54 protein-coding genes (1 of these 54 only partly in view) are annotated in these 57671 nt (G+C 47.3%); 22 read left to right on the forward strand and 32 right to left on the reverse strand.

Going from position 1 to position 57671, the window contains the following annotated elements:
* Window positions 1-6: 6 nt before the first annotated feature.
* The 3 genes from porG to EZE20_RS16600 form a co-directional block, all read right to left on the reverse strand.
* The gene (porG, locus tag EZE20_RS16590; RefSeq protein ID WP_228713819.1) at window positions 7-687 is read right to left on the reverse strand and encodes a type IX secretion system protein PorG; all 681 of its coding nucleotides are present in this window, start codon (window positions 685-687) and stop codon (window positions 7-9) included.
* A gap of 14 nt (window positions 688-701) precedes the next feature.
* Entirely contained in the window at window positions 702-1721 is a 1020-nt protein-coding gene (locus EZE20_RS16595) for a hypothetical protein (RefSeq protein ID WP_228713821.1), read from the reverse strand.
* A 170-nt stretch (window positions 1722-1891) separates the two neighbouring features.
* Window positions 1892-3049: a C40 family peptidase gene (locus EZE20_RS16600; protein ID WP_132119707.1), complete on the reverse strand. Its 1158-nt coding sequence runs from the start codon at window positions 3047-3049 to the stop codon at window positions 1892-1894.
* Window positions 3050-3143: 94 nt separating this feature from the next.
* Between EZE20_RS16600 and EZE20_RS16605 the strand changes: the two genes are divergently transcribed.
* From EZE20_RS16605 to EZE20_RS16615, 3 genes are all read left to right on the forward strand, one after another.
* Window positions 3144-3773: an ABC transporter ATP-binding protein gene (locus EZE20_RS16605; protein WP_132119936.1), complete on the forward strand. Its 630-nt coding sequence runs from the start codon at window positions 3144-3146 to the stop codon at window positions 3771-3773.
* A 50-nt stretch (window positions 3774-3823) separates the two neighbouring features.
* On the forward strand, window positions 3824-5068 hold the full coding sequence (locus EZE20_RS16610; RefSeq protein ID WP_132119709.1) for an FtsX-like permease family protein: 1245 nt from the start codon (window positions 3824-3826) through the stop codon (window positions 5066-5068).
* A 367-nt stretch (window positions 5069-5435) separates the two neighbouring features.
* The gene (locus EZE20_RS16615) at window positions 5436-5885 is read left to right on the forward strand and encodes a DUF3299 domain-containing protein (protein WP_132119711.1); all 450 of its coding nucleotides are present in this window, start codon (window positions 5436-5438) and stop codon (window positions 5883-5885) included.
* 3 nt (window positions 5886-5888) lie between these two features.
* Here EZE20_RS16615 and EZE20_RS16620 read toward each other — a convergent pair whose 3' ends face one another.
* From EZE20_RS16620 to argG, 5 genes are all read right to left on the reverse strand, one after another.
* On the reverse strand, window positions 5889-6065 hold the full coding sequence (locus tag EZE20_RS16620; protein ID WP_132119713.1) for an LPXTG cell wall anchor domain-containing protein: 177 nt from the start codon (window positions 6063-6065) through the stop codon (window positions 5889-5891).
* Window positions 6066-6114: 49 nt separating this feature from the next.
* Window positions 6115-7083: a Rossmann-fold NAD(P)-binding domain-containing protein gene (locus EZE20_RS16625; protein WP_132119715.1), complete on the reverse strand. Its 969-nt coding sequence runs from the start codon at window positions 7081-7083 to the stop codon at window positions 6115-6117.
* Between the two features lie 137 nt (window positions 7084-7220).
* Window positions 7221-8357, reverse strand: coding sequence for an aspartate aminotransferase family protein (locus tag EZE20_RS16630; protein WP_132119717.1), 1137 nt, complete (start codon window positions 8355-8357; stop codon window positions 7221-7223).
* A 193-nt stretch (window positions 8358-8550) separates the two neighbouring features.
* Window positions 8551-9537 (reverse strand): N-acetyl-gamma-glutamyl-phosphate reductase, encoded by a 987-nt coding sequence (gene argC / locus EZE20_RS16635; protein WP_132119719.1) that lies wholly within the window; start codon window positions 9535-9537, stop codon window positions 8551-8553.
* Window positions 9534-10739, reverse strand: a complete 1206-nt coding sequence (gene argG / locus EZE20_RS16640) for an argininosuccinate synthase (RefSeq protein WP_132119721.1) — start codon at window positions 10737-10739, stop codon at window positions 9534-9536. The genes argC and argG overlap by 4 nt, the downstream gene beginning before the upstream one ends.
* Before the next feature lie 113 nt (window positions 10740-10852).
* Here argG and EZE20_RS16645 point away from each other — a divergent pair, with 113 nt between their 5' ends.
* Window positions 10853-12019, forward strand: coding sequence for a hypothetical protein (locus tag EZE20_RS16645; RefSeq protein WP_132119723.1), 1167 nt, complete (start codon window positions 10853-10855; stop codon window positions 12017-12019).
* A gap of 109 nt (window positions 12020-12128) precedes the next feature.
* Here EZE20_RS16645 and EZE20_RS16650 read toward each other — a convergent pair whose 3' ends face one another.
* On the reverse strand, window positions 12129-12830 hold the full coding sequence (locus EZE20_RS16650) for a GNAT family N-acetyltransferase (RefSeq protein ID WP_132119725.1): 702 nt from the start codon (window positions 12828-12830) through the stop codon (window positions 12129-12131).
* Between the two features lie 581 nt (window positions 12831-13411).
* Here EZE20_RS16650 and aat point away from each other — a divergent pair.
* The 4 genes from aat to EZE20_RS16670 all read left to right on the forward strand — a co-directional run bounded on the left by aat (window position 13412) and on the right by EZE20_RS16670 (window position 17608).
* The gene (gene aat, locus EZE20_RS16655; protein ID WP_132119727.1) at window positions 13412-14053 is read left to right on the forward strand and encodes a leucyl/phenylalanyl-tRNA--protein transferase; all 642 of its coding nucleotides are present in this window, start codon (window positions 13412-13414) and stop codon (window positions 14051-14053) included.
* A 62-nt stretch (window positions 14054-14115) separates the two neighbouring features.
* Window positions 14116-15153, forward strand: a complete 1038-nt coding sequence (proB, locus tag EZE20_RS16660) for a glutamate 5-kinase (RefSeq protein WP_132119729.1) — start codon at window positions 14116-14118, stop codon at window positions 15151-15153.
* Between the two features lie 22 nt (window positions 15154-15175).
* Entirely contained in the window at window positions 15176-16456 is a 1281-nt protein-coding gene (locus EZE20_RS16665) for a glutamate-5-semialdehyde dehydrogenase (protein WP_132119731.1), read from the forward strand.
* Between the two features lie 63 nt (window positions 16457-16519).
* On the forward strand, window positions 16520-17608 hold the full coding sequence (locus EZE20_RS16670) for a M20 family metallo-hydrolase (protein WP_132119733.1): 1089 nt from the start codon (window positions 16520-16522) through the stop codon (window positions 17606-17608).
* Here the strand turns inward: EZE20_RS16670 and EZE20_RS16675 are convergent, their stop codons facing one another.
* Window positions 17609-18442, reverse strand: coding sequence for a PorV/PorQ family protein (locus EZE20_RS16675; RefSeq protein WP_132119735.1), 834 nt, complete (start codon window positions 18440-18442; stop codon window positions 17609-17611).
* 7 nt (window positions 18443-18449) lie between these two features.
* The gene (locus EZE20_RS16680) at window positions 18450-19580 is read right to left on the reverse strand and encodes a hypothetical protein (RefSeq protein ID WP_132119737.1); all 1131 of its coding nucleotides are present in this window, start codon (window positions 19578-19580) and stop codon (window positions 18450-18452) included.
* 103 nt (window positions 19581-19683) lie between these two features.
* Here EZE20_RS16680 and EZE20_RS16685 point away from each other — a divergent pair, with 103 nt between their 5' ends.
* A complete protein-coding gene (locus EZE20_RS16685) occupies window positions 19684-20280 on the forward strand; it encodes a thymidine kinase (protein WP_132119739.1) in 597 nt (198 codons plus the stop codon).
* A gap of 31 nt (window positions 20281-20311) precedes the next feature.
* Here EZE20_RS16685 and EZE20_RS16690 read toward each other — a convergent pair whose 3' ends face one another.
* Together EZE20_RS16690 and EZE20_RS16695 are read right to left on the reverse strand one after the other, a co-directional pair.
* Complete coding sequence (locus tag EZE20_RS16690; RefSeq protein WP_132119741.1) at window positions 20312-20761, reverse strand: hypothetical protein; 450 nt, start codon at window positions 20759-20761, stop codon at window positions 20312-20314.
* 239 nt (window positions 20762-21000) lie between these two features.
* Window positions 21001-22095, reverse strand: a complete 1095-nt coding sequence (locus EZE20_RS16695) for a chorismate mutase (protein ID WP_132119743.1) — start codon at window positions 22093-22095, stop codon at window positions 21001-21003.
* A gap of 251 nt (window positions 22096-22346) precedes the next feature.
* Between EZE20_RS16695 and EZE20_RS16700 the strand changes: the two genes are divergently transcribed.
* Both EZE20_RS16700 and EZE20_RS16705 read left to right on the forward strand, forming a co-directional pair.
* A complete protein-coding gene (locus EZE20_RS16700) occupies window positions 22347-23549 on the forward strand; it encodes a proline dehydrogenase family protein (protein ID WP_228713823.1) in 1203 nt (400 codons plus the stop codon).
* 102 nt (window positions 23550-23651) lie between these two features.
* A complete protein-coding gene (locus EZE20_RS16705; protein ID WP_132119745.1) occupies window positions 23652-24470 on the forward strand; it encodes a lipoprotein signal peptidase in 819 nt (272 codons plus the stop codon).
* Between the two features lie 89 nt (window positions 24471-24559).
* On the opposite strand, the gene EZE20_RS16710 is transcribed toward EZE20_RS16705, so the two are convergent.
* Entirely contained in the window at window positions 24560-26152 is a 1593-nt protein-coding gene (locus EZE20_RS16710; protein WP_228713825.1) for a hypothetical protein, read from the reverse strand.
* A 173-nt stretch (window positions 26153-26325) separates the two neighbouring features.
* Here EZE20_RS16710 and EZE20_RS16715 point away from each other — a divergent pair, with 173 nt between their 5' ends.
* The gene (locus EZE20_RS16715) at window positions 26326-26916 is read left to right on the forward strand and encodes a methyltransferase family protein (protein WP_132119749.1); all 591 of its coding nucleotides are present in this window, start codon (window positions 26326-26328) and stop codon (window positions 26914-26916) included.
* A 55-nt stretch (window positions 26917-26971) separates the two neighbouring features.
* Here EZE20_RS16715 and EZE20_RS16720 read toward each other — a convergent pair whose 3' ends face one another.
* From EZE20_RS16720 to EZE20_RS16755, 8 genes are all read right to left on the reverse strand, one after another.
* A complete protein-coding gene (locus EZE20_RS16720) occupies window positions 26972-27574 on the reverse strand; it encodes an OmpH family outer membrane protein (protein WP_132119751.1) in 603 nt (200 codons plus the stop codon).
* An 18-nt stretch (window positions 27575-27592) separates the two neighbouring features.
* Entirely contained in the window at window positions 27593-28168 is a 576-nt protein-coding gene (locus EZE20_RS16725) for an OmpH family outer membrane protein (RefSeq protein WP_132119753.1), read from the reverse strand.
* A gap of 49 nt (window positions 28169-28217) precedes the next feature.
* Window positions 28218-30806 (reverse strand): outer membrane protein assembly factor BamA, encoded by a 2589-nt coding sequence (bamA, locus tag EZE20_RS16730; RefSeq protein WP_228713827.1) that lies wholly within the window; start codon window positions 30804-30806, stop codon window positions 28218-28220.
* Between the two features lie 12 nt (window positions 30807-30818).
* Window positions 30819-31565 carry an isoprenyl transferase gene (locus EZE20_RS16735; protein WP_132119755.1) on the reverse strand — a complete coding sequence of 249 codons (747 nt, stop codon included), beginning with the start codon at window positions 31563-31565 and terminating at the stop codon, window positions 30819-30821.
* A 193-nt stretch (window positions 31566-31758) separates the two neighbouring features.
* Entirely contained in the window at window positions 31759-32535 is a 777-nt protein-coding gene (locus EZE20_RS16740) for a LytR/AlgR family response regulator transcription factor (protein ID WP_132119757.1), read from the reverse strand.
* 82 nt (window positions 32536-32617) lie between these two features.
* A complete protein-coding gene (locus EZE20_RS16745; protein ID WP_132119759.1) occupies window positions 32618-34093 on the reverse strand; it encodes a histidine kinase in 1476 nt (491 codons plus the stop codon).
* Between the two features lie 89 nt (window positions 34094-34182).
* Window positions 34183-34836: a hypothetical protein gene (locus tag EZE20_RS16750; protein ID WP_132119761.1), complete on the reverse strand. Its 654-nt coding sequence runs from the start codon at window positions 34834-34836 to the stop codon at window positions 34183-34185.
* A 93-nt stretch (window positions 34837-34929) separates the two neighbouring features.
* Window positions 34930-37092 carry a TonB-dependent receptor gene (locus tag EZE20_RS16755; protein ID WP_132119763.1) on the reverse strand — a complete coding sequence of 721 codons (2163 nt, stop codon included), beginning with the start codon at window positions 37090-37092 and terminating at the stop codon, window positions 34930-34932.
* Between the two features lie 232 nt (window positions 37093-37324).
* Here EZE20_RS16755 and EZE20_RS16760 point away from each other — a divergent pair, with 232 nt between their 5' ends.
* Window positions 37325-38164 carry a 1,4-dihydroxy-2-naphthoyl-CoA synthase gene (locus tag EZE20_RS16760; RefSeq protein WP_132119765.1) on the forward strand — a complete coding sequence of 280 codons (840 nt, stop codon included), beginning with the start codon at window positions 37325-37327 and terminating at the stop codon, window positions 38162-38164.
* A gap of 113 nt (window positions 38165-38277) precedes the next feature.
* Here the strand turns inward: EZE20_RS16760 and deoC are convergent, their stop codons facing one another.
* The 4 genes from deoC to EZE20_RS16780 all read right to left on the reverse strand — a co-directional run bounded on the left by deoC (window position 38278) and on the right by EZE20_RS16780 (window position 43713).
* A complete protein-coding gene (gene deoC, locus EZE20_RS16765; RefSeq protein ID WP_132119767.1) occupies window positions 38278-39036 on the reverse strand; it encodes a deoxyribose-phosphate aldolase in 759 nt (252 codons plus the stop codon).
* A 23-nt stretch (window positions 39037-39059) separates the two neighbouring features.
* Window positions 39060-39767, reverse strand: a complete 708-nt coding sequence (locus tag EZE20_RS16770) for a GntR family transcriptional regulator (protein WP_132119769.1) — start codon at window positions 39765-39767, stop codon at window positions 39060-39062.
* A 256-nt stretch (window positions 39768-40023) separates the two neighbouring features.
* Window positions 40024-43053 (reverse strand): ligand-binding sensor domain-containing protein, encoded by a 3030-nt coding sequence (locus EZE20_RS16775; protein WP_132119771.1) that lies wholly within the window; start codon window positions 43051-43053, stop codon window positions 40024-40026.
* Window positions 43054-43089: 36 nt separating this feature from the next.
* Window positions 43090-43713: a 3-keto-disaccharide hydrolase gene (locus EZE20_RS16780; protein WP_132119773.1), complete on the reverse strand. Its 624-nt coding sequence runs from the start codon at window positions 43711-43713 to the stop codon at window positions 43090-43092.
* 112 nt (window positions 43714-43825) lie between these two features.
* Here EZE20_RS16780 and EZE20_RS16785 point away from each other — a divergent pair, with 112 nt between their 5' ends.
* Window positions 43826-44776 (forward strand): fasciclin domain-containing protein, encoded by a 951-nt coding sequence (locus EZE20_RS16785; protein WP_228713829.1) that lies wholly within the window; start codon window positions 43826-43828, stop codon window positions 44774-44776.
* 596 nt (window positions 44777-45372) lie between these two features.
* Here EZE20_RS16785 and EZE20_RS16790 read toward each other — a convergent pair.
* Window positions 45373-46161: a ferritin-like domain-containing protein gene (locus EZE20_RS16790; RefSeq protein ID WP_132119775.1), complete on the reverse strand. Its 789-nt coding sequence runs from the start codon at window positions 46159-46161 to the stop codon at window positions 45373-45375.
* Between the two features lie 33 nt (window positions 46162-46194).
* Entirely contained in the window at window positions 46195-46905 is a 711-nt protein-coding gene (locus EZE20_RS16795; protein ID WP_132119777.1) for a ferritin-like domain-containing protein, read from the reverse strand.
* A gap of 396 nt (window positions 46906-47301) precedes the next feature.
* Here EZE20_RS16795 and tyrS point away from each other — a divergent pair, with 396 nt between their 5' ends.
* On the forward strand, window positions 47302-48609 hold the full coding sequence (tyrS, locus tag EZE20_RS16800) for a tyrosine--tRNA ligase (RefSeq protein WP_132119779.1): 1308 nt from the start codon (window positions 47302-47304) through the stop codon (window positions 48607-48609).
* A 22-nt stretch (window positions 48610-48631) separates the two neighbouring features.
* Here the strand turns inward: tyrS and EZE20_RS16805 are convergent, their stop codons facing one another.
* On the reverse strand, window positions 48632-49438 hold the full coding sequence (locus tag EZE20_RS16805) for a metallophosphoesterase family protein (RefSeq protein ID WP_132119781.1): 807 nt from the start codon (window positions 49436-49438) through the stop codon (window positions 48632-48634).
* A 150-nt stretch (window positions 49439-49588) separates the two neighbouring features.
* Between EZE20_RS16805 and EZE20_RS16810 the strand changes: the two genes are divergently transcribed.
* Entirely contained in the window at window positions 49589-50194 is a 606-nt protein-coding gene (locus EZE20_RS16810; protein WP_132119783.1) for an outer membrane beta-barrel protein, read from the forward strand.
* Window positions 50195-50451: 257 nt separating this feature from the next.
* A complete protein-coding gene (locus EZE20_RS16815) occupies window positions 50452-50907 on the forward strand; it encodes a regulatory protein RecX (protein WP_132119785.1) in 456 nt (151 codons plus the stop codon).
* 55 nt (window positions 50908-50962) lie between these two features.
* Here the strand turns inward: EZE20_RS16815 and EZE20_RS16820 are convergent, their stop codons facing one another.
* Entirely contained in the window at window positions 50963-51961 is a 999-nt protein-coding gene (locus tag EZE20_RS16820; protein WP_132119787.1) for a ribonucleoside-diphosphate reductase small subunit, read from the reverse strand.
* A 418-nt stretch (window positions 51962-52379) separates the two neighbouring features.
* Between EZE20_RS16820 and EZE20_RS16825 the strand changes: the two genes are divergently transcribed.
* Window positions 52380-53249, forward strand: coding sequence for a glycosyltransferase family 2 protein (locus EZE20_RS16825; RefSeq protein ID WP_132119789.1), 870 nt, complete (start codon window positions 52380-52382; stop codon window positions 53247-53249).
* Window positions 53250-53372: 123 nt separating this feature from the next.
* Window positions 53373-54200 (forward strand): FkbM family methyltransferase, encoded by an 828-nt coding sequence (locus EZE20_RS16830; RefSeq protein WP_132119791.1) that lies wholly within the window; start codon window positions 53373-53375, stop codon window positions 54198-54200.
* Window positions 54201-54221: 21 nt separating this feature from the next.
* Here EZE20_RS16830 and EZE20_RS16835 read toward each other — a convergent pair whose 3' ends face one another.
* The gene (locus EZE20_RS16835) at window positions 54222-54773 is read right to left on the reverse strand and encodes a GNAT family N-acetyltransferase (RefSeq protein ID WP_132119793.1); all 552 of its coding nucleotides are present in this window, start codon (window positions 54771-54773) and stop codon (window positions 54222-54224) included.
* A 181-nt stretch (window positions 54774-54954) separates the two neighbouring features.
* Here EZE20_RS16835 and EZE20_RS16840 point away from each other — a divergent pair, with 181 nt between their 5' ends.
* Together EZE20_RS16840 and EZE20_RS16845 are read left to right on the forward strand one after the other, a co-directional pair.
* Entirely contained in the window at window positions 54955-55299 is a 345-nt protein-coding gene (locus tag EZE20_RS16840; protein ID WP_132119795.1) for a winged helix-turn-helix domain-containing protein, read from the forward strand.
* A 207-nt stretch (window positions 55300-55506) separates the two neighbouring features.
* Window positions 55507-56007, forward strand: coding sequence for a molybdopterin-dependent oxidoreductase (locus EZE20_RS16845; RefSeq protein ID WP_228713831.1), 501 nt, complete (start codon window positions 55507-55509; stop codon window positions 56005-56007).
* A 2-nt stretch (window positions 56008-56009) separates the two neighbouring features.
* Here the strand turns inward: EZE20_RS16845 and corA are convergent, their stop codons facing one another.
* Window positions 56010-56996 carry a magnesium/cobalt transporter CorA gene (corA, locus tag EZE20_RS16850; protein WP_228713833.1) on the reverse strand — a complete coding sequence of 329 codons (987 nt, stop codon included), beginning with the start codon at window positions 56994-56996 and terminating at the stop codon, window positions 56010-56012.
* A gap of 72 nt (window positions 56997-57068) precedes the next feature.
* Between corA and EZE20_RS16855 the strand changes: the two genes are divergently transcribed.
* A protein-coding gene (locus EZE20_RS16855; RefSeq protein WP_132119797.1) for an MFS transporter crosses the window boundary here: on the forward strand, window positions 57069-57671 show its 5' portion. Its footprint extends 585 nt past the window's final position; only the first 603 of its 1188 coding nucleotides appear in the window; the start codon lies at window positions 57069-57071; the stop codon falls past the right edge of the window.

Genomic DNA, 57671 nt, shown 5'->3' on the forward strand with positions numbered 1-57671 from the left:
GTTCACTTACCGCAGAGGCTCCGGACAGACGATTCTGTAAAAAGTATAGCTGATCGAAAATCCCAGGAAATAGTAGGTGTCGCGGGTGGTTGGGTCGCCCTGTTCGAGTTTTAGGACAGACAGCGTTTCGCCCAAATCGTCCAAATTGTCGGAAAAGGTCCGGCGGGTACCAAATTCAAGGCCAATGCTCCACGGCCGGTTGACCTGATACTTGACGCCAACCCCGTACGGAATGACCCACCCGGCGGTGGCGTAGTCGGCGGTTTTGGGCGTGGGCGTAAAGCGTGCATAACCGATTCCGGCAAATACGTAGGGCGTCCAATTCAGCGCAAACCGACGATTCTGGTAATTTAGAAAATTAAATTCAGTGGTCAGATTGGCCTCCGACAGGGACGTCTGAAACGAGCGGTTTCGTACCTGTTGAAACGGGTCTTTGGAATAGGAATCGTTGCCTGAGAAACTCCCCCGCATCACTTCGGCCCGAAAGGTAACGGCGGGACTGAGGTTATACCGAAAAAACAGACTCCCGCCCAGCCGCATCGTGTTTGGATGAAAGGCCGGGACAATATCTCCTTTGTAGGCAAGTGCTCCGGCCGCCGCCCCAATTTCGATTTTCTGCGCCTGCGCAAGACCACTCAGCAGCAGAAAGCCCGTAAAAAATCCGGAAAACAGAAGTCGGTTTAGCAAAATGAGGAGATTTATTATTTGAGCGGAGGACATTTGATCGGGCTTCCCAAAATATACGTGACCTTAACAGTGCCTGTCATATAGGTATCGTTGTAGGTCGGGCTATTTCCTCTCAATGTCCCCGGCGAGGCAAAATCAGTTTGCTGAATGACCACAAACGGATCGATGTTTGGATCAGAAATCTGGTAGCGTTCGGCAATAAAAGAGCGTAGTCCGTCGGTGCGGTCGCCCCCTTTGCGGGCGGCGGTAGGCTCCGCTGAGCGGTTGGACATGGAGCGGGACAAATCGTCTTTCAGCACGTTTGGATCAGGGAAATTGCCCCCAACGTCGTCGAGATGGTCCGTGGACGTAAAGCGGAAACCCACTTCGGCGGCCACATCAAAGCGGGCGTTGATTTTATACCGGACACCAATACCCATCGGGATGGCAAGCTGTAATAGGGCGTAGGGTTTGTCGTAGCCGGGGCTGCCCTGCCCTTCGGTTCCGAGGGGTTGCAGTCTTACCCACTGATCGCCTTCAATGTCAGGCACGCGGGCCACCGGATTGTGAGCGACGGCGGCAATTCCGGCAAAAAGATAGGCCCCCAATTGCGGGCGGCGGTCGTAGCTGCGGCTGTCGGGGGTAAGTTTAAAGATACCGGTCAGGGCAAATTCTTTGAGATCGTTTCGGAAATGCAGGTTTCGGGCAAATAGAAAACTATCGCCTTTTCCTCCCCCGTTCATTTTAAAATCGTCACCCGAAATCCGGGCCCAGGTAAACGACGCCCGAGCGCCTAATCGGGGTGTAAAGTGACGTTCGTAATTGGCCGTTGCGCTCCACCGCATCATGCCAAACGTGGAGGCAATCGGCCGCCCGTAGGGTGCCATATCGCCATAATAACTCGATGTCCCGATTCCCAGGGATACACTGGAATAGGGCACAAAATTACTTTTACGGAATTGCGCCATGGACTCCTGCCCCAGCAACAGCAAAATCGCCGCACATCCTATCCCCGCTACGCGCATTCTCCGGTACTTTTCACAAATCATATTCATACAGTAAACGCCTCTTTTCGGCAAAATTAGAATAGTTGTCGGTTATATCAGGGGTATTTCTTCAATTCAACGATTTTCTCAAAACTTTATTTGCACCTTAAACTAAAATGTCGGCCCTCCTGCCTGCATTCTATCCAAAAAAGATGCCATAATTGGATTTCACCAAAACCTCAGGGCGTTTCCGGTTTCAGCGATTGAATCCCCTGCGGATGACTCAGCAGACGTTTGGCCCGAATGAAGCGATTTTTTTCAAACTCATCGAAATTGGGAGCCTTGCTGTTCATGCTGCTGATGCGCACCTTGCCCGAAGCATGAATAAATTCTTCGTTGCCAATCCACATGCCCACGTGCGTTACTTTCTCGGCGGTTTGTTCGGTGGCTTTGGTGCCAAAAAACAACAGATCGCCCGGACGCAGGCCTGAAAAACCGTCGGACGTATCGAGCAATTGTCCCGTATGCACCTGTTGCGAGGCGTCGCGGGGGAGTTCCCATCCGTTCATATAATAGATGGTTTTGGTAAAGCCGCTGCAATCCACACCTTTAAACGAAGTACCACCCCACAGGTACGGCAGGCCCATCATGCGTTTGGCCGTTTGTACGAGTGACTCTTCCGTAGTCGAAAGCGACGAAAGCCATTCGTTATACAGCCGCGCGTCGTCTTTGGCCACAAACGCTTCCCGGCCATCGGGATAGGCGACTTTAAAAAAAGCGGGCAGCTCCTGCACCAACCGAAGGCGATTGCCCGCCACCAGGTCCGACACGGTTTGGGAAGTTTTGTCGGCTTCTTCGTACGAAAAAGCAAAAGGCGTTACCAGTATGATCTTGGGAGCCGCTTCCCAGGCGTCGAATTCGGCCTGATTCATGCGTTGGAATCCGCCCCAATCAATCCAGGAAATGTAGTGGTCGGGCGTTTGAACCAGGTACCAGCCCCGGTCTTTGTCCAACACCCGCAGCGGCATCCCCAACAGCGCCTGCGTGGCCAGTTCGGCCGCATCACGGGCCTGCGAACGGATGTTGGCCACCGATACATTCACTACACCGTAGATATTGTCGGCGAGTACTTTGGAAGGTAAAATTTCTATGCTATCGACATAGGCTATTTTTTGCTGATCAAGCAAATCCAGCAGGGCGCGGTGGGCAGCGGGCAGGTTGGTTTTGCCCGTCAGGGCACCTTCGGAATTACTTTCAATAGTAAAAACCGCCACCCGGCGGTCCGGTGCGAACGATTGGCCGATGGATTGGATCAGTTGCTGCATACGAGACGGAGTTTGGGCCTGTCCGGTGCCAAGGCACGTCAGCCACACGCAAAGGAGATAAACAGGCTTCATGGTATTTTTAGTAGTAAAAAGTGTAACCCTACGGTTTAGGGCGCAATTAACCCAAAAGTTCTTTATTTTTAGGGGAATGTTTTTACCTCGTGTCATGATCGTCTGCAAAAACCTTACATTTTCATATTCTCCCACGAAAAAATTCTCCTTTCCCGATATTCAGTGTAACGACCGCGAAGCGCTGCTTATTCTGGGACAGTCGGGTACAGGCAAAACGACGCTGCTGCACTTGCTGGGCCTGCTGCTTACGCCTGAATCCGGTGAACTACTATTGAACGGGCAATCGCTGCGTTCTCTGTCGGCCACGGAGGCGGCCGGCGTTCGTCGGGCTCGTCAAATCGGCATTATTTATCAACGGGCGCATTTTGTCCGGTCGCTGTCGGTATTGGATAATATTCTGCTGGCCAATTTTCTGGCCGACCAAAAGCAGGACAAAGCCAGGGCGATTTTGCTGGCCGAACAACTCGGCATTGGCGAGCATCTGGCAAAAAAACCTCATCAGCTGAGTCAGGGCGAACAGCAGCGGGTGAGCATTGCCCGGGCTTTAATGAACAACCCGGCCCTGATTCTGGCCGACGAACCCACCGCAAGCCTGGACGATGTGAATTGCCAAAAGGTGGTGGAGCTTCTTAAACAGCAGTCGCTGTCTATCGGTGCCAGTTTGGTGGTGGTTACGCACGACCGGCGGCTTACGGATGCTTTTCCAAAGCAGGTACGCCTGTAACGCGTTACAACTTTCTGGTTTTTATTCAATCGCTATTTTCCTGAATATTCATGAATTTACTACACATCAGCTGGGCAAATATTAAAGAAAAAAAGCTGAACAGTTTTTTGAGCGGCCTGCTGCTGACCTTCGGCATTGGCATGATTTCGCTGCTGCTGCTGCTGGACAGGCAGCTGGATGCTCAGTTTAAACGAAACATCAAAGGCATTGACATGGTCGTGGGTGCCAAAGGAAGCCCGCTGCAACTTATTTTATCAAGCATTTACCAGATTGATGCCCCTACGGGAAATATTCCGCTGGCGGAGGTCAATAAGCTAAAAATGAACCCGATGGTCAAAACCATCATTCCGCTGTCGATGGGCGACAACCACAAAGGTTTCCGGATTGTGGGGACTACGGCGCAGTATGTCACGCATTTTGAAGCTAAACTAGCCCAAGGTGCCCTGTTTTCAACAACCCTGGAAACTACGCTCGGCAGCAAAGTAGCCGAAGCTACGGGACTGAAAATTGGTGATACGTTTGCCAGTGCCCACGGGCTCGACGAAGCCGGTGAAGCGCATGCGGATGTGCTCTATAAAGTAACCGGAATTTTTGAAGCCAATGGCTCGGTCATCGATCAGCTCATCCTGACCGACCTTAGCAGTGTGTGGGCTATGCACGAGCACGAAGAAAGCCATGAAGCCTCCGAAGCTGAGAGTCATGAACCCCATACCGAAGGGGAAGAACCCCACGCACATGAAGCCGAAGATGAAAAAGAAGTGACGAGCGCGCTGATAAAATTCCGCAGCCCCATGGGCCTGGTAGCGCTGCCCCGGCAGATCAATGCCAACACGTCCATGCAGGCGGCTCTGCCGAGCATTGAAATCAACCGCCTGTTTTCTTTATTGGGCGTGGGCATTGACACGCTGCGGGCGCTGGCGCTCGTTATAATACTGATTGCGGGCGTGAGCGTGTTTGTGTCGCTCTATAATTCGCTGAAAGAACGTAAGTACGAAATGGCGCTGATGCTCTCCATGGGTGCTACCCGCACGCGCCTGTTTGGCATGTTGCTCCTGGAAGGGCTGATGCTGGCGTTATTGGGTTATGCCGCCGGACTGATGCTAAGTCGGGTGGGTCTTTGGCTGTTTAGCCGGGCAGCGGAGCAGGATTTTCACTATTCGCTGGCAGATTTTGGCCTGCTTTCAGGCGAGCTTTACTTACTGGCGGCGGCCTTGCTGGTGGGGGTTATGGCAGCGGCCCTGCCTTCGCTGGGAGTGTATCGCCTCAACCTGAGCCGCACGCTTGCCGAAGACTGAGCGGTAGCGGTAGGCTATCTGGTTGATTTTTTGAAACGGTTTTGCGTTACTTTTGTTATACCAACTGATTCAAGGAGCTGTCAGTACTTAACCTGTTGTTAGATTTGTTCCTTTTAGAAGGATCACTAACTTCGCCAGGAAGGTCACATGGGCAACACAAACAGGCCGCTCCTAACGGAGCTAAAAGTCAACCAATAATTGAAATGTACTACAAACTGATAGCTCTTACGGGGCATTCTTTACATTTTATAAGTAAAGATGGTTATGACACAGCCTGATAATTTCAAATTTACGTTTAGTTAGAAAGCTTATATACAGACCCAATTTAACGATTTCTCTTATCCTGATTCTCTTTCAATTATAACCCATGAATAAAATAAGAACCATATCCCTGTTTTTCCTGGCCACGCTCTTTCTGGCGTTTACGCCGGCGTTTGCACCTGTTAAGATTTCCTGGGAAACCCTGCGTGATGTTACATTCAAGAAAAAATGGTATCCCGAAGAATCGGTTTATATGCTGTACCCTACGTTTGGGCCAGCAGTTCAGAAATTAAAAGGAAAGGAAGTGACCATCACAGGATACGTGTTGCCGATTGATTTGGATGCAAATCTGTACGTACTTTCAGCGTTTCCGTACAGTGCCTGTTTTTTCTGCGGAGGTGCCGGGCCGGAGTCGGTGATGGCCCTGAAATTCAAGAAAGATCCCCGGAAATTTAAGACCGACGAGCGCCTGACGTTCAAAGGTATCCTGACGCTAAATGCCGACGATATTTACCAGATGAACTACGTGTTGGAAAATGCTGAAATTTCAAATTAGAACTCAGCTAACCTTTTTTTTACGGTAATAGTACAGCGCCAAAGCCACTGCCGTCAGCCCGCCAAATAGCGTCATGGGCCAGTTATCGGATAGTTTCTGTAACCCGTTATTTTTGATAAACAGGAACAGAAAAAAGAAGTTGAGCGCCAGGACGAGAATCAGGGGCGTATATTTTTTCATCAGGATTTTTTCAAATATTTTTTCAGGAATAACCACAAAAAGCCTGTGGTTATTCCTGCATTCCCAGCAATATTTCTTTCAGAGCTGCCTGCGCGGCCCATTCCCGGTTGGCAGCCTGCTCAATCACGAGCGAACGAGGACCGTCGAGGACTTCATCGGCTACTTTGACATTGCGACGCACGGGCAGACAGTGCATAAATTTGCCGTTATCGGTGCGGGCCATTTTTTCTTCTGTAATCATCCACGAAGGATCGTGCACGAGCACTTGTCCGTAGTTGGTAAATGACGACCAGTTTTTGCCGTACACAAAATCGGCTCCTTCCAGCGCTTTATCCTGATCGTACACAACCTCCGCATTTCCGACAAACTCCGGGGCGAGCTCGTAGCCCTGCGGGTGCGTCACGACGAGTTCGACATCCATGCGGTTCATCCACTCGCAAAACGAATTGGCTACGGCCTGCGGCAGCGCTTTGAAATGCGGCAGCCATGTTAGTACCACTTTGGGACGGGCTTTTACCTTAAATTCTTCAATCGTAATGCAATCTGCGAGCGATTGCAGCGGGTGCCGGGTTTCTGATTCCAGGTTAAGAATAGGCACTCCGGCGTATTTTTTGAATTGTTCAAAAACCAACTCCCGGTAATCCTTTTCCTGATCCGCGAGTTTGGCAAACGAGCGAATGCCGATGATGTCGCAGTATTGACCGATTACTGCCGCCGCTTCTTTTACGTGCTCGGCATTGGCGCCATCCATAACGACAGGCATTCCGGGCAGGCTTTCTTCCATTTCCAGGCCCCATCCATCCTGCCCCACGTTCATAATCAGCACATTAAGCCCCAGATTCTGAGCTGCTTTTTGGGTACTCAACCGGGTACGCAGGCTCGAATTAAAAAACAGCAGTCCGATGGTTTTGTCCTGCCCGAGTTTCCGGTCACCAAAAGGATTTCGTTTGGAAATAATCCCGCTCGTGATTAACTGATTAAGATCCTGTACATCGTGGATGGATAGAAAATGGTTCATTCGTTTAGGCGTATATCAGATGGGTACAAATTTGAATTTCAAAGCTACTTATTTTTGACACAGCAACCGTAAAAGCCTGCTGGCAAAGAATTGAGAAAAAGCCCGCAACGGCGGGTACACGGGCATTAATTGGATTTTTATTTGGTCAGCACGTGAATTTCGGTTTCCAGCGCCTGCAAAAACGCATCGGCTTCTTCCGTACCCACCGCCAGCGAAGGCAACAGCCGAATGGTATGAGCACCCGCCACTCCGGTAAAGAGTTTGTGCTCAAAAAGCAACTTATTGCGAAGCTCCTTCACCGGAAAATCATACTCAATGCCGATCATCAGACCTCTGCCCCGAAGTTCTTTGTAGCCGCCAATCTGCCGGATACCTTCCATGAGATAGTCGCCCATGCGGGTGGCATTTTCCAGCAGATTCTCTTCTTTCATGATGTCGAGAACAGCCACGCCTGCGGCACAGGCGAGGTGGTTTCCGCCGAAGGTTGTCCCCAACAGGCCGTAACTTGCCTTGAATTGAGGAGAAATGAGCACGCCGCCAATCGGGAAGCCATTGCCCATGCCTTTGGCCATTGTCATGAGGTCGGGATGAATGCCGCTGAACTGATGCGAAAAGAACTTTCCGGTACGGCCATAGCCACACTGCACGCTATCGAGAATCAGGACTGCGCCCGTTTCGTCACAGCGGGTGCGGAGAGCCTGCAAAAATGCATCTGAACTCACCTGAATGCCGCCCACACCCTGAATGCCTTCTACGATTACGGCGCAGTGCTCGTCGGTAATGCCCGCCAAAGCTGCCTCTACGTCGTTAAACGGCAGGAACGTCACGTGGCTTGTGTCATTTACGGGTGCTACAATCGATGGGTTGTCGGTAACGGCAACGGCCCCGGCCGTGCGGCCGTGAAAGGCTCTTGTAAAGGCCACCACTTTTTTGCGCCCGGTATGAAAAGACGCCAGTTTGAGCGCATTCTCATTGGCCTCAGCGCCCGAATTACACAAAAACAGGCGGTAGTCCGGGTAGCCGGACAACGCTCCCAATTTTTCGGCCAGCTCTTCCTGCTTGCTGATCTGCACCGAATTGGAATAAAAACTGATGGCATGGAGCTGTTTGGTGAGGGCATCCACATAGGCCGGATGGCAGTGCCCCACAGAAATAACCGCATGCCCGCCGTACAGGTCGGTGTACTTCGTGCCGTGCTGATCCCAAAGGTAGCTGCCCCGCGCTTTGACGGGTTCTATATCGTACAGGGGGTAAACATCAAATAAATGTGACATACAGCAATGGTTTAGAAACGCCTCTTCGGGTAGTCAAAGAGTTGTTTATCTGACTTATAAATTATAGATAAATTTTAAGCATTCACCCCGAAGTATTTTTCATTAAATGAATGCTAAACACGATTTCAACTAATTGATTATCAGTTATATAAAAAATAACAACTAATAACCTAAATGCTAATAGCAACTTTAATTAAAACGCCGGAGCTTTCAGCCGCAGGCCACTGTCTTCGGGCAAACCAAACATCAGGTTCATATTCTGCACCGCCTGCCCGGAAGCGCCTTTGGTGAGGTTATCAATACAGCTGGAAATCAATAATTTACCCTCATGTTTTTCTACATGAACGAGGCATTTATTGGTATTTACCACTTGCTTCAGATCAATAGCCGCCGTACTCAGGTGCGTGAACGGGTGTGCCTGATAGTACTGCTGATACAACTCCTCTGCTTCCTGCTGTGTGCCGTCAAAATCGGTGTAAACATTGGCCATAATTCCGCGGGTATAGTCTCCCCGATACGGAATAAAATGGATAGCTTTTGCAAAATCGGTTTGCAGTTTTCCCATGCTCATCTTTATTTCCGTCAAATGCTGATGAGTGAAGGCTTTGTAAACCGACACGTTGTTGTTTCGCCAGGTAAAATGCGTCGTGGGGCTCAGGGCCTGTCCGGCGCCGGTACTTCCCGTAACGGCGCTTACGTGGATTTCTTCGCGCAGCAATCCAGCCGCTGCCAAAGGCAAGAGGGCCAGTTCGATACTCGTGGCAAAACAACCGGGATTTGCTACCTTGTTGGCTTCCCTGATGGCGTCACGCTGCAACTCAGGCAGGCCATAAAGAAAGCCCTCGGATTCATCCCGAAAATCGGTACTGAGGTCAATGATTCGGGTCGTTTCGGCAAGTACGTGCGCATCGAGGAACTTCCGGGATTCGCCGTGGCCGGAGCACAGAAACAGCACATCCGGTGGGGTTTGGGAGAGCAGTTGCTGCATGTCTTCTCCCGAAAAAATCAGATCCGTATCGCCCAGCAAATCCGTATGCGTGCTGTATACGGGCTTTCCTGCCTGACTTTTGCTGTGGGCAAAGGTGATTTTTGCCAGCGGATGATGAATCAGAATTCGGAGCAATTCGCCACCCGTATAACCTGCCGCACCTACGATGCCTATATGAATGGGTTGTGTCATGAGTTGTCTGCTAATTGGCTGATTTTTTGATAAATCATGGATTGATTGGACGCCACTTTGGAAAATCCGCGCACGTCGTCGCCCGTCCAGGCATTGTTCATTTCTCCGTAGCTGCCAAACACCGGCGACATCAGATCGTAAGGCGACTCAATACCCTCCACATGAAAGCGATACGGCGCCAAATGTACATGTACCGTGCCGGTTACGTGCGTTTGGGTATCGGCCAGGAAGGTCTCAATGTTGCGCATCACGGGCTCCACAAATTGTCCTTTGTGCAGCAAGCTGCCGTACCAGTTAGCCAATTGCTCTTTCCAGTACAGTTGCTGTTCGGTCAGCACGTGTTTTTCCAGCGTATGGTGCGCTTTGATAATAATCAGGGGCGATGCGGCTTCAAAACCTACCCGTCCTTTGATACCAATGATGGTATCGCCTACGTGAATGTCCCGGCCAATGCCGAAGGGTTGCGCCAATTCGGCAAGTTGCTGAATCACCTCTACGGGTGTTTCGTAGCGTTGGCCGTTCATGCCAACCAACTCTCCTTTGTCAAATTCAAGCGTAATGGTTTCAGGTTCAGTTTTGGAAACAGGCGTAGGCCAGGCACTTTCGGGCAGGTATTTGTCCGAGGTCAGCGTTTCTTTACCACCCACGGACGTTCCCCACAGGCCTTTGTTTATGCTGTACTCCGCTTTTTTCCAATCGCGCTCTACGCCTTTTTTGGTGAGGTACTCGATTTCGGCTTCTCGTGAAAGTTTAAGATCACGGATGGGGGTAATGATTTGTGCCTCAGGGGCAATGATCCGAAAAGCCATGTCAAACCGCACCTGATCGTTGCCAGCGCCGGTGCTGCCGTGCGCAATAGCCGTTGCACCAATTTCGCGGGCGTATTCGGCCACCGCCACCGCCTGAAAAATACGTTCGGCGCTTACAGAAAGTGGGTAGGTATTGTTTTTAAGGATATTTCCAAAAATAAGGTACTTGATGCAATCCGCGTAGTATTCACGGGTTTTGACAATGGTTGTATGCTCTTTTACGCCCAGCGCGTAGGCGTTTGCTTCAATCGATTGAAGCTCCTCGGGTGAAAAGCCACCCGTATCCACGAGCACAGAATAAACATCAAAGCCCTGATCTTCGGCCAGATATTTCACACAGAATGAGGTATCCAGCCCGCCGCTGAATGCTAGTACTACTTTTGGTTGTGACATTAGTAAACGTATAATAATTAAATAATCAACTACTCTATTCTCAGAAACTTATTTATACTTTTTGAGTCTCAACGCTACATGTTAAATCCTCCTGAATACTTTTCATAATCGGTATGTTTCCTACAAAATTACTAGGTTTAGCGGTAGTATCCTTCCTTTGTTCATTTTCCCTCGTCGGTCAGGACCTTGATTTCCAGACCTCCCTGCCCAACTACACGGCCGGTGATGCTGACGGCCATAGCTATGTGAACCTGGGAAATCCGGCAACTGACGTGGAAATTGCGGTAACGGGAGACAAAAATTTTATCTCCACATTCGGTACTCCCACCCCGCGCCCCGTTTCGAGCGGGCTGAGCCTGCAAATGAACTGGTCGGCCAATAGCCAATGCGTCACGTTTACTTTTACCTTCGCTGCCGGGGTTTCCAATCTTTCCTTCAATATGGTTGAGATCGACCGCGGTGGTGCTACAAGCAGCGAGCCGGGAAAATTTCAATACCAGGATCAGGTCACAATTTCGGGTATGTTAGGTACAACACCCGTAGATCCACTATTGGGAACCGCCACGGGAACTTCCATCAGCGGGAACACCATAACAGGAACTGCCGCCACGAGTGGGGTGATCAATACCGTCTCGTTCCAAAACCCGGTTACGCAGGTAACGATTCAATACTGCAATGGCCCCGATAGTCGAGCCGATCCAACGTCTCAGGGCATCAGCATTGGCGATATGTCGTGGGACGGCCCCTTGCCCGTAGTTTTGACTCGATTTGAAGGCCGACCGTCCGAAAACCTGATAACCCTCAACTGGCAAACGTCCGAAGAGAAAAACAGTCAGCACTTCGACGTACAGCGTAGTCAGGATGCCCAACAATTCAGCACCATCGGCACGGTTGCCGCTCGCGGTATGAGTCCTGCGCTTCTCGACTATACCTTTACCGATTCAAATCCATCATCGGGTACCAACTACTACCGCTTACGCATGATGGATGTGGACGAAACGGAGGCTTTTTCCCGAATAATTGCCGTTTCAACTGCATCTGACAATGAAGCGATCTATACTATCCAAAGTAATTTCAATGAACTTATCGTAGAAACTCAGGCAGAAAACCCGGCCTTTGAACTCTACACCTTGTCGGGCCGCAGGATACATTTTACTCTTTCCCGGAGTGATTCCCGTACCTACCGTCTTTCGCTTCCTCCCGGAACCACCGAGCCCCTGATTTTTCGTTTACTCACTCCTCAAAAAGCTTTTAGTAACAAGCTGATTCTTACTGATTAAATTAAAAATCACTCTTAGTCAGGAGCCACCTACATGCCAAAGCCCCGCTGCGGTTCTTTTCAGAAATCCGGGCGGGGCTTTGGCGTACTTTGCGTAATCAACTAGTTATTTAAGATACCAGCATCGCTTCGGGCCCCTTCTTTTTGGCACGCTCTTCCCTTCGCAACAGGACCCGCTGTTTGATCTGCATCCACCGCTCATAGAGCTTCGACTCTTTCAAAAAATTCCAGGTTTCGTTTTTTTCGTTCTTTTTGGCTTCTTCCGGATTGTACATCATGCCCGTACACAGGCAATGCTTCCGGTTGGTACGGGTCAGTACGTCATAATTCACGCAGCTTGCGCAGCCTTTCCAAAAGGCATCATCGGCAGGAAGCTCGCTAAACGTCACGGGTTCGTAACCCAAATCAGAATTGATCTTCATCACGGCGAGACTCGTCGTGATTCCGATGATTTTGGCCTGCGGATATTTCTTCCGCGAAAGCTCAAACGCTTTGGCTTTGATGGCTTTGGCGATGCCGCTGTTGCGGAAATCAGGGTGAACAATAAGGCCGGAATTAGCTACAAATTTGCCGTGCTCCCAGGTTTCTATATAACAAAAACCAACCCACTCGCCCGTTTGGGTGGTGGCAATGATGGCTTTACCTTCCACCATTTTTTCCATTATATAAATCGCTGAACGCTTGGCAATGCCGGTTCCCCGCTTTTTGGCACTTTCTTCCATTTCCGAACAAATCGTCTCTGCATAGTGCAGATGATCTTCGGTGGCTAGCTGAACAACAAAACGAATATCGATTCCTTCTTTATTTTTCATGGTAAAATACTGATATTGACTCCTTCTGCTCACCGCTTGGGAACAATCACATCAAAATTAGATGAACTCCTGAAATTGAAAATGAACTAAGAAAATGGGCAGAAATAGATTTGCCACGTAGGCAAACGAAGATTAGACGGTCCTGACGGACCTAAATCGAAAGGGGGTAGTATGAAAGAAAGTAGAAGACACTTTGCTGTTCACTGCGTTTGATTTGTTTAAAAGCGATGCAAATTTTGTAAAAAAAATGAATCTACCCCAACTTAACCGAAAATATATTTTTTATGTTCCGTCTTGTTCACTCTTGCTCGAACAGAAATAAGCCATTTTCTTGCTTTTTTCGCCTTTTTGTTTGACCTTTTAAAAATAAAAATAAACACAACCTATTGATAATCATATTTTTATGTAAAATACTATTGTAATTTCAAATAAAAGTATACTTTTGTTTATCTGCCCTGGGAAGGTTAATTTACTTGATAGTGATTTGATTTTTTTCTTCCTGATTCAGGCTGTCAGCCCCCGGGCCCGCACCTGACTGCACCGAAACCCAACGCAGAGAACACTTGCAGACCTGTTACCCCATGAATGTACTGACCGCTGACGATCTTATATACGGATACATAAACGGAATTTTCCCTATGGCCGATGCCGACAATACCCTCTATTGGTATTCGCCGGACCCACGGGCTATTATACCTATTGATACCTATCGTACGCCCAAATCTCTCCGCCCGGTTTTGAACAAGCGACTGTTTGACGTGCGGGTCAATCATAATTTTGAAGAGGTAATGCGGCAATGCGCAGCTCCGCGGGTTTATGAAGAAGGTACCTGGATTTCCGAAGACATCATCAAAGCCTATTGTGAACTTCATACTGTTGGACTGGCGCACAGCGTGGAAGTATACCTCGACAGCAAACTTGTAGGCGGGCTGTACGGCGTTGCGATTGGCTCAGCGTTTTTTGGGGAATCTATGTTTTATAAAGTCAGCAATGCGTCCAAGGTCGCTTTTCACTCGCTGATGGAAATCCTGAAAAGGCAAAAATATATTCTTCTGGATACGCAGTTTATTAACGATAATGTGCGGCGTTTCGGCGCTATTGAAATTCCGAAAATAGAATATATGGCTCGCCTGCGGAAAGCAATTGCGGCTAAGTCTCGCTTCACCGATCCTGACCTGGATCACATGTTTCAGCGGGAGGTTGACTCTAAAATTACAATTTAGTGGCGGTGTAAAGACGAAATGCTCTATTTTTGGAGAAATTTTTTGTCTTAACTCCCTGTCTGATGGCTGGCGTCAAGCCCATTTTGGTCATAAAATTTGGAACGGCTTCCATAACCCGATCTACCGGCGAACCCGATGAAGATATTATTGGCGAAATAGCCCGGCAGGTGGCAATTCTTCATCTGGACTACCGGGTTATTCTGGTGTCATCGGGAGCAGTAGGTGCTGGTAAAGCCCACATTGTGGACTACCGGGGCACGCTCACACAACGCAAAGCGGCCGCCGCAGTGGGCAACCCCTTGCTGATTGGTCTGTACGCGCGCTATTTTTTGCCCTATCAGATTCCGATTGCTCAAAGCCTTTGTGAGCGGCAGCATTTTGCCAACCGGCATCAATTTCTTCAACTCAAAAACACCTACGAAGAACTGTGGCAAAGCGGCATCATTCCGATTGTCAACGAAAATGACGTTGTCAGCGACCGCGAATTAAAATTTTCGGACAATGACGAATTGGCCACGCTCATCGCCACCGGTTTTGGGGCAGAGGCGCTCATGCTGTGCACCTCGGTAGGCGGTCTGATGGATGATGAAGGCAGGATCGTGCGGGAAGTGCAGACCGTGAATGATGTTTTTAAATGGGTACGTACCGGAAAATCGGACCTGGGCCTGGGCGGTATGGCATCTAAGCTAACCTTTACCAAACTTGCCACCCGCATGGGAATCAGCGTGGTAATTTTTGGCATGTCCGAGCCGGACGGTCTGATTCGGGCGCTCAAAAAAGAAGTTGGAACGGCCTTTCCAGCCCAGAAAAGCACGCTTTCGGCCCGTAGCCGATGGCTCGGCAGTGGCGGTTTGGTGGTAGGGCAGCTACGCATCGATGAAGGTGCTGTACGGGCACTCAAAAACCGAAAAAGCTTGCTGGCTGTGGGTATTCTGGACGTTCAGGGGGAATTTGAATCCGGCGAACTGGTCGAAATTTTTGACCCGAATCACGAAATGGTGGCCGTTGCCCGCGCCCGCGAAACCTCTCAGGCTATTCTGAATAATCTTAGAACTCTGAATTTTGAAGTAGCCAATGCCAGTGATATTGTTCTGCTTTAATTATTCTTACTGATAAAACTTTATGTCAACTTCTATTTCTGAAACCACTGCCGCAGTCGGTAGCATTCTTCCACAGCTCAAAGCCACGCAGCGGGCTTCGGAGGTTGTGCGCGGCCTGAGTAGCAGCCGCAAGTCGGACTTCCTGAATGACCTTGCCACCCGGATTTTGGCAAATACAGAGTTTATTCTGGCAGAGAATCAGAAAGATCTGATACGAATGGACGACAGCGACCCAAAAAAAGACCGGCTGTTGCTCAACAAAGTCCGGATTGAAGGTCTTGCCCAAAGCCTTCGGGAAGTATCGCTCCTACCCGATCCGGCAGGTGTGGTGTTGCTGGAAAAAACGCTGGAACAAGGGCTGAAACTTCAAAAAATAGCCGTTCCGCTGGGTGTAGTGGGTGTTATTTATGAATCGCGGCCCAACGTCACACTGGATGTAGCGGCTCTGTGCCTGCGCTCCGGCAATGCCTGTGTGCTGAAAGGCGGCAAGGAAGCATCATATTCCAATGAATGTCTGGTCAGCCTCATTCACGAATCACTACGTACATTCGACATACCTACGACCGCCGTCACGCTGCTTCCACCCGACCGCAGCTACGTTCAGGAGCTATTGAATGCGACCCGCTACGTTGACATCATTATTCCGCGCGGGTCAGAATCGCTGATTCAGTTTGTGCGGAAGAACTCGCTCGTACCAACCATCGAAACCGGCGCCGGCGTGTGCCATACGTATGTAGAAAAATCGGCTGATCTGGAAAAAGCACGCGCTATTGTGGTAAATGCCAAGGTGTCACGACCTTCGGTTTGCAACTCCCTCGATACCATTATAGTAGATCGAGCCGTTGCTGAATCATTTTTGCCCCTATTGAAGGAAGGACTTGCGGCCTATTCCGTAGAGATTTTTGCTGACGCTACGGCCAGCGAAATTCTGGAAAAAGCGAATTATCCATTTCTCAAACTTGCTCAGGCCGAAGATTTCGGACGAGAGTTCCTGGATTATAAATGTTCGATAAAGGTAGTAGAAAACCTGCCTGAGGCTTTGGATCATATTAGGGAATATTCATCACGGCACTCGGAAGCCATCGTATCCGAAGACCTCAACGCCATAGAAACTTTTCTGAATGCCGTAGATGCCGCCGCTGTGTACGCCAATGCGTCCACTCGTTTTACGGATGGGAGCGTTTTTGCACTTGGTGCCGAAATCGGCATTTCGACCCAAAAACTTCACGCCCGTGGCCCGTTTGCCCTTGAAAAACTGGTTACAGAAAAATGGGTGATTCGGGGAAATGGACAGGTCAGGTAGATTTTCTATGGAGGCTTTTTTGTACATTTGGCTCCACGACATCGACTCGTTAACCCTAATTTTATGACTTCATCAACGGACAAAAATACCATTCAGCAACTCAGTCAGGAAGCCATTTTACTTCTAAAAACCCTCATCGCTACGCCTTCATTCAGTCGGCAGGAAGATACCACAGCTCTTCATATTGAGGAATTTTTGAAAAAGAAAGAAATCCTTTATCATCGCAAAAAAAACAACATCTGGGCGCTGAATGCCTCTTTTGATCCCGCCAAGCCTACACTTCTGCTCAATTCGCACCACGATACCGTGAAGCCAAACCCTTCCTGGACACTAAACCCCTTTGAGCCGCTGGTACAGGATGACAAACTTTATGGGTTGGGAAGTAATGACGCGGGTGGATGTCTCGTGTCGCTTATAGTTACGTTTTGTTATTTCTACCACCGAAATGATTTATCGTATAACATCGCCCTTGCGGCTACGGCTGAGGAAGAGGTTTCGGGGAAAGAGGGATTGGAAATCGTAGTTCCGGAGCTGCCACCCCTGGCATTTGCCATTGTGGGCGAACCTACCCAAATGCATCTGGCCGTTGCGGAAAAGGGTTTGCTGGTGCTGGATTGCACCGCTACCGGTAAGTCGGGACATGCGGCTCGTGAAGAGGGTGAAAATGCGCTTTATAAGGCTATTCAGGATATTGAATGGATACGCAACTACCGCTTTCCAAAGGTTTCTCCCACGTTGGGACCTATCAAGATGTCAGTAACGATTATTCAATCAGGTACGCAGCACAATGTCGTACCGGATACCTGCACGTTTACGGTGGATGTACGCGTGACCGAGCAATATACGCTGGAAGAAATTATTGAAACGGTTCAGGCACATATTGGCTCGCAGGTAGAAGCCCGCTCGATCCGGCTACGCCCGTCGAGCATTGCCCTCGACCATCCGATTGTACAGGCAGGCGTCCGGTTGGGGCGTGAAACCTACGGCTCACCTACTACTTCCGATCAGGCACTACTCGACTGCCCTTCGCTTAAAATGGGACCGGGCCATTCGGAGCGGTCACATACGGCCGATGAGTTTATTTATTTGCATGAAATTGAGGCCGGAATTGCGCAGTACATTCGTATGCTGGAAGATGTTTTAGCCCGGTAATCAACTTTTCTTTTCTTTCAAAGGGCGATAAGCCAGCGTAAAATGGTGGGAAATTCCCAGCTGCGTGTGGCTGGACAGCGCATAATCAATCGAGAAATTTCTGGCGTTAAATCCTATCCCCGCATGCGCAATACGCGGTTTTGTGGAAAAACCGGTACGTAAAAAAAGGTGAGGTACTACTTCATATTCCAACCCATAACGCAGGGACATCGGATCGTCCGTGTTTTTAACAAGTTCTGTGCTTAGCCGTATGACGCTCGAAGGGCTGTACATAAAACCAACCCGGAGAATTGTGGGGATTTGTTGCAGATCGGTTTCTGATTTTCCACTTTGGGTTAGATTGTAAATATGAGCTCCCATATACAGAGAAGAACTGAGCTGTACCAGCCCGCCCATTTCGATCACGACGGCGTGCCTGCTTATAGAAAGTGAGGGAGTGAGTGCGGCTATTTGTCGGTAATTAACTTTAATTCCAAGACTTACGCGGTTAATCCGGTGCGCTACCCCTATGCCCATAGACAATTCATTGTAGGCTTTGTCGCCAAAGCGCTGCACAGAAAAGCCAGAAGTTAACTCTTTTTTTATCGGTAAAACGGCCCCAAAGGCCACAGTACTGAGACCATCAAAGCCATGGTACGAATGGTAGGCTGCAAAAAAGGCCGGATCCTGAAGAGCGGCGATCCCGGCAACGTTATTTACAATTGATTCCCGGGCCGATTGAGCAATTATTGCGTGAGCCATTCCCCAGGAACGCGCGCCAATCGGGAAAACATCGTCCCCGGCAAACCCGGCACAGGGGATCAGGCAACACAGCAGCAGGCGTAAAATGCGCACGCCTGTATCAATTAAACTTCCGCTTCACAATCGCCATCAGGTCATTGACGGCATCGCTGCTCATGTCCCAAAAATACCTCGAGGCAAATTTGTAGGACATCAGCTCGCGGGCTGCTTCAAATGTAGTGACATTATCCAACTCATGCATTGCCTCATCAAAGGCGTCGCTGTTTTTATTAAAAAGTTGGTTAATAAACATAAATCGCTGCCCAAGCGCAATGCTATTGACAATACTATCGACTTTCAGCTGTACCCGTCCGTACGCACTTTCCTGCGATTCGGCAGGAAGCTCAACCTTAAAACGGCTATTGAGCGAATTGTCGAGAGCAGTAGCTACCTCCGGTGTGGGTTTGGGCGGAGCTATCGGTATGGGTGCAATAGGCGGTGCCGAAGGAACTGCGGGAGCCGGAACGTCCGGCGAAGCTTCCACAACGGCGGTATCAAAGAATGATCGGGTTTCCATCACCGAAGCCGGAGCCGCTTGCAGAGGAGCCTGCACCGGGGAATAATCCGGCAGCAAAGCGTCTAGCGGCAGGGGCAAAACCCGGGAGAATTCGGACAGGTATCCTGCCCGGTCGTCGAGAGTGGCGCCTTCTTCCAAAATATTTTGCAACCAGCTTAGCGCCTGATTGACATAAACAAAATCCCTGGCGCTATCGGTAAGTCGCAGCGAAATTGCCTTGGCTACTCCGGCATGAATATGCGTATATTTCACCAGTTTTCGGGCATTTTCATGATCCAGGGTAAAATTTGGCAGAGCACGGAGCTTTTGATCAAAGTACTGCGCCGGAGTCAGCAAAAGCACGAGGGCTTCTTCGGTAGATGCATAAAGCAAAGGCTGCAAATCTGATTGGCTGACCGAAATATACTGCGAAACAGTATTCATAAAATCCTGCATGGCAGAGCGAACTTCCTCCCGTTCAAAATCAAAATAGGGACTTCGGAACGCTTCGGCGTCTTTTTTCCATTGCTCAAACAACCGGCTGATGATTTCCAGATTTACCTGACGGGAAGGCGTCAGCGAAAGGATTTCCTGGCCCGTAATGACTGACTTGCCCGCGAAAAAATCAGCAAGTACCTTTAATGAAAAATCAGTTGAATACTGTTTAAGCGCGGCTTGATTCAATTTGCTGGACATGACTAATTCAGGAAAGTTTTATGGGAGCTGGAAAAAAATGTGCTTGCTTTGTAAAAGTAACATACTCCGAAGGCCAAAAAAGCCGACGCCAATATACTAAACAATGTTTATTGAACCTTCACGTAAAAAAGAAATTATGACTCCCCGCACGGGCTGGATCGAAGTTATCTGCGGTTCGATGTTTTCTGGTAAAACCGAAGAACTGATCCGCCGCCTGAATCGCGCTAAAATTGCCCGGCAGCAAGTCGAGATCTTTAAACCTGCGTTTGATAAACGCTATCATGCCGAGGACATTGTTTCTCACAACGATAATTCGATCCGTTCTACTCCGGTTCAAACGCCTTCCGAAATCCTTTTGCTGGCCGGAAGCTGCGATGTGGTTGGACTGGACGAGGCGCAGTTTTTTGACCAGTCCATACTGGATGTTTGTAATACCCTGGCCAACAGCGGCAAGCGGGTCATTGTGGCCGGACTCGACATGGACTACGAAGCCAAACCCTTTGGATGCATGCCTCAGCTCATGAGTATTGCTGAATATGTCACAAAAGTGCACGCCATTTGTGTCGTGTGTGGCGAGGTGGCTTCCCACTCCTTCCGCACCTCACCCTCGCGGGAGCGGGTACTGCTGGGCGAAACCGACGCCTACGAAGCGCGCTGCCGCCGTTGTTTCAATCTGGGCGACCGCGTTCAACGCCCCTGATGATTGGTATTGGCTGTTGTATTGATTTTGTTTAATACACCTCCCGAACTTGATAGGTGCGTCCGTTGACGGAGAAGGATTCACCCTGTTTTTTGTTCTTCATTTGGGCATAAATCGGTGCAGAGGTTGAAATACCGTGGATTTTTTTTCCATCACTTAAAAACTCACCACTCATACCTACCAAAAAAACATGGGTATCTGTCACGACAAGTGCGCCTGGCAATACTTCATCAAAATCTGAGCCGTAGTCAATGCGGTTAAACAACGCGGCAGATTCTTCCAGAAACTCAAAATGGGTCTGCAAATCTGACATTTCGTTGAGCATTTCCTGCTTATTTGACTCATAGTTTTCACTCATGTTGTCGTCAGCATTTATGCCAGCAGCTTCCCGCAGCCGGCGCATATCTTCCTGAATATTTATAAGTCGTTCATTCAGATGCGTCTTATAGTCTGTAACGATTCGTTGTTTATTTATTTCCATGGTTTTTTCCGTGTTAATCAGATTAGAATTGAAAATGCATTCCCTCCTAAAAAAAGCGCGCCAGCCCATACAAAAATAGAAAAAAAGACAGACGTAAAAATATAGGAACAAGGGGCTGTAAATCCGGAATCTGAAAAAATATCCATGCATCCACTTTATATTCATTCCTCCCCGCTTCTTCAAAACAAAAGAGGCCACCCGAAGGCAGCCTCTTACTATTTTTGTGAGCGTGAACGTTCTCAGGCATTCACCTGATTCATCACTTCGGTTTGTTTACGAATCGACTCCATGTGCACCAACTTGAAGAGCTCATCGACAAGATTTGGAAACAGGTTCAGGCTTTTGCCCCACTCAGCGCGCGTATTCAGAATTTCCCGGAAACGATCTACCTGATAGGCCGACACATTGTTGTCGCGCTTGTACTCGGCCAATTTTTCTACCAGCGACATGCGGGCAGCCAAAGTATCAAGCAGTTCGCGGTCGAGGTTGTCCAGCTTGCCCCGGATAATTTCCAGTTGAGTTTGGTACTCATCGCCATATTCCTGCTTGCGAACGTGTAATTCGTGGAGCATCTCGCCCAATGCTGCGGGCGTCAGCTGTTGTGCAGCATCCGACCATGCCTTATCAGGATCGCGGTGCGACTCAATAATTAGTCCGTCGTAGTTTAGATCCAACGCACGCTGCGCAAGTTCAAACAGATAGGCACGCTTACCGGCCATGTGGCTGGGATCGCCGATTACGGGCAACTGTGGAAAGAGCGTTTTGAGCTCAATGGCAATTGACCACATGGGTGTATTGCGGAATTTAGCTTCCTGAGCATTGGAGAAACCCCGGTGAATCGCACCTAATTTTTTGACGCCAGCCTGATTGAGACGCTCGAGTGCACCCACCCATAGCTGCAAATCAGGGTTTACCGGATTTTTTACCAATACCGGTACGTCCACACCTTTCAGGGCGTCGGCAAGTTCCTGTACATTAAATGGATTTACGGTTGTACGGGCACCAATCCAGAGAATATCGACACCATATTTCAGGGCCAGTTCAATGTGTTGAGGCGTCGCCACTTCAACAGCTACGGGCAGACCGGTTTGCTGTTTCACTGTTTGCAGCCAATGCAGGGCAACTTCTCCCATACCTTCAAAGCTACCGGGACGTGTGCGTGGCTTCCAAACTCCCGCCCGGATTACATGCGCAAATCCTTCCGTTTTGATTTGGGAGGCAGTTTCTACCATTTGTTCCTCAGTTTCGGCACTACATGGCCCGGCAATCACCAAGGGTTTACCGTCGGTATTAATCCAGCTACTAAGAGGCAGGATGTCTAGCGAAGCGTTCATATTCAACTACTTAAACCTAAAATAATAATTAACAATACAGATTTCTAAAAACTTTATTTATGGAATTCCTGCGTTTAGTTACCTTTGTTGTCTCAACAAATAGTAGGCAAATAATAATTAGCAAGAATCTAAAAAAAATCATACAATCCGGCAACTTCATTCCCTCGTGGCCCGGTTGAAATATACCTCCCAAACTTTTCGTTTTAAAGGCGGGAAAGGGATATATTTGCCTTACTAACCTATCACTAAAAATGGCTTCGGTAGCACAAAAAGACGTTTCATCCATCAATTTTGAAGATACTTCGGTAGCCTTCTCGTCCAAGTCTGATTTTCAACTCCAAAAGACTTATTGGCTTTTTGCGATGATGAATCGAACATGGCTTGTAAATTTAGGTACTTTTTTTATTAAGTTAGCTTTAAGATTGCATTTACCTATAAAAAAACTTATACGAAGCACCATTTTCGCCCAATTCTGTGGGGGAGAAACTATCGACGAATGTGCAAAAACAATCGATCATTTGAATCAATTTGGGGTTGGCACGATCCTGGATTATTCGATTGAAGGGGAAGACCACGAGGCCGTTTTTGAGGCCACAACCCTCGAATTGCTCCGTACCATTGAGCGCGCTGCTCAGTCAGAAAGTATCCCCTTCACGGTCTTTAAAGTCTCTGGGATTGCCTCTACGGATCTTCTTGAAAAAGTACAATCAAAAACCCTGCTATCTCCGCAGGAACAGCATAATTACGAACGGGTGCAGCAACGGGTTGATGAATTGTGCAAGCTTGCGCATGCCAAAAAGGTTCGGATTTTTATAGATGCGGAAGAAAGCTGGATTCAGGATGTGATTGACGAACTCGCCTACACGATGATGGAGCGCTACAATTCCGAACGAGCCATTGTTTTCAATACTTATCAGTTGTATCGCCACGAAACCCTGGCGGCATTTAAGAACGCCTACCTGAAAGCCCGTGAGCATGGCTATTTTCTGGGTGGCAAACTCGTGCGCGGCGCCTACATGGAAAAGGAGCGGGTGCGGGCAAGAGAAAATAATTACCGCAGTCCAATTCACGTCTCCAAGGAAGCAACCGATCAGGATTTTAATCTGGCCATTGACTTTGCCCTGGATCATATTGAACTCATCGAGATTTGCCTTGGCACCCACAATGAGTACAGTTCTCAGTATTGTGCGAGCCGCATGGAAAAAAATGGCATAAAGCCTTCCGATACCCGCATATGGTTTGCACAGCTGCTTGGCATGAGTGACAATATTTCGTTTACGATGGCTAATTTAGGCTATAATGTAGCGAAATATGTACCCTACGGCCCTATTGATTCGGTCATGCCGTACTTATTCAGAAGAGCCGAGGAAAACAAATCTATTGCCGGCCAAAGCAGCCGTGAGTATTTGCTCGTGAAGCGTGAAATGAAACGCAGACAGTTAAGAACTATTTAAAAGCAGGAAAAACGTTTACATTTACGGCGCTTTCAATCGTTTATTTTTCAGTAAAAAAGATCAGACGCCTTTTGGCAGTCGGGTTTTTCAACTACCGCAGGAATGAATCAACCCAAAAACCCAGTTAAATATCTTCTTTTAAGTTTTCTTTTAATCGGCATCGATCAAGCCTCCAAATTGCTGGTGCATCAATACATGGAACCGGGCTTTTCGGGCCAAATTGCCCTGATTGGGGACTGGTTCAAGTTGCATTATGTGCTCAATCCGGGCATGGCTTTTGGTATGCAGCTGGGACATGAATACGGAAAGCTTTTTCTGACTCTGTTCCGGTTAGTTGCCATGGGCGCTATTGCCTGGTACCTCATTAGCCTGGCCCGTCGCGGTGCCGCGCCGGGTTTGCTTTGGGCATTGTCTATGATTTTGGCAGGTGCCGTCGGAAACGTTATTGACAGTACGTTTTATGGCGTTTGGCTGGGAAATGCGCCCTATGGCTCGCCTACACCCTGGTTTCATGGTCAGGTGATTGACATGGTTTTTGTCGATTTCTGGGAAGGATTTGTACCCGATTGGGTACCTGTTTGGGGCGGACAATACTACTCTACTCCTATTTTTAACATTGCCGACGCCTGTATTTTTGTCGGAGTTTGTACCATCCTGATTTTTCAGAGCCACTTCTTTACTCCTGCACATGAAGAGGACGAGCATCCGGAGGAAATTTCTGTGGAAGCTCAGGAGACAAATTCCCCGGAAGAAAACGACTATCAAACCGACGAAGATCTGGAAGCAGAACGGGCGCTGCCCCGTGAGGATGTTCCTTTAACGGTCATTCCCGCTGCAACTGCCGAAGAACCCGAATCGGAGACGCCACTTCCATCGGCGCACTCTGAAAAGGAAGACGAGCCAACTGACCGGAAGAACTAGGAAAACCCTATTTATTAGTCATCAAAAAACCTGAGTCCTGCCAAAATAATTTTGGCAGGACTCAGGTTTTTTAAGTTGTCTACTGCAAATTATTGCTGAACATCTAACGGCGAAAAATCCTTGAAAGCCCTTTTGAGCGCTTTGTCGGTCGCTTCCTTTTTATTTTCCCAGTTTGCATCCAATTCCAGCGCTACCAATCCTTTCAGATTCATCAGCGCACGAAATTCGTCCAGCTTGCGGATAAAGTCATTGGTACGACGGGTTGATTTAAGCGAATATTCGCGCGCAAAAATATCTCCTTTGTTTTGAAGCTCACTCTTTTTCTCCATCACATAATTAAAACGATCGAGTAAATCTTTGGTAGAACGGCCAATTACTTCGGTTGCTTCGAGCGTCCCGATCGTCATTACGGTAGTTCCGCCCACGGTGGTTATGCTATTTTTCAAACTCGGCCGATTCGTTCCGGCAATGACCGGTGCGAGGCCGGTGGTAGCGCCCAACGATGCATTCAGCACCGAGCGGTTTTGCTTGCCTTTTTTGGCTTTGCGATATCCCCGTTTAAGTTCTTCTTCTTTTTCCTTCATTTGTTCCAGGAGCCCCCACGCATTCACGAGCGCGCTTCGGTACAATGTATACAAATATTGATCGCGCTCAGACTCGTTTATGGTGTTTTCAATCACAAATCGAATGGTTCGCTCCTCTCGATTTTGCGCTTTATCCAGCACGTAAAAGGTAATATCAAATGCCAGCGTATCGAAGGGATCCCGCACGAAGTCATAACCGGGCGTCCAGATAAACTCATATTGAGTAGGCGTGTTTTTTACGATTGTATTTCGGGGGACATTCCGATTTTCCGAAATAAAGTCAAAAGTCGTAATGTCGTCATCACCGTTAGGGTCTGATAAAAAGAACTTGATATTGATGGCATTATTCTCCTTGCTGCGAACACGCGTTGTTTTAGGCACCACCGTTATTTCGGGAGGCAAATCCATTTGCGTAGCTTCCAGCTTGATCCGCCCTTTGGTTCGGGCTTTGGTGGGTTGATCTTCGGCATAAAACTCCACGTACCGGGCTCCTTTGCGGAGAATATTAAACTGAGTCAGCGAAGGCTCCCAGGTAACTTCTCCATTGGCCGAGAGCCGCATACCTTCCGGCATTTGCTCGGCTACCGGAATAAACACCAACGGGTCGCTGTCGGCGTCACGTACCGCGTTCATGTCAATTTGGTACGTATTCTGCGTTTTATACTGTACATAAAAGGGTCGAAGCTCGTCTACCTCCGGCGGGCGATTGACGTGAATTACTTTAAAAGATACTTGCTGACTGATACTCTCCCCAGCGGTATTGGTTGCCTCGAACACAATGGGAAAGGAGCGTAAGGTATTGATCCGGTCGGCGAGATCATAGGAAGGCGTCCAAATGAACGTGCCCAATGAGTCAAAAATAATGTCTTTATGCCGCCCTTCTTTGAGGGAATAGTACACGGTATCCGATTTTCCTCCTTTGGTCTTTAAGGTAAACGTAATTTCCTGCCCCTCTTCTACGATGTTCCAGTCAGGCTGGGAAGGTAATATAAACTGAAAAGGTTGAGTTTCTGATGAAATATCCTGGGCAAAAACCACATTTGTAACTGTTCCAAGGAGAGTAAATAACAAAAAGTTAAATCTCTTTATAAAGTACATAATTGGTTGAACTAGGTAAGTAAAAAATAGGGGAAACACTCTGTTCTAAACGTAAAAATACAAAATCCCGTATGCTTATAACTACCGGGCGCAATCCTTTTTCTTTTGTTAAATAGTTATTTAAGCTATCTTTCTAATATATAGTACTTTTCTATGATCCCATTCTGACTACGATGAACTACTTTTTTTTATGTTTGAGTTGGGTGCTTTACGGTGCCCTCCACAGCATTTTAGCTACGCACACACTAAAAGATTGGGTTGCCAGCTGTTGCCCCCGAATGTTCAACTACTATCGGCTTTTTTATAACTTTCTGGCACTTGTACTTTTTTTTCTGATTCTATGGTATCAAAGACAAATACCCCCGGTTTTTTTATGGACACCCGGATTTTACTCTTCCCTCGGCGGAGGAACACTTGCCGGTGTGGGAGGAGGTGTGCTTTTGATGGCAATTTTTCACTATAACTTACTTGAATTCAGTGGATTGGATTCATTTGAAATATTCCAAAAAACGTCTGCTCAGCTCAATACACGGGGACTTTCGCAGTGGGTTCGGCATCCGTTATATACAGGTACTTTGCTGGTTTTATGGGGTTTATGGATTAGAAATCCTGTGTTCAGCGGGCTTGCTACGGCTGTTTGTCTGAGTGCCTATATCCGAATTGGCATTTACTTTGAAGAGAAAAAACTACTTTGCGAATTTGGCGAAAATTACCGGGTCTATCAGCAGCGCGTTCCCATGCTGTTCCCGACCCTTTTCACATAAAAAAAGCGGAGCAAATGCCCCGCTTTCCAACAATAGGATTATTTGTTAAGTCTGCTTATTTTTTTGGTGCCGTAGCAGGGGCTGGCGCAGCAGGCGTTTCACCAGCTTTAGGATCAACGCCCAATTGCTTCAACACTAAATCCGTTACGTTATTATCTTCTGATCCTACGTACAACAGGATTGGAGTAGTATTTGCACCTGCATCCGAATTTAGAATATACAGGTAGTTGTTAGCTTTACCTACTTCCTGAATCGCCGTATTGATTTTGGTCAATACCGGCTCAATCAGCTGCTGATACTTGTTTTGCAGTGATGTTTCAGAGTTACGCTGTAATTCCTGAATTGAGTTTTGCAGGTTTTGCAATTCCTTCTCTTTATCAGTACGAAGCACATCTGCCATACCGGCGGCTGCCTTGTTGTAGTTGTCCAGTTTTTCCTGAAACTCCTTGTATTTATCAGAAAGCGCTTTATCAAGCTGAGCTTTTGTGATTTCGAGCTCATTCTGTATTTTTTTACTTTCAGGAAGTTTACCAAGAATAAAATCGACGTTTGTATATCCTATTTTGGTTGGGGCCGCTGCGGGGGTGGTGGTTTGAGCAAACAGAGGGGCGCATGCTACTGCCAAAACCGTCATAAGGGCAATTACTTGTTTTTTCATTGGAAAGAGATTTATTTATTATTTAGGTTTTTTGGTTAAACTATTTTGGTTGGTTGCCTCGGCGGAAGCAGGCACAGGCTTGGTATCTATTCCTAATTCTTCCAAGATATAATCTGTGTAGTCATGACGCGGGTTGGTATAAACCATCACAAAATCACTGGATTTATCAAACAGAAATTCCAGCCTTCGTTGAGCACATACTTTCTCTACGGCCCTCTGCACGCGTTCCAGCACGGGTTTCATGAGTTCTTTCTTTTTTTCAAACATCATTCCATCCATGCCAAATACCTTATTGTTGTATTCGCGGGCTTCAAGTTCTTTTTCTTTCAGTTCGTTTTGACGTTTGCGTTTCAGCTCATCAGTCAGCAGCACTTCTTCGGCCATGAATGCCCGTTGCAGGCGATCTATTTCTGCAAATTTTTCCTGAATCTCCTTCGCCCATTTTTCAGAAAACTGATTCATTTCCGATTGGGCCTTCTGATATTCGGGCATTTTGCTCGTTATATATTCCATATCAACATACCCAAATTTCTGTGCCTGAGCGTGAAGACAGAAAAAAGAAAGCAAAACTACTAAAAATACATTCTTCTTCATGAGAAGCGTCTGGTTTTTTGCACTCTATAACGAAACCTATCCTGCATTATTATCGGATTTGCTGTCCGATGGTAAAATGGAATTGGCCGCCACTCCGGGTATTTTGTCCCTGAATCCTGTCGAATCCATAGCCCCAGTCAATTCCCAAAAGTCCGAAGGCAGGCATAAAAATACGGGCGCCCACACCAGCTGAGCGTTTAATGTCGAAAGGATTGAAATCCTGATAATTTCCCCAGTTATTTCCACCTTCTGCAAAACCAAGCAGGAATATCGTGGCCTGTGGATTGAGCGAAACCGGATACCGAAGTTCCATCACAAATTTATTGTACACCACTCCACCACCACCGGCAAGGCTGCCATTAGGACTAAGCGGACCTACTTTGCGGTCGCCATAGCCACGCAAACCAATGATGTCCTGATCGGCCAACGCAAAAGATCCCTGACCAGCCAAACCTGAGCCACCTACGATGAAGCGTCCGAATGGGCTAAGGCCGACTTTGTCGCCATAACTCCCCAGGAAGCCCATGTGTGCCCGGGCGCTCAGCACGAGTTTTCCAGTGATTGTTGCATACCAACTAGCGTCAAACATCCATTTGTGGTATTCCACCAATTTGAATTTCTCCTGCTCATCCGAAAAATCACGCGTTCTGAATGCGGAATAGGGAGGCGTAAAAGTTGCACTAAGTGAAAACGATGACCCGCTGCGTGGATATTGGAAATCGCTCAGGGTATTTCGTGACAGCGTGGTATTGAACGTAATGTTGTTCGAGATACCGTTGTTATAGCCGATGCTGAAAAAGTCCAGGCTGTCCAATCGGTAGCGTTGCAGCGACAGCGAATGACTCAGCACCAAAAAGCGGTCGGGTTCTTTGAGGCGACGCCCAAGCGAGAACGTGATTCCGTTGTTGTAGTATGAGCCGATAAAGGTTTGCCGACCCGCCGCAACCCGCGTATACATAGAGGCAAAATCGGTGATCCGGTAAACGGTACGGGTAAGCGCTACCCCAAAATTGATCGGTTTTTTGCCACCAAACCATGGTTCGCTAAATGAAAGCGAATAGGTTTGAAACTGACGTCCGTTGGCCTGAAAACGCACCGAAAGCTTTTGGCCATCGCCCGAAGGCAGTGGGCGCCAGGTAGAGCGATTGGGGATATTCCGAATCGAGAAGTTATTAAATACAAGTCCGAGAGTACCAACAAATCCAATGTAGCCTCCCCATCCACCCGAAAGCTCAATCTGATCGGAAGGTTTTTCTTCTACTGTATATTCTATATCAACCGTTCCATCGCCTTGGTTGGGAATTGGGTTAATTTGTATTTTCTCAGGATCAAAATAGCCCATTTGCGACAGCTGACGCTGCGTGTTGATTAGCTCGGTCTTACTGAATTTCTGACCCGGCAGCGTAAACAACTCCCGAAGCACCACGCGATCACTCGTTTTGGTATTTCCGTTCAGAATAATGCGGTTGATAGTCGCCTGTTTTCCTTCAAAAATTCGTATTTCAATATCAATGGAATCTTTCAAAACCGAGGTTTCGACCGGAAGCGCACGGAAGTACAGATAGCCGTCGTCCATGTACAATGAACTTACATCACCGCCAGGAATTCCGTTGATTTTTTTATCCAATTCTTCCGGATTATAAACATCTCCTTTTTTAAGACCCAAAATTATATTCAGCCGGTCAGTCGTGTGCAGGTAATTTCCTGACCAGGTAATGCTACGGTAAAAATATTTAGGACCTTCTTCAATACGCATCAGGATTTTAATGGTTTCCTGACCTTCGTTCTGAATGGAGTCAAACTCAATCGTTGCATCGCGATACCCATTTTTGCGGTAGTAGGCAATGAGTTTTTCTTTATCCTCGTCGTACGTTTTGGGAATATATTTGGAAGGCGTAAACAAGTGCCAAAGCTTTTTTTCTTTGGTTTTTTTCAGCTTGCGTTTCAGTTTTGAGTCAGCTATAGCTTCGTTTCCCTCAATGATAATTTCATCAATCTTAACCTTATTGCCCTTATCAATGGTAAAATTCAGGGTTGCCTGTCCACGGGTAGAATCGGGAATTTGCACCACTTTTACAGATGTGTTATAAAAGCCTTTATCCATAAAGTGCTTTTTGATAACCAGTTGGGTATTTTTAATTACCGTTGGCGTAATAACCCGTCCTTTAATCAATTTCACTTTATCGTTCAGCGTTTCGCGTTCTCCTTTACGGATTCCCGAAAACGTAACTGTGTATAAGCGAGGGCGTTCTTTAATATGAATATTGAGCCAAACCTTTCCTCCTTCTACCTTTGTGGCCAGAATTTCTACATCGTCCAATGTTCCAAAATCCATCATCCGTTTAATAGATGACGAAATTGCCGGGCCGGGTACGCGCATTTTGTCTCCGGCTTTCAACCCTGAAATAGAAATCATGGAGTTCGGATCCAGAAACTGAGTTCCAGAAACGGTCACCTCGGCTACTTCATATTCTTTGGGATCGGCATAATTGATTGCCGGTGCTTCTTTCGTCGCCGTCGGTTTGGTGTTACCTCCCAGGCCAATCCGCTGTGCATCTGCCGAAATAGCACTAAGGCAAGCAAGTAGCAAGGCCCATCCTGTACATTTGAAAGACGTAGACATTTTTACAAATTTCATAGCTTATTTCTTTTACCTCCCTACTTTTATCTGTTCACTGGTTTTTCCAAATCTACGTTCTCGCCGCTGAAAGGCCACAATTGCTTCATACAAATGGGCTCTTCGGAAATCGGGCCAGTAAACTTCATCATATATATACAACTCAGCGTACGCGAGTTGCCATAAAAGAAAGTTGCTGATTCGATGATCTCCGCCGGTACGAAGCATCAGGTCCACGTCGGGCCGTCCCCGGGTAGCCAATCGTTCGTTTAGTAGACCCTCGGAGATGTCTTCGGGTTGTAACGTCCCTTCTTTTACTTCCCGAGCCAGCTGTTGCGTGGCCTGAATGATGTCCCATTTGCCACTATATCCCAACGCAAGTATCAAATTAAGACCGGTATTTTGGCTGGTTTTTTCGATGGCTTCCGCCAATTGCCGCTGACAACCGGTAGGGAGGCTATTTACATCGCCAATCGAATCCAGGCGGACATTATTTTTTTGCAAGGTAGGAAGTTCATCCCGAATGGTTTGTACCAGAAGTTCCATCAAAGCCTGTACTTCCATGCGGGGTCTGCCCCAGTTTTCAGTCGAAAACGCATAAAGGGTCAGGTATTCTACTCCCAGTTCGGCACAGCCTTCGGTGGCTTCACGAACGGCTTTAATGGCATTTCTATGGCCAAAAACACGCGCAGCGCCCTGCTTCTGAGCCCATCTGCCGTTGCCGTCCATGATAACGGCAATGTGCTTTGGCAGATTGCTCAGGTCAATGAGTTCTTTCATTTCGCAGGCCTAATTTTAACTTTTTTTAACACAAATATTCTCGATTAATCAGCCGGAATTGGGGGAATTCCCGTAGAAATATGCTTAACACATTACTTCACAACGTTTTACTTCCGACCCCGTCTGCCAAATAAGGCGCAATTTAGGCATAAGTCTGACCTCTTCAAAATCAATAGCTTGTGTAATTTCAGGATTACAAATTAAGGAGTATCCGAATCGCTTCGGCATAGGTAGTTCCGCTGTGCAGCGTGGTTGCTTTTCGATCTCGCAGTTGAATAATAAATTTTCCGTTAAAGTAGCGTTGGACTTCCCCCAAATGATGCGTATTGATCATGGCCGAGCGGCTGATGCGCATGAAGTGCGCCGGGAGTTTTTCTTCCAGGGTAGTAAGGGTATGGGACACCAGGTATTGCTGTCCTTCGAGAGTATTTAAAAAAACGTATTTGTCTTCGGCCTCAAAATGCGAAACCTCTGTTAATGGAATAAGCAGAATGCGGTCGCCGGATTTGACCGACATGGAAAACATTTCGCGTTTGGGCTGCATGCGTTCCAATAATCTCATCATGTTTTCGGCCTGTATGCCGGGCAGAGTTGCCTGAGTGGCTTCCATGCGGGATTTGAGCTTTTCGACGGTTTTTGCCAGGCGCTCATTTTCGATAGGTTTGAGCAGATAATCAACCGAATTTTCCTCAAAGGCCCGAATCGCATACTGATCATAGGCCGTGGCAAATACTACCATAGGCATTTGGCTCACACGTGCCAGCATTTCAAATCCGTTAAGGATGGGCATTTCTATATCAAGAAAAATGAGATCCGGCGCATGCTTCTCGATAAGCGCCAACCCCTCAGCTCCATTATGCGCCTCAGCCAGTATATCAAATGTATCTGAATAGCCACCCAACAACCGCCGCAGTCGATTCAGGGCAAGCTGTTCGTCGTCAATAATTAGTGTTCGCAGGGGTAATTTCATGGCAAAGTAACGTTGACCAAAAAGTTGTAAATGTACCTATTTATCTCAAAAATTGGGTGCTAACAGCAAAAGCTGAAAGAACTCAGGCTGGCGAAAAAGTAGATTCCGGTGGCATTTCTTCCAGACGTTGCTTCCGAATACGCACACACACATGCTTGTCCGGCATATTGCGTAGCTCCACGGAAGCATCTTCCTGATACAGCAATCGAAGTTTTTCCTGAATGCTCCTAATGCCATAACCCGCCGAAAGGTTCTCACGAAATGCGGGGCCGTTGTCGTGCACACAGAGCATCAGCCAGCCATTTTCTTCATAAATATGTACCCGAATGTACCCGTTCTCGGAGATTTTACTAATCCCATGTTTTACGGAATTTTCAACAATTGGCTGCAACAAAAATCGGGGAATGGCCAGCTCTTTGGTCGTAGCGCTATCCACCTGTACTTCAAAATTCAGTCGATCACCAAACCGCACCTGTTCGACCTGCAGATAGGTTTGGACCATTTCCAGTTCGTTCTGTATGCTATCAAAATACTCGTCGTTGGTGCGGCCGGTGGTGTAGCGAAATAAGCGGGCAAGTAAGATGGTCATGAGCTCCGCCTTGTCGGGGTCTTCGTGCACCAGGCTGGCGATGCTGTTCAGCGAATTATACAAAAAATGGGGATTGATACGCGCCTGCAGGGCGTTTAGTTCAGCGCGGGTTTTGAGCTTTTCCAACGTGAGTAATTGGTACTCCTGCTCGGAAATTTTGTGGGTGAGTTGCCGGCCCTGCCGGTTGAGGTAATAAAAAAGATTAGCCATCATCAGCGGCCCGAGGGTAAACAGGTACCAGCGCGATGAGGTGTAGCTCAAACCTTCCGGCTTTTCAACAGGGACATTCTGAAATATGTACTGTCCCCACACAAAATACAAAACGGTGGCAAATAAGAGGTAGCCCCCGATTACGACCAAACTAAGAAAACCGTACCGAATCCAGTTTTTTGAAAAGGCCTGATCCAGCCAGGGCGAAATCCAGGATGTGAGCTGCACGGTAAGGATGCCCGACAGTACGTTGGTAACTACCACATACTGATTTATACGCACCACATGTGGATCAGATTCTGTAAAAATCTGATCCGTAAAAAAGATAATGCCGCTGGATCCATACACAAAAATGGCTCCTACGAGCATGGCCGTCACCATGCCAATCCAGCTTTGACTTTGCAGCAGAGCGACCAGATTCAGATCTGTCCAGCGAAAGGATTTTCCTTTGGAAGAAAAACTGAGATCCAGCCCGTCAATCAGCGCACCGGTCAGGTCGGCGTCTTTCAGGTTGGAATAGCTCAGATCGGCATCGGTCAGGTCGGCATTTCGAAAGTTGGCACCCGTCAAATTAGCCGCCCGAATGCGGGCTTTGCGCAAAATAGCTCCTTCAAACGATGCACCGTTCAGATTGGAATAACTCAGGTTGGCCCCGGTCAGGTCCTGTCTGCTAAAATCAAACTCCCGCAGATTTGATCCTACCATTCGGACCTGACCAGATTCCTGCTGTTTTCCGGTAAATAGGTTTGCCCAAAACATACACACGTGCGGCATTTTTTAGTAGTTAGTATTTGGTGCCTTTCCGATGCAGAAAAACAGCATGAATATACATAGTTCGTTTCAAAAGTTTAATTACACTGGCTCAGCATCCAGGCCGCCTGCTCTTTTCCCCAGCCAGGGTGTAGCTCCGTTTCGGGGCGAAACTCAGCGTATTTTTCAAGGGCTTTTTCAAGGACTGGTTTCGCCATTTTTTTTCCGCCGCCAAACTGATCCGGTGTATACAGCAGCGTTGTGCCCCGCAGCGTGTAGATACGCGGGTTATTTGGGTCAAGGGCGGTGGCTTTGGCCAGGCTTTCTTCAAATTTAGTGCCGTAGGTTTGCCAGCGGCTCATGGGGTCTGCCGCAAGCCGGGCCTGCTGCACCTGTGCTTTCATGACCCACAACTCCGACGACTCTCCGGTTAGGGCTTCGGCTTCTTTCAGGAACGCATCGGCTTTGTCGGACATTTGGTCTTTTTCAAGCATATCTTCTCCCATAAATCCCAAAGAACTGTAACAGTAAGCGGCATAGTAGCGAGGCAGCCATTGAGTAGGTTCGGCGGAGGCAATCCGTTCAAACCTGTTGGCGAGCCCCAGCAACTCGTCGCGTTTGGGCTCGCCTGCCATCGATTGGTGCAGGGCTCGCAGGGCCGACTTCATGGCCTCGGTGTACTTTTCGGTTTGTGCAAAAGAAACCTGCATGGCAAAAACAAAAATCAGGAGTGTAAAAACGGTCTTTTTCATGATGAATAGATGGTTAAATTGTATCTGGAAAATGTAAAAAATGATAATTAACAGTGAATAAAATTTTGCTTTAATACTATCATAATCAATAAATTATAAATCATCTTTGGTTACTTTGGCTTTTTTGGAAAGCATGATCTGCATTCCTACAAAAAAACTACGGTAACTCTGCGGGCCGATGGCATAGCGGGTTTTGCCATCGGGTGTGTAGCGGTAGGTAAACACGTTGCGGGTATTGAGCAGATTGTCCACAGCCACGTACAAAACCGCAAAGTTTCCTTTGATGGACATAATTTTGCTGGCTGTAAAACTCAGGTTATGCACCGCCGGCGTCCGGTCGGCCAGGAACACTTCATTGTTAGGATTGTAGTACGGCCGACCGCTCGTATACGCGTAGGTAAAACCCGCACTCGTGGTCAGTTTTTCAAACCATCGCTTGGCCACCACACTTAGGTTATGGGTTGAAACGAAGGTAGGCGTGGCAGCAACTTCAAATTGTTCAGACAAACGGCGGGTGTCTACCAGCGAATACGAAATCCAGTAATCCACATTTTTCAGTGTTTTCTGATCCCGCCAGAAAAAATCTACACCCTGCGCATAGCCCGAACCACCGTTAGTGGTTTGTCCCCACGGAAACCGATATGGATTGGCATCGAAAGGCTGATTTGTAATTTCCCGCACGAGCTGAGCGTAGTTTTTGTAATAGCCTTCAACCCGAAACGTCCGTTTGTTTTTCATGATCTGATAATTCAAAATCAGGTGGTCTGCCCGTTCAAAATTGAGATTCGGATTTTGGTACAGATAGCGGTAGTCGGGATTTTGGTAAAACTGTCCGGCCGCGAGCGATACCTGACTATATTCACCCGTTTTGTAGGCAAATGAAAGCCTCGGCGCCAGATTGTACCGTCCCAGCAGCGACGAGTACTCGGCCCGCAACCCAATTCGCCCGGCAAAAGCACGAGTTACGTATACCTCCGCCTCGGCAAAGGTCGCCGCGTAGGTATCCCGCAAATCGTACGTCCGGTTATCCACGGCATTCCGAAGGTTGATTTGATGCACTTCTGCGCCAAACAATAGAGTGTTGCTGCCTTTCAGCTGATGCGTCAGCACGGTCCGGCCCTGAATACGCTCGTCGAACCGACCAAAATCATTTCCGTCAAAGGTCATATCATCTTCATTGCGGCTGTACGAAAAGCCACTCAGCAGGCTCCATTTGCCTTCGTTCCAGTGCGTAGAGTAAGTACTCGTGGTAAATGCATTGCGATTATGCAGGCCAATCTGCGTACGGGTTTCGCTGGCCAGCGGCGCCTGCGTGGTCATGCCCAGGCGGCTGTCGGAGTACATACCGTATACTTTCAATAGTCCGTTGGAAGACGTTTTGAGACGATACGTAAGCGAGGTTCCCGTAAATTCCGGCTCGCGCTGCCAGTCAATGGTTTGCCTGACTAGCGCAAATAGCGGTTTCAGATTTCCGTAGTAGGCCACTGCCGACAGCGACTGCCGCTCATCGGCTACATCATAATTCAGTGCGGCATTGGCCATATTCAAACTTACGCCGAGGCCATTGTTGGCGGTTTTGTCGGTCGTATGCAGCAGCAGCACCGACGACAGCGCTTGTCCATACTGCGCCGAATACCCCCCGGTACTGAACGCCGTTCCTTTAAACATAAAGGGATTGAACCGACCGCGTTGGTTGGCATCGGGCAGTGAGCTGAAAAACGGATTCTGAACAATCATGCCGTCGATTACTACCTTGGTTTCCTGTCCTGATCCTCCCCGTACAAATAATCCCTGCTGCTCGCCTACGCGCTGGGCACCGGGCAAAAATTGCATGGCTCCGGCAATATCTGCCAATGCTCCGGCAGTGGTAACGATGTCCAGCGGTTTGAGCATGGCCATTCGTTTTTCGTCCGAAGCCTCAAACGAACCTGCGGTAATAACCACTGTGTTGAGCTCATTGGCCATTTCGCGCAACACCACCGGAACCGAAATGGGTGTACCGACGAGCCGTAATTTTTTTTCGAAAGATTCGTAGCCTACAAAACTTACGCTCAATAGGACCGTGTCTTTTTCATACGTTGTAAATTGAAATTTACCTGACGAATCGGACGTTGCCCCGTCGTAGGTTCCTTTCAATAGTACATTGGCTCCTGGCAAAGCACGCCCTTTTTCACCGGTAATTTTTCCGCTCAGGATGGTTTGCGCCGGGAGCAGAATGGAAAGATGCAGGAGTACAAAAAGGTATAAAAATTTCATGGCTGACAGATGTTTTGCTTGCTTGATGATACAAAACTATATCTGCATTACCACCACGGCACGTCAATTCTGACGAATCGCAGGGTTTTGATGGATGAAGGATAGATATTTTGGAGTGAATCGAGGAACTGGTTTTTAAAGTGGCAGACGCATAAGGTTTACAAAAGGTTCGTGCAAATTGAGACTCATTGTTTACTTTTAAGCTTTCAAGAAATAAAACCCGGAACCCGCTATGAGTACTCAGGACTGGCAAATAGCCAAAGAATACGAGGATATTACCTACAAAAAAAGAAACGGTGTGGCGCGCATCGCCTTCAACCGCCCCGACGTTCGGAATGCTTTCCGGCCCGGTACAGTCTTTGAACTTCTGGATGCTTTTGATGATGCCCGAAACGATGGCAACATCGGTGTAGTGTTGCTGTCGGGCGAAGGTCCCGCCAAAGATGGCGTGTATGCCTTTTGCTCTGGCGGCGATCAGCGCTTTCGAGACAAAGGTGGCTACAAAGGTCAGGATGGCCTGGACCGGCTGAATATTCTGGAAGTACAGCGGCAGATTAGGTTCATGACTAAGCCGGTTATTGCGGTGGTGCCCGGCTGGGCCGTAGGCGGCGGGCACAGCCTGCACGTGGTGTGCGACCTGACGCTTGCCAGCAAAGAACACGCAATATTTAAACAAACCGATGCCAATGTAGCGAGCTACGATGCGGGCTATGGCTCGGCCTATCTTGCCCGGCAAATCGGACAAAAACGTGCCCGCGAGATTTTCTTTCTGGGCCGAAGCTACTCCGCTCAGGAGGCGTTCGAGATGGGTATGGTCAATGCTGTGGTACCGCACGAAGAGCTGGAAGAAACGGCTTACCAATGGGCACAGGAAATTCTCGAAAAAAGCCCAATGGCGATTCGTATGTTAAAATTTGCCTTTAATCTCGTGGATGATGGCATGGTAGGTCAGCAGATTTTTGCCGGGGAAGCCACCCGCCTGGGCTACATGACCGACGAAGCTCGCGAAGGACGGGACGCCTTTCTGGAAAAACGGAAACCCGGTTTTGATCAGTTTCCAAAATATTCCTGAAACAGTTTAATCAACGAGCAAGTCAAAACAAAAACGCTGCACAAATCGCCGGTTTGGATATCCCAGGGCGATTTGTGCAGCGTTTTTTAGTGAAAATTAAAAATCAGATTTGCTTAGTAACCGGGCGTATCATCAAAAGGTGGAGCCTCAGCACTCAGCTCGTTGGTATAGCGCCTTTTGGCGTCTTCCAGCATGGACACCGTTGCGGTGGCACCTACCCGGGTAACGCCCCACTCGCGAACACGCAGCAGATCATCCAGGCTACGCACCCCTCCGGCGGCTTTTACCTGCACCTGCGGAGCGCTGTGGAGTCGCATCAATTTCAGGTCATGCTCTACGGCGCCCAAATAGCCATACCGGCCGTCATCACCCTTTACAAATCCGTAGCCCGTGGAGGTTTTTACAAAATCGGCCCCTGCTTCGCTACACAACTCACACAACTTTATCTTGTAGGAATCTTCCGGCAAATAATCATTTTCAAAAATCACTTTTACAATTGCCCCGTTGGCGTGAGACGCCTGCGTAATTTCCTTTATCTCGTCAAACACATAGCTCCAATCTTGTTGCAATACCTTGCCAATCGTCACCACCATGTCGATTTCCGTAGCACCATCGCGGCAAGCCTGAATCGTTTCGGCGAGTTTTATACTGATACTACTACTGCCATGTGGAAACCCAATCACCGTACCCACGGCAACATCAGAGCCTTCCAGCCACTGAACGGCATCGGCTACTGCATAGGGTTTTATGCACACAGAAGCTACGTCATACGTTCGGGCAATGTCACATCCTTTGCGGAGATCGAAGTCGGTCATTGTGGGATGAAGCAACGAATGATCGATCATTTTGGCAAGCTCTCGAATGATATTCATGGGAGTAAATTCTTTTTTGGTGGTTATTGATAGTTGCTAATGGTATATTTTTCGGTATTGGCAAACAGCAGGCTATACAAGTAATAATCAGGCACGCTCGTATGGTAACGCCGGTAAATCTGCACGAGCGGGGTAAGCGGCTTTACTTTTAGCAAAAAAGCAATCACTTCGTCGGCAACAACGGCCCGGATATCCTGTTCGTAACTTATGACATCTATCTGATAGCGAACGCTTAGCGTTTTAAAAAAAGATCCATCCAGCAAAGGTTCACTACAAAATGTATCAAGGCCGTGGTTGGGCAAAAAACTATGTTCGAGCAATACCGGATACTGATCCACAAACCGGACTCGCTCAAAAGTAATGCACCCCGTTTCCTGTTCCTTTGGGGAAAGTTTATAGAAAAAACGGTCGGGCCAGGGCATGGCATGCGGCGCCCGCAGCATCATGGTTTTGGCCTCAAACTCTGTGCCCACAACTTCCGAGAAACCCTTGAATGACAATAGCCCCAACGACTTGCGTGAGGCACTCACGAGGCTGCCCTTGCCTTTTATTTTTTGAATATATCCTTCATTTGAAAGTTCTGTCAATGCCCGTCGAACGGTCATCCGTGCAATTTTATGTTTAGTACTAAGCTCGTTTTCAGAGGGCAACAGGTCACCTTCCTTAAATTGTCCTACCTGAATCTGACTTTTGAGGAGTGCATATAGCCGTTGATAATGGGCTGGTTCCATGAGTAAAGGTTGTTTAAGTATGCGATAGTAAGGATTAATTCTTGTATATACAAGGTAAAATATCCTGACTTTTGTGCATTTTACCACTTTTTATGTGAAAAATCAATTACGGCATACTAATTGGTAATATTGAATCACTAAACGGGAATATCAGTTGTAACCAACTATCTATAAGTGAGATATAGAAAACAAATACACTTACATATCTATACAGGATACATGGTATCAAATTTTGTTTGCGAGCTAACAGGAGCGATTACCCATTGTTCGGAATTTCGATTGGAACCTCCAATCCTTTTCCGGGTGCAGAAAACCATTGTATTTTACCTCCCAAAATGGAAACTCTGGACTCAATGTTATGAATACCAAGCCCTTTACTCGCATTGGAATACACAAATCCTTTGCCATTATCGGAGTAAAAAAAGGAGATAGAATCGCCTGACGGAATAACCGAAATCGTAATTTCGCTGGCTTCTGAGTGTTTGAGACTGTTATTCAACAGCTCCTGCGTAATGCGATAGAGGCCAATTTCGATGGATTCGGGAAGTTGTTCGGGAAGTTTGCGGCACTCAAAGGTGACGTGAATCTGCTCGGCTGCATTGATTTTCGACACCAATTCTTCTACTGCCGCGGCGTAGCCATATTGTTCGAGCGTTCGCGGACTGAGCTCTCGCAAAAGTCGCCGGATATCAACCAGCGAAATATGAATAATATCAAACACTTCTTTTTTCAAGCGGTCTGCTTCCGGGCTCTCTTTCAGGTAATTGGTGAGAGAAGAGATGTAAAGTTTCAGCGTTGCCAGGCGTGAGCCTACCTCATCGTGCAGATCCTGCGCAATGCTTTTCCGTTCCTGCTCCTGCGCATCCAATATAATTTTCAGCCGTTCTTTTTGTTTCTTACTGATCCGGCGCAGGCGGCCCTGCGCCACAACGAAAGTTCCTCCCGCAATACCAAGCAGATACAACGCCGAAAACCACCACGTGCGCCAGAAGGGAGGCCTGATCGTGATGTATAGTTTACGACCACGGTCGTTCCAGACACCGTCCCGATTGGCCGATTTTACCGTAAATACATAGTTTCCCGGCGAGAGATTAGCATAGCGCACGTAGGTACGATCACCGGCATTTACCCACCCCTGATCCTGCCCTTCGAGGAAATATTTGTAGTAATTTTTCCCATTACTATAATAGTCGATCGAGGTAAATTCCAGAGAAAAAGTACTCTGATTATGATTGAGTGTAATAAGATTCATTTCGTCCACGTAACCGGTAGACTGAAAGGGTTCTTCGTTAACCCTGAAATTAAAAAAATGGATGCGGGGCTGGTACGAAAGTGTTTGGAATTGTCTGGGATAGAAATAATTAACTCCCTTCACTCCTCCAAAATAACACTCGCCCGAGCGTGTCTGAAAAAATGCATTTCCGTTATATTCATAGCCTTGCAGGCCGTCTGTGAGGTCAAAGTTTCGGATGAGCCCGGTGGTACTATTCAGGCTCGAAATTCCGTGATTGGTACTCATGAAAACATTCCCGTCTTTCCCGATTACAACCCCATATATATAAGAATTGACCAGTCCGTCGGCTTCGTCATATAGTTTATACTTGCGGGAATTGCGGTGAAATGCTACGAGACCTTTCTCCGTACAAATCCAAAGCAGCCCCCGGGCTTGATCCTCACGAATCGCATTGATGTTGAAATTAGTTAACCCCTCATAAATTTTCTCCCAGGTATCTCCCTGAATTTTGTAGGCATACAGGCGATCAAAATAGGATCCTAACCAGAGTATCCCCTGATGATCAATGAAGGTTGAAAAAATATTTTGGTCAGTCAGATACGGAACCCGGATGTATGAAGCATCTTTTGGATCAAAAATCCACATGCCGAGCTGCGTTCCGAGCAAGAGCCTGTGGTCGGGAAGTTCTACAATATTGCGGGTATAGATTCTTGTTCCCGGATCCTGATTATACAAAAACCGCTTAAAATCTTTCGTTTTAGGATCAAACAGCAGGAGTCCGCCATAGGTCCCAATCCACATGAGCTTCCGGCTGTCACGAAAAATAAATTTCAGAATATTATGTTCATCTGTAAAATACCGGGCTTCAATACTTTCTTTTTGACGGTTAAAAATATCGAGTCCGCCTTCGGTACCGAGCCAAATCCGGCCTTCGGCATCTTCCCCAATGCTGCGGATGGAGAGGTCGCTGAGGTTTCGTTCGGGTCGGGTTGGGTCAGGCTGACCAAAGTAGCCAAACATGGAAGCATTAGGAACAATCTTGACCAGTCCGTCCGGATCTGAGTTGGCCCAAATAATGCCCGAGTTGTCAACATATACCCGATAAAATTCATAGTTTTCAAAGCTTTCGGGAGAATTGATGCGATGATTAACCTCCCTGAATTTCTGACTTTTTTTATCAAAAATCCATAATCCATTGCGCTGCGTACCGATCCACAGCTGCTCGTTATGATCTTCCGCCAGGCTAAATACATCCCCCAGTTTATCAGGTTGCTGCGGATGGGTTGCGTCAAATATCTGATGTTTCTGCGCCTGATGATCAAAGCGCACCAGGCCACGGTCGGTGCCCAGCCAGGCAATATTATTTTTGTCGATTACAAAGGAATATACGTTAAATGGTTCTCCGTATTCATTCCGAAGGTGGTCGGTAAAATAGTAGTGATAAGTCTTTTCCTGAATATCAAACCGAACCAGGCCTTTGGCATATTGCAGCCAAACATCTCCAAACGTAGTATAGGTGGTCCAGTCTACATAGTCAAAATCCCGGTTGATGTACGCATATTTTCCCAATTGCCGCAGTTTGCGGGTTTTGAAATTATAGGTCATAATCCCCTCGCCTTCCGAAGTAAACCAGAGCTCTTCTTTGGTAGCATAAAAGGGAGAGGTACGCCGTTTGTGAGGAGACGTTTTGATAAGAAAGAACCGATCTTTGGAGCGCTCGTAGCAGTTGAGCCCTTCTTCGGAACCTACCCAGATATTTCCGCTTTTATCTTCTACAATCCCGGCAATGTTTACCCCTTTGAGCGAATACGGATTACGGGCATCGGGTTTATAGACACGAAAATGATGCCCATCAAAGCGATTGACACCATCCTGTGTACCTAACCATAAAAACCCGCGCGAGTCTTTCAGCATATGGTAAGGCGAGCTCTGCGAAAGCCCGTCCTTAACCGTCAGATGCTGAATTTGCATGGGTTGTGCCCATAACCCGGGTGCCAGCAGTGCCACAAAAGCAAGCAGGTACGTGAGCTTTATGTTTTTGCTTTGTATCACTCAGGGGATGAGGATTTTGTAGAAATAAATTAGCCCTTATAACTCCTGCACCATAATTTTTTTCCAGCGAACCTTAATTCCTCCTCCATCATGAATTTGCAGGGCAATGGAGCCATTGGCTGCCGCTATTTTTTCGTCTTCAAAATCTACCATCGGATGTCCGTTTAGCCAGGTTTGTACACGGCCACCTTCTACCCGAATCCGCAGGTCGTTCCACTCACCCATTTTGAGGTGAATTTCCTCAGCGTCCGGAATTTGTTTCAGCCATCCACGACCATACGATTCGTAGACGCCGCCGGTATCATGATTCGGCGGAGCCACCTCCACCTGCCAGCCACTCACACGCGTACCTTCGAAAGTAGAACGAAAAAATACGCCGCTATTGCCATTGGCTTCCTGCTTAAATTGTAAACTGAGGTCAAAATTTTTGTAAAATTTTTCGGTTGCCAGATAACCGTACTGTTTGTCGGGTCCGCTTTCGCAAATCAGCTCGCCGTTTTGGACGTACCATTTTTCGGTCCCCTGGATTTTCCATCCTTTTAAATCCTTGCCGTTGAACAACTTAACCGCCTTTTTAGCAGGTTTATCCGGCGTACTTTCTGCCAGCACAATACAAGAGAAGAGCAGGGCGAGCCCAAGAATTAAACTACATTTTTTCATAAGTTTAGGAATTTTTGTTTAATGTTTTTCTCTAAAAATTCAACAAGATTAACAACAATTAACTCAAAGTTCAGTTATTATGGTGATTTATCAACTAAAACCAGACTAAGTTATGAAAAAAGTGAGTGTGTTTTCCCGCTACATCGGGAAGTTGGCCCTGATGGGGTTGCTGGTAGGAATGGTATCGGCATGTAAAGACGATGAGGAAGAGGTAGCTCCCATGACCATTACAGATGTTGTATTGACCAATAACGATTTTACAATCCTTCGGGCTGCCGTTCAACATGCAGGTTTGGCCGATGCCCTTCGCACCGGAACTTTAACCGTTTTTGCTCCAAATGATGCTGCATTCAATGCCTCAGGTTTTGCCGACGCAGCTGCCATTACTGCTTTGCCTGCCGCTACGGTTCGCGGAATTCTGGAATATCATGTCCTGGGAAGTACTGTTCGTTCTGCGGACATTCAAACTGCCGACAATCAGTCGGTGCCTACGTTGGCTACTACACCGGTGTACGTGACCAAGAATGCCGCTGGCGTGTCTGTTAATGGTGCTACCGTTACGGCAGCTGACATCAGTGCGGACAATGGGGTGATCCATGTGATCAATCGAGTGCTGTTGCCTCCCAGCCAAAATCTGCTGGAAGTAGTGCAGGGAAACAGTAATTTCACGCTATTGCTCGCTGCGGCCACGCGTGCTGCACAGGGAAATCCAGTAGTTTTGCAGGCTCTGACTTCCGATGCATCGGCCTTTACGGTTTTTGCACCAACCAATCAGGCGTTTATTGCGGCAGGTTTTCCTGACGAAGCAGCGCTGAATGCTGTGCCCGCAGAAACATTGGCAAATATCATTTTGTACCACGTAGTACCGGGTCGGGTATTCTCCACGAACCTTGCTGCCGGAAATGTAACTACCGCAGCTACGCTGCCTGTTGCCATTAATGTATCAAACGGCGTAACTGTAACCGGAACGGGCAATGGCACACAGGGCGCGACTGTCACTACGGCCAATGTACTTGCGAGCAATGGCGTTGTACACATCATTGACCGCGTGTTGCTTCCGTAATTATTTGATTATCTTTCCTTTGAAAACGAGGGGTGTCTTGATTGGCACTCCTCTTTTTTTGTTTATCCATACACCGAAAGCATCGATGATTGCTGATGAAAAGCAAGGCAGGGAGAAATAGATTGAAAATAGTGGATAGGCGGCTTTCTTTGGCTAATCCACATTGGCGTCTATTGGTACAGGTCACTCCTAACGGAGCTCATAAGTAGCTGTTAGCTGTTAGGTTATTAGCTGTTAGCTCTTTATTGCGCTGATAATCTAGTGTTTGTAATGTTATTTAACTGTCCATTTAATAAAACTAAATATGCTTAAGTACTTAGGATATTTAATTGAAATATTTCTACAAACAGATCGCCTCTTTGAGGCTAATGACAGATAGATTTCGGACAATGAACGCTATGACAGAATCTACATGTAGGTGGGTACAGAGTTGATAAGAAACTAATCTTGTTGGGAAAAATGGCTTTGGGGAAATACTATCAAAGGCTAATTCACTTCTAAATATATCAAAAACCAACCTTGTATACCCAAAAACAAAGAGGCTGCCTCCCAAAGGAAAGCAACCTCTTCAACTCCTCACTCGCTCTACACTAAGACTATACAATAAACAGACTTGCAATAGCCAAAACCTCATCTTTGGTCAGCGGCTCATCAAAAGCTTCGGTAATTGCTTCTTTTGATTTCCCGGCAATGCCATTAATATCTACACCTCCCTGAACCGTATTATCATCTCCGGCATATACCTGAGCGGGAGATCCTTCGTTCAGCGTGATCCAGGGCTTGATGTCTGCGTTTCCACGTATTTCCGACAAAATTGCACGAGCTTTTGCCGCATGACGTGCTTCTACGGAGTGAATCTGCAAGGCATATTCTAGCAAAGCCGGATCATTAATCAGGTTGCCTGCCTGTCCCTTGTAGGCCCGCACACCAGTATCTTCAAAAGCGTGCGACAAAAACACAAACGTATCAAAATTGCTGAATGGGTTAGGAAAAGCACCACCGGCCGAAAAGTCGAACGTTGGCTTGGCTACGGCCTGCGCACCCAAAGCACCTGCCAAAAACTTCACGTGCTGATCTTCGTGCTTGCCAATTTGTCTAAATACAGTTTGATACATGGAAGGAATCAGGCCGGAGGCGGCATTTCCCATTTTGTAAAACTCATCTTCCAGGTATTCCAGCGTAAGTGCAAAGTTCAGTACGTCAATGGCCGCAGGAGATTGTGCATAGGCTTTATTGACAATTGTAGCCATCACCGCAGGCACCGCCGCAGCGGACAGATTTCTGGAAAACTTCGTTAAAAAACTCCGACGCGTGGCGTATTCCAACCGGTCTACCGCATCGCCATCCACTTTCTGGATCTCATCTATAATTTTGAAAATATTCATAGTCTTTGTGAAATGTTAATTCGGTGATTAAAATTATTTCGGCAGATTGTTTCCACTGATCATGGTAGTAATGAACGGCGCAACCGCTGGCAAAACCATGTCAGGTGATTTGGCAAGATCCAATCCGTTGGAGTCGGTGATATCATCGCCGGCAAAATCAGCGGAATTTGGATTGAGCAGATCACGAATGATGGCTGCGTGGCGCGCTTCTACCGAAACAATTTTACCTGCTAACAAAAGGTACCCTGCATCGGCAATTAGTTTTCCGGCACCGTTGTAGGCCGAAACTCCCGTATCTTCAAATACTTTGGCTACTCCCAGCACACTGGCACGGTCGTTGAAATTGACGGATGAAAAATTCACTTCCAGACCCGGAATGGCCGAACTGCCAAGTGCTGCTTTAAAAAACTCGCGGTGAATAATCTCGTGGTCGCGGATGTCGGTCAAAATGCTCATTTCCATGGCACTCATGCCTGCATACGGTGTGGCGATTACTTGTGTGTAGTAGGCTGCTTCCAGTTGTTCCAAAGCGTAGGCGTAATTCAGAATCCCGATGTCGCCTGAGCCCAGGTCAACGGTCATATCGGGATCAAGGTCGTGGTCTTTACAGGCTCCCAAAATAAATGCACCCGTAGTGGCGGCGATTCCGGCTGAGCGAAGGAAGAAACGTCGGTTTACCATCGCCAGCATCTGACTTTCTTTGGAAGCGCCGGATGATGGTGGCGTTTGTGTCGTTTTTTTCATAGTTGTAAAAGGTTTTTAAATTCTTAGTCTGTTATTCCGAGTCACTTTACAAAAACCTACGCCCTTGCCTCAGGCTTGGATCAAACGGAACAAAAAAAACCTTTACACTAAATTTTCAGAACACAATTTTTCTTGAACTTAACTTAGATTTTTGGGCCAAAATGAACTTTTTTATTAAATATTTCCATGAAAAATCTTTTTTGATATATTTAAATCTTACCCTATTTTCCTGCAAAATTCTGCACCAGAATGCGCATGGTAGGGTTACTATTTTCTTCAAAAACTACGGTAGCTTTTCTGTGTGTATGTACTATTTGGATCATCTTCGTCTAAACTTCCGAGAATCGCTTTAAATTTGCAGTCCAAAAATTTGACTGCCTCAGAGCTAAAAAGAACATGACAAAACCTGATTTTATAGAAGAGTTACGCTGGCGTGGCATGCTGCACGACATGATGCCGGGCACCGACGAGCAATTGAAAAAACAATTAACCGCCGGATATATTGGCTTTGATCCTACGGCGGCTTCGCTGCACATCGGCAATCTTGCTACCATCATGCTATTGGTCCATTTTCAGCGGGCGGGCCACAAGCCTTTTGCTCTCGTGGGCGGGGCTACGGGCATGATCGGCGACCCGTCGTTCAAAGCTTCGGAGCGTTCATTTTTGTCCGAAGAAACCCTCCGGATCAATCAGGAGGGAATCCGTAGCCAACTTGCTTCTTTTCTGGATTTTGACTGCGGCGACAACTCTGCCGAGATGGTCAATAACTACGATTGGTTTAAGGAAATTGGCTTTCTTGAATTTTTACGGGAAGTAGGTAAATTCCTGTCGGTCAACTACATGATGAGCAAAGACTCCGTCAAAAAACGGCTCGAAACCGGTATTTCATTCACCGAATTCTCGTATCAGCTTTTGCAGGGCTATGATTTTTACTGGCTCTATAAACATAAAAACATCCGGTTGCAGATGGGCGGCTCCGATCAGTGGGGAAACATCACCACCGGCACCGAGCTGATCCGCCGTAAAGAGGGCGACGAAGAAGGGTATTTTAAAGCTTTTGCGCTTACGACGCCGCTCATTACCAAAGCCGACGGCACGAAGTTTGGCAAAAGTGAAGGCGGCAATGTGTGGCTCGACCCCACCATGACCTCGCCCTACCAGTTTTATCAGTTTTGGATCAATCAGTCCGACGAAGACTGTCATCGGCTCTTGCGGGTTTTTACGCTTTATTCCAAAGAAGAAATCGAGGCGCTCGAAGCGCAGCACGCAGAAGCACCACATACCCGCGCCATGCAAAAAGCTCTGGCCGAGGAAGTTACGACCCGGGTACATTCGGCGCATGACTATCAGCTGGCGGTTAAGGCTTCGGAGGTACTGTACGGAAAAGCTACGCTCGATACCCTGCGCAGCATTCATGCCGACGAATTTGCGGTCATTTTTGACGGCGTGCCACAGTCCGAAATCAGCCGTGCTGACTGGACTACCTGCGCCGGTATCACAGACTTACTTGCCTCCACGACTCAGGGCGAAATATACGCCTCCAAGAGCGAAGCCCGCCGGGCTATTCAGCAGAATGCGGTGAGTATTAATAAGGTTAAAGTAAAAAGCGCTGAGCAACCGATGAGCGATTTTGACCTGTTGCAGGACCGGTTTGTGCTCGTGTCAAAAGGCAAGAAAAATCATCTGATCAAAATCATAGACTAGTATTTTTGAGGGGAAAGTTGGTTTACGCTTTCCCCTCAAACGTATTCAGAATTGGCGTAGCCATCGGGTTATACTGGTACGATTGCCACGAGCCGTTTTCGTAAATCTCCACAATCCGGTAGCCTTTGTAAGTAGTGCCCCAACTGCCGCCAAAGTGACCATCAAAAAAGTAGGGCTTACCTCCGCTCATTTTTCGACCGTCTTCGTCGTGGTCGTGGCCATGAAAAACGGCTTTTACGTTGGGCGTTTTTTCCAACAACTCACGGACATCGGCACAGTCGCGGCCGTGGACTGTCCACAGGGCGGGCGTAATGTGCAGGAAAACAAAAATGCCTTTTTTACCTGCATATTTGGCGAGTTCGTTGCGCAGCCAATCGACATCCGGGCAGAGGTATTCGCCTTTTTCGTTGGAGGTATCGCCCAGAATAAACGCGTATTCTCCTCGTGCAAAACTGTGGTTGGTAGGATAGCCCCACGTACTTTCCCAGACATCATTCCCCACGCGGTCGTGGTTGCCCCGGACAACAAAAAAAGGAACCGTAAGACGTTTCAGGGCGGTTTTTACATCATACAGCAGCGTAGGCTCGTCATGAATCAAATCTCCGTTAAAGATCGTAAAGTCCAGGCCTTTTTGTAATTTTTCCTGATTGAGCCACCGGACAATGTCTGTATGAAATTTTTCAAAATCGGTATTCGGCTGTCCGTAGTGCCCGTCCGAAGCCACCGCAAAGCGCAGCAGGAGCGGAGCCGCAGGAGTCGTTTGCCAGTCGAAAGTAAGCCACGGAAATGCAGGTAAAAATTTCAGAAGGTCACGTCGAGCCAAAAGCATAGAGAATAGGGGTTTGGGGCCTGTAAGTTGTTTTATTTCCAAAGTAAAGGATTTTAACGTTCTTTCGTTGGATAAAAAAGCATCTAATTTGTAGCAATTATTAATTCCTGACAGCGTATAATCAAAACATATTCTCAAAAAACAATCGTCATGAAAAAATTTCTGCCGTATGTATGGGTACTTCTGGGACTGCTTTTTTCGTCTTCATCCACCCTGGCACAGCTGAGCGTAGAAGCAAATGCCGGCTATGGGCTGCCTACCGAAACTGGAAGTGCGGGTGTGTGGGGCGGTGGTGTGGCGGTCAAATATTACCTCAACTCACAAATGGCGTTTGGCGTCCGTGGCAGGCTCTATGCGGAGTCTATCCAACAATCCGGAAACGGCATCAGCGGCTCGCTGACAGCGGTCAATATTCCCATCATGGGTATGTTTGAATACCATTTTTCAGAACGTGACCTCCACCCCTACGTGGGGATGGAAGCAGGCGTGATCCGGTCGGCGCTAACGGCCGATATTAGTTTCAATCGTCAGCAGTTTTACAACGACACCGTCAGCGACCTGCACCTGGGCGTAGCGCCAAAAGCCGGCGTTGGCTACGATCTGACGCAAGGCCTGACTGCCATGGCAGAGGTGATTTATACCGTTGGTTTTGGAAAAAATCAGGCTGGAAATACGCAGTTTAATCTGGAAAGTGCTTCCCGTTTTTTGACCGTTCACGCCGGACTTTCGTTTACGTTTGGAAATCGATATAAGTAGCTGCGAGCATGTGAGCATTTAGTAAACAGCTCATTCAGCAGTGTCCCGAATGTACTGCCGAAGGGTCGCTCCTAACGGAGCTAGCTGGTGTATTTCAACCTATGAGATCTACAAACAGGTCGCCTCTACGAGGCTTATTTTATGATCATTTAGAACTACTCGACTTTAAGATTTGACTCATATCTTTGAATTTGCACACTAACAAAATTTCATGTAGTAACAACCTTCATGTTCTTATTCCTCCACTCTACCTGACTATGGATCGACTGATTTTACAAAAAGCGGCTTCCTACTGTGCGTATCAGGAACGTACGCAGGACGAACTACGCCAAAAACTCAAAACCTGGGGCGTGTGGGGCGATGAAGCCGAAGAGCTGATTGCAGAATTGGTTTCTCAAAATTATCTGAACGAAGAGCGTTTTGCCAAAACCTACGCCGGTGGCAAGTTCAGAATGAAGCAGTGGGGAAAAAGGCGAATAAGTCAGGAACTGACGCGCCGCGGCCTGACCGACTACACGATTCAGCAGGGAATGAAAGAAATTGACGACGAGAGCTATCTCAGTACGTTGAATGTGCTTTTAACAAAAAAAAATGCTGCTTTACAAAAAACGGAATCAAGCGCCCTGCAACGAAAACAAAAACTAGCCCGCTACGCCCTGTCCAAAGGCTACGAAAGTGAGGCTGTCTGGAAACTGATTAACGAATTGACATAAAAAAAGGTGAATGAAAAGCTTCCATTCACCTCTACTATTTTTTCCTTACTGGTTATCAGAAATCTTCATCAAATGAAATCTTATGCGCTGATTCTTTGTCAGTTACACCCGACATTACACCCGCTTTCTGGTATTCTCCCACGCGTTTTTCGAAGAAATTGGTTTTGCCGGGCAGCGAAATCAACTCCATAAAATCGAACGGATTGGAAGCGCCGAAATGCTTATCGCAGCCGAGGCGTTCGAGCCAGAAATCGGCCACAAACTCAATATATTGCTTCATCAGCACGGAGTTCATCCCAATGAGCGAAACCGGCAGCGCTTCGGTGATAAACTCCTTTTCGATTTCTACGGCATCCAGAATAATTTCGAGCACGCGCCCTTTGGGCAGTTTATTTTTGATGTGATCGGTATATAGCAAGCACGCAAACTCGCAGTGCAGGCCTTCGTCACGTGAGATCAGCTCGTTGGAAAACGACAGACCGGGCATAAGTCCGCGCTTTTTCAACCAGAAAATAGAACAGAACGAGCCTGAAAAGAATATACCTTCCACCGCCGCAAAGGCAATGATCCGCTCCGTAAAATTGGGGCTATTGATCCACTTCAAGGCCCATTCGGCTTTCTTCTGTACACAGGGAACGGTGTCAATTGCCCGCAACAGGTGATCTTTCTCTACGGGGTCCTTGATGTACGTATCAATGAGCAGCGAGTAGGTTTCAGAGTGGATATTCTCCATCGCAATCTGAAATCCGTAGAAGCACTTGGCTTCGGCATACTGCACTTCACTAAGAAAATTAATGGCGAGATTTTCGTTGACGATGCCGTCAGAAGCGGCAAAAAATGCCAGTACGTGCGAAATAAAATGGCGTTCTGAGTCCGAAAGATTTACCCAATCCTTCTGATCCTGCGACAAGTCAATTTCCTCGGCCGTCCAAAACGATGCCTCGTGGCGCTTGTACATCTGCCATATATCCTGGTGTTTGATGGGGAATAAAACAAATCGCAGCGGATCTTCAATCAGGAGGGGTTCCTGTTGGCTGGTCGTTCCTTGTGACATATTGTGGTTTTATTTTTTTGATAAAAAACTATCGTATAAACAGGTACTGAACAGAATTGTTGGTACAAAAAAGTAATAAACAAAACTACACCCATAAGACGTCATATTCAAGGTGAGGTCAGTTGCAGGTAGCTCTAAGGCAGAAAAGTTCTATTCTTTATTTTAATAATACGCTACTAATCAAGTGCTTGCGAAAAGTAAAAACCTTTGAAAGTGAAAAAGGAAATACAAGGCTCCGCAAATCTCATTCGAGCCGCTCTGAGGCATGGATTACACCAAATACTTTCTTACATTTGAAGTTGGCCGATATACGCCTGCCTCTCCTGATTTGATTTTTTACTTCTAAAAATTCCGAAAGTAAAGGATGCTGATTAAATCGGGTTGACGTTTTGGAACCAAAAACTGACTTGTTAAACTGATGAAAATTGTTGGATTCACAATCATAAAAGACGCCATCCTGAATGATTATCCGATTTACGAAGCCATCGAATCCATCCTTCCGGTGGTAGATGAAATGTGGGTAAGTGTTGGAAAAAGTGAAGACGATACGCTTGGGCTGATTCAATCCATTGCTTCGGATAAAATCCGGCTTGTTGAGTCAACCTGGGATATATCCTTGCGGCAAGGGGGAAAAGTACTAGCCGTAGAAACGGACAAGGTTTTTCGACAACTCCCGGCGGATGCAGATTGGGTGTTTTATATTCAGGGAGATGAAGTTCTGCACGAACAATACCATAAGGCGGTACGGCAAGCCTGCGAGGCGCATAAAGATGACCGGCGCGTGGAAGGATTGGTCTTTGATTATCTACACTTTTATGGCACCTACGACTATGTCGGCGATAGCCGTACGTGGTACCGCAATGAAGTGCGAATTATTCGTAATGACCCTGCCATAAGTGCCTATCGGGATGCTCAGGGATTTCGGAAAGGTTCTAAAAAACTGGCCGTCAAGCCTGCCCAAGCCGCTATTTATCACTATGGTTGGGTGAAAAGTCCGACACAAATGAAGAAAAAAATGAAGAATGTGGGCCGCTTTTGGAAAGATGATGACGAATGGAAAGAGCTGCTTCAATCTGACGATTTCTTTGATTTTACTCAATTCGACTCCCTTTCGCTTTTTACAGGAACGCAACCCCAGGTGATGCAGGCACGAATTGCCCGTCAGGATTGGAATATTACGATTGATACAAGTCAGAAAAAATTTGCTCTAAAAGATCGTCTGCTCTATTGGTTTGAAAAGAAAACGGGAATTCGTCTTTTTGAGTTTAGAAATTTTTATTACATCTAAACTACCTTAACTCGCCCTCTATACGCTGTAAAGTTTCTGGTTCGGTTTTTTAGTCCATCATTCCAACGAACGAATGATTGCTTTTTCCTAAGAATTATTGGTTACACACTTAAATTAAAACCTATGTTTACTTACATCAAAAAAGCATTGGCAAAGAAAAAAGCGAGAAGGTATTTTGACGAATATGGTCATCGGATTGATACCTTTAAACTGGCGGAAGAAGGCGAAATTCGATTTGCTAACTGGACAAATCCACTCATTAAACCTAAGGAAATTACTCAGCAGGAGGTCAATTTTTTTAAAAAATTCATACCCAAAGGTAGCCTTTGTATTGACATCGGCACCAATATTGGCGACACCACCGTACCCATGGCTTTGGCCGCAGGAAAAACGGGCACAACGCTGGGTTTTGACCCTAATCCCTACGTGTATAAAATTCTGGAAGAGAACGTACAACTGAATCCTGATAAAACAAATATTGTACCTTTCCCTTATGCCATTACCAAAGAAGAAGGGGAGTTCAACTACGCGTCTTCGGAAGCTTCTTTCGGAAATGGAGGCATTTCCAACGAAGTTGTGCAGGAACATGGTGCTTTTCAATTATCAGAGAAAATAAAAGGAATTGTGCTTGAAAAATTCCTTACGGAGCGATTTTCCCAACTACTACCTACGCTTTCTTTTATAAAAGTAGATGTAGAAGGCGCTGATAAAGAGGTCATTCGCTCGATTGGCGGATTGCTTAAAAAATATAAGCCGGTACTTGTAGCCGAATGTTTTACCAAATCAAAACCTGCCGAGCGCGCCGAATTGTTCCATACCGTGGCCGATTTGGGCTACTCTCTCTACTATTTTTCGGATTTTAGTTCGCAGGCCGAAATCATTCCCATTCCCGAGGCTAAGGATATGAATCGCTGGAAAACATTTAATTTTTATGCAGTAGCCAAAGCCTGATAAAAATGTTTCGCTTTCGCCTCAATAACCCCAGGCCACTACGTTCCAGGTATCTACATGATCTTCATGCTCAAAGATCGTCCGAAATCCAACCCGCTCGTGCGCTCGTTGCGAGCGGGTGTTACTTTTGGAGATTTCTGTTACAAGCACATCAAAATTAGGGCTGTACACCTCCCGATGCTGCTGATACAGGCCATCAAAAACGCCCATTCCCCGGTGTGAAGCGCCCACGCAGACCTGCCCCATGACATAGTAGCGGTGCCTGGAAAGCGGTGTACCTTGCCAGGGAATTTGTTCCAATAGCGCAAACATCGGCTGCAAATCAGGAATCAACTCCCCCATTTCAGGCATCATCGACAGCGCATATCCGACTACCAGTCCGTTATCTTTGGCCACAATCTGCGGCGTCAGGCGGTGCATCAGGCTCAGCTGTTCCCATGTGTGCTGCACGGTCACAAAGCCCTGCTGCTGTTTGGCTTCTTCACTAAGGTTTGTTTTCAGGTTTTGGGCCTGCAAGGACAGAATTTGCCGTAGGTCTTCGTCGGTTTGGGCGGTTGTGAACGTAAGGGACATGAAAGGGATTAATTTTAATAATTTCTGCAAATTTGTAATTAATTTCTGAGTTTGCAGAAGCAGGCTACTCATTAAAAGATTCATCAGCTTTGTCAAAATGGAAGGTTTGTCCAGTCCTTATAGCTCTTCAGGGTACGTACTTGTACCATTCTTATTACTAATAATTTACTAAGCAATTTGTATGGAAACAACTCTCGAACTGCGCCTTACGTATTGGGTGTACCTGAATGGCATTCGGTTTTTTGGGCCCGGTCGGGCAGAACTTCTGGCGCATATTCAGGAGACAGGCTCCATTTCGGGAGCAGCCAAAGCAATGGAAATGTCTTACAAAAAAGCCTGGCGAATGGTAGAAGAAATGAACCTGGAAGGTAAAAGCCCCTATGTTGTTGCCAAAAAAGGAGGTAAGGAAGGTGGCGGCACAGCGCTTACTGAACGAGGCAAAGCCGTGGTGGCCGCCTACAACAGGCTGGATCACAAGCTACAAGCACTGCTCAAAGAAGAACAGGAATTACTTGACCTAATTTGAAAAATTTATTTTTAGATACGTATCAATCATCCATTTCTTTTCTATTTTTGCGATATAGCCATTCGTACATATCGATAAAATACTAATACCCTTTGCCAATCTGACGTTCATTCAAAACCAGATGATTATGCCGGATACTTACTGATTCTGCCTTTCTGGCTCATCCTGATTTCTCAGATCCTCACAAGCACCAAACGTCCAATGAAAATGATTCTTAAAAAAAAATTCTGGTTTACAATGACCCTGAGTTTGGGTATGCTAGTTGCTGCCCAAGCCCAACAAGCTTCTACACTTAGTATTGAGGGGGAAGTGGCTAGTCCGTTAAAACTAACTGTTGCGGAACTGCTTTCTATGGATAGAATGACGCATACGGTCAAGGATCGGGACAATCAGGAACATACCTTTTCAGGTATTCCACTGATTAAACTTCTGGAAAAAGCCGGTGCAGCTACCGGACCAGCCCTCCGTGGCAAAAATATGTCGCTGTTTATTCTTGCACAAGCCGCGGATGGGTATGAGGTGGTCTACGCCCTGCCCGAGGTTGATCCGGGATTTTCTGACCGATTGGTTTTGGTGGCTATTGAAAAAGATGGACAAGCATTACTCAAGGGGGAAGGCGCATTCAGGCTGATCGCTACGGGAGATAAAAAGCAGGCTCGATGGGTGAGAGAGCTGCAAACCATTAAAGTACTTTTTGCAAAACCCTAGGTTCAAATCCATTTCTTCTGCCTGAAAAACCACAGCACCACGAGCGACGACAAAATCATGAGCAGCAGCGAGGCCCAAAAACCCCACGACCAGCCCGACGTAGGCAGCGACACGAAGTTCATGCCAAAAATACCGGCAATGAGCGTGGGCGGCATGAAGATAATTGTCACGACCGTGAAGATTTTGATCACCTGACTTTGTTCAAGATTGATCAAACCCATGAAGGTATTTTGCAGGTATTCCAGCCGTTCAAAATTGAAGGTGGTGTATTCAAGCAGCGAGCTGATGTCTTTTAGAATAATGCGTAAATGTTCTTTGCGATCTTCGGGAAAATACTGACTTCGCAGGATGCCCGAGAGAACCCGCTGTTTGTCAATGGAAGTTTCGCGCAGCATCATGGTTGTTTCCTGCAACGAACTAATACTTATTAGTACTTCCTGCCGGGCTTTCTGCTCCCGGATGAGGTCTTTGCTAATCATGGAAATATCCCTTGAAATGGCTTCCAGCGAATCGGCATCGGCTTCGATGCGGGTTTCGAGCAGCATCAGCATAAAATCTACGCCCGTCTGAAAAGTATCCGGGCTTACCTTCATTTTCTTGACCGTATCCGCAAAGGTCTTGGAGTCGCCGCGGCGGTAGGTAAAAAGGACGTTTTCCCGCAAAATAAACGAAACGGGATAGGTCTGATAGCCATCGGAATTTATTTGCAGAAAATTGGAGTTGGCGTTAATCGTAGAGTTTTGTTCAAAAAAACGTGCGCTGCTCTCGATTTCCACAATCTCCTGCGGAGTTTGAAAATCAATGGCACATTTTGTCTCTACCCACTCCTCCTCTTCGGGCGAGGGCGACTGCAAATCTACCCACAACAATTGCTTGATCTTACCCAACTCCCGTACATCCGCCTCCCGCCGAATGTGCCTGCCTTCTTTATAGAAAATACGTACCATAGTCTCAAAGATAACCAGAAAACCGACACTCCACTCGTTCAAAGATAGTTGGGGCAATCGTTCAGTTTAGCATCAGCACAGCATATTTTTACTTTTCCTGTGTACCTTTGCGGCATGCAACTACCTGTACCCACCCGCATTTTTACGCTGCAATTCTGGCTGCTGAGTCTCAGTTCCTTTCTGTTTTTTGCCAGTTTCAACATGCTCATTCCTGAGCTTCCCGCCTACCTCACCGACATGGGCGGTGCCGAGTACAAAGGGCTGATTATTAGTTTATTCACTGTCACAGCAGGGCTTTCCCGGCCATTTAGCGGCCGCCTCACCGACCGCATCGGGCGGGTGCCGGTTATGGCTTTTGGCTCGTTGGTATGTTTTGTGTGCGGGTTTTTATATCCGGTTTTCATCACAGTTGTTCCTTTTCTGCTGTTACGCCTGGGCCACGGCTTCTCAACGGGTTTCAAGCCCACAGGCACAGCGGCCTACATTGCCGACATTGTGCCGGCGCATCGGCGCGGAGAAGCGTTGGGCGTGTATGGCATGAGCGTCAGCGTTGGTGCAGCTCTCGGGCCGGCAATCGGTAGTTGGGTGGCAAAGGCGTTTTCTATTGATGCACTCTTTTATAGCTCTTCGTTTGTGGCGTTTTTGTCCATTGCCATTTTGATCAATATGAAAGAGACGCTTCCGAAGAAAGAGAAACTTTCCTGGGATGCGTTCCGC

The sequence above is a fragment of the Arundinibacter roseus genome, assembly GCF_004348825.1.
Classification (GTDB): domain Bacteria; phylum Bacteroidota; class Bacteroidia; order Cytophagales; family Spirosomataceae; genus Arundinibacter; species Arundinibacter roseus.

Bases quoted from the DNA above. Each gene is read 5' to 3' on its own strand.
- EZE20_RS16845 (WP_228713831.1), top strand. From the start codon at position 55,507: ATGATTCTTAAAAAAAAATTCTGGTTTACAATGACCCTGAGTTTGGGT.
- EZE20_RS16780 (WP_132119773.1), bottom strand. From the start codon at position 43,713: ATGAAAAAATGTAGTTTAATTCTTGGGCTCGCCCTGCTCTTCTCTTGT.
- EZE20_RS16620 (WP_132119713.1), bottom strand. From the start codon at position 6,065: ATGAAAAAATATACGCCCCTGATTCTCGTCCTGGCGCTCAACTTCTTT.
- EZE20_RS16805 (WP_132119781.1), bottom strand. From the start codon at position 49,438: ATGCTTTTGGCTCGACGTGACCTTCTGAAATTTTTACCTGCATTTCCG.
- EZE20_RS16595 (WP_228713821.1), bottom strand. From the start codon at position 1,721: ATGAATATGATTTGTGAAAAGTACCGGAGAATGCGCGTAGCGGGGATA.
- EZE20_RS16820 (WP_132119787.1), bottom strand. From the start codon at position 51,961: ATGTCACAAGGAACGACCAGCCAACAGGAACCCCTCCTGATTGAAGAT.
- EZE20_RS16810 (WP_132119783.1), top strand. From the start codon at position 49,589: ATGAAAAAATTTCTGCCGTATGTATGGGTACTTCTGGGACTGCTTTTT.
- EZE20_RS16785 (WP_228713829.1), top strand. From the start codon at position 43,826: ATGAAAAAAGTGAGTGTGTTTTCCCGCTACATCGGGAAGTTGGCCCTG.
- EZE20_RS16625 (WP_132119715.1), bottom strand. From the start codon at position 7,083: ATGAACCATTTTCTATCCATCCACGATGTACAGGATCTTAATCAGTTA.
- EZE20_RS16645 (WP_132119723.1), top strand. From the start codon at position 10,853: ATGTTTCCTACAAAATTACTAGGTTTAGCGGTAGTATCCTTCCTTTGT.
- EZE20_RS16755 (WP_132119763.1), bottom strand. From the start codon at position 37,092: ATGAAATTTTTATACCTTTTTGTACTCCTGCATCTTTCCATTCTGCTC.
- EZE20_RS16725 (WP_132119753.1), bottom strand. From the start codon at position 28,168: ATGAAGAAGAATGTATTTTTAGTAGTTTTGCTTTCTTTTTTCTGTCTT.
- EZE20_RS16795 (WP_132119777.1), bottom strand. From the start codon at position 46,905: ATGAAAAAAACGACACAAACGCCACCATCATCCGGCGCTTCCAAAGAA.
- EZE20_RS16705 (WP_132119745.1), top strand. From the start codon at position 23,652: ATGAATCAACCCAAAAACCCAGTTAAATATCTTCTTTTAAGTTTTCTT.
- EZE20_RS16840 (WP_132119795.1), top strand. From the start codon at position 54,955: ATGGAAACAACTCTCGAACTGCGCCTTACGTATTGGGTGTACCTGAAT.
- aat (WP_132119727.1), top strand. From the start codon at position 13,412: ATGAATGTACTGACCGCTGACGATCTTATATACGGATACATAAACGGA.
- EZE20_RS16720 (WP_132119751.1), bottom strand. From the start codon at position 27,574: ATGAAAAAACAAGTAATTGCCCTTATGACGGTTTTGGCAGTAGCATGC.
- EZE20_RS16770 (WP_132119769.1), bottom strand. From the start codon at position 39,767: ATGGAACCAGCCCATTATCAACGGCTATATGCACTCCTCAAAAGTCAG.
- EZE20_RS16665 (WP_132119731.1), top strand. From the start codon at position 15,176: ATGTCAACTTCTATTTCTGAAACCACTGCCGCAGTCGGTAGCATTCTT.
- EZE20_RS16835 (WP_132119793.1), bottom strand. From the start codon at position 54,773: ATGTCCCTTACGTTCACAACCGCCCAAACCGACGAAGACCTACGGCAA.
- EZE20_RS16750 (WP_132119761.1), bottom strand. From the start codon at position 34,836: ATGAAAAAGACCGTTTTTACACTCCTGATTTTTGTTTTTGCCATGCAG.
- EZE20_RS16610 (WP_132119709.1), top strand. From the start codon at position 3,824: ATGAATTTACTACACATCAGCTGGGCAAATATTAAAGAAAAAAAGCTG.
- EZE20_RS16815 (WP_132119785.1), top strand. From the start codon at position 50,452: ATGGATCGACTGATTTTACAAAAAGCGGCTTCCTACTGTGCGTATCAG.
- EZE20_RS16650 (WP_132119725.1), bottom strand. From the start codon at position 12,830: ATGAAAAATAAAGAAGGAATCGATATTCGTTTTGTTGTTCAGCTAGCC.
- EZE20_RS16690 (WP_132119741.1), bottom strand. From the start codon at position 20,761: ATGGAAATAAATAAACAACGAATCGTTACAGACTATAAGACGCATCTG.
- EZE20_RS16830 (WP_132119791.1), top strand. From the start codon at position 53,373: ATGTTTACTTACATCAAAAAAGCATTGGCAAAGAAAAAAGCGAGAAGG.
- EZE20_RS16715 (WP_132119749.1), top strand. From the start codon at position 26,326: ATGAACTACTTTTTTTTATGTTTGAGTTGGGTGCTTTACGGTGCCCTC.
- EZE20_RS16630 (WP_132119717.1), bottom strand. From the start codon at position 8,357: ATGTCACATTTATTTGATGTTTACCCCCTGTACGATATAGAACCCGTC.
- EZE20_RS16735 (WP_132119755.1), bottom strand. From the start codon at position 31,565: ATGAAAGAACTCATTGACCTGAGCAATCTGCCAAAGCACATTGCCGTT.
- EZE20_RS16760 (WP_132119765.1), top strand. From the start codon at position 37,325: ATGAGTACTCAGGACTGGCAAATAGCCAAAGAATACGAGGATATTACC.
- argG (WP_132119721.1), bottom strand. From the start codon at position 10,739: ATGTCACAACCAAAAGTAGTACTAGCATTCAGCGGCGGGCTGGATACC.
- EZE20_RS16740 (WP_132119757.1), bottom strand. From the start codon at position 32,535: ATGAAATTACCCCTGCGAACACTAATTATTGACGACGAACAGCTTGCC.
- EZE20_RS16600 (WP_132119707.1), bottom strand. From the start codon at position 3,049: ATGAAGCCTGTTTATCTCCTTTGCGTGTGGCTGACGTGCCTTGGCACC.
- EZE20_RS16695 (WP_132119743.1), bottom strand. From the start codon at position 22,095: ATGAACGCTTCGCTAGACATCCTGCCTCTTAGTAGCTGGATTAATACC.
- deoC (WP_132119767.1), bottom strand. From the start codon at position 39,036: ATGAATATCATTCGAGAGCTTGCCAAAATGATCGATCATTCGTTGCTT.
- EZE20_RS16790 (WP_132119775.1), bottom strand. From the start codon at position 46,161: ATGAATATTTTCAAAATTATAGATGAGATCCAGAAAGTGGATGGCGAT.
- EZE20_RS16605 (WP_132119936.1), top strand. From the start codon at position 3,144: ATGATCGTCTGCAAAAACCTTACATTTTCATATTCTCCCACGAAAAAA.
- bamA (WP_228713827.1), bottom strand. From the start codon at position 30,806: ATGAAATTTGTAAAAATGTCTACGTCTTTCAAATGTACAGGATGGGCC.
- EZE20_RS16670 (WP_132119733.1), top strand. From the start codon at position 16,520: ATGACTTCATCAACGGACAAAAATACCATTCAGCAACTCAGTCAGGAA.
- EZE20_RS16745 (WP_132119759.1), bottom strand. From the start codon at position 34,093: ATGTTTTGGGCAAACCTATTTACCGGAAAACAGCAGGAATCTGGTCAG.
- proB (WP_132119729.1), top strand. From the start codon at position 14,116: ATGGCTGGCGTCAAGCCCATTTTGGTCATAAAATTTGGAACGGCTTCC.
- EZE20_RS16685 (WP_132119739.1), top strand. From the start codon at position 19,684: ATGTTTATTGAACCTTCACGTAAAAAAGAAATTATGACTCCCCGCACG.
- EZE20_RS16680 (WP_132119737.1), bottom strand. From the start codon at position 19,580: ATGTCCAGCAAATTGAATCAAGCCGCGCTTAAACAGTATTCAACTGAT.
- EZE20_RS16615 (WP_132119711.1), top strand. From the start codon at position 5,436: ATGAATAAAATAAGAACCATATCCCTGTTTTTCCTGGCCACGCTCTTT.
- EZE20_RS16825 (WP_132119789.1), top strand. From the start codon at position 52,380: ATGAAAATTGTTGGATTCACAATCATAAAAGACGCCATCCTGAATGAT.
- EZE20_RS16710 (WP_228713825.1), bottom strand. From the start codon at position 26,152: ATGTACTTTATAAAGAGATTTAACTTTTTGTTATTTACTCTCCTTGGA.
- argC (WP_132119719.1), bottom strand. From the start codon at position 9,537: ATGACACAACCCATTCATATAGGCATCGTAGGTGCGGCAGGTTATACG.
- EZE20_RS16700 (WP_228713823.1), top strand. From the start codon at position 22,347: ATGGCTTCGGTAGCACAAAAAGACGTTTCATCCATCAATTTTGAAGAT.
- tyrS (WP_132119779.1), top strand. From the start codon at position 47,302: ATGACAAAACCTGATTTTATAGAAGAGTTACGCTGGCGTGGCATGCTG.